Source organism: Serratia sp. TSO36 (assembly GCF_057808395.1).
Genome location: NZ_JBJZOU010000009.1, coordinates 226,614 through 284,284 on the forward strand (window position 1 = coordinate 226,614; position 57,671 = coordinate 284,284).

50 protein-coding genes and 6 tRNA genes (2 of these 56 cut by a window edge) are annotated in these 57,671 nt (G+C 60.5%); 28 read left to right on the plus strand and 28 right to left on the minus strand.

Annotated elements, in window-relative coordinates; genetic code table 11:
* The 5 genes from corC to miaB all read right to left on the minus strand — a co-directional run.
* Nucleotides 1–801, minus strand: the 5' portion of a protein-coding gene (gene corC / locus ACK3CV_RS06390; protein ID WP_004939973.1) for a CNNM family magnesium/cobalt transport protein CorC. 78 nt of this gene lie to the left of the window's left edge; the window shows 801 of its 879 coding nt (coding positions 1–801); its start codon is at nt 799–801; the stop codon falls past the left edge of the window.
* Nucleotides 802–886: 85 nt separating this feature from the next.
* Complete coding sequence (gene ybeY, locus ACK3CV_RS06395) at nt 887–1,360, minus strand: rRNA maturation RNase YbeY (RefSeq protein WP_033637441.1); 474 nt, start codon at nt 1,358–1,360, stop codon at nt 887–889.
* Entirely contained in the window at nt 1,357–2,412 is a 1,056-nt protein-coding gene (locus ACK3CV_RS06400; RefSeq protein ID WP_033637443.1) for a PhoH family protein, read from the minus strand. The genes ybeY and ACK3CV_RS06400 overlap by 4 nt, the downstream gene beginning before the upstream one ends.
* Before the next feature lie 234 nt (nt 2,413–2,646).
* Nucleotides 2,647–2,982, minus strand: coding sequence for a zinc ribbon domain-containing protein YjdM (locus ACK3CV_RS06405; protein WP_004939967.1), 336 nt, complete (start codon nt 2,980–2,982; stop codon nt 2,647–2,649).
* Between the two features lie 118 nt (nt 2,983–3,100).
* On the minus strand, nt 3,101–4,525 hold the full coding sequence (gene miaB / locus ACK3CV_RS06410; RefSeq protein ID WP_164038717.1) for a tRNA (N6-isopentenyl adenosine(37)-C2)-methylthiotransferase MiaB: 1,425 nt from the start codon (nt 4,523–4,525) through the stop codon (nt 3,101–3,103).
* Nucleotides 4,526–4,722: 197 nt separating this feature from the next.
* Between miaB and ubiF the strand changes: the two genes are divergently transcribed.
* Complete coding sequence (gene ubiF / locus ACK3CV_RS06415; protein WP_041033865.1) at nt 4,723–5,904, plus strand: 3-demethoxyubiquinol 3-hydroxylase; 1,182 nt, start codon at nt 4,723–4,725, stop codon at nt 5,902–5,904.
* An 87-nt stretch (nt 5,905–5,991) separates the two neighbouring features.
* On the opposite strand, the gene ACK3CV_RS06420 is transcribed toward ubiF, so the two are convergent.
* The 12 genes from ACK3CV_RS06420 to nagB form a co-directional block, all read right to left on the minus strand.
* Nucleotides 5,992–6,066, minus strand: a tRNA-Gln gene (locus tag ACK3CV_RS06420).
* Between the two features lie 4 nt (nt 6,067–6,070).
* Nucleotides 6,071–6,147: transfer RNA gene (locus ACK3CV_RS06425), tRNA-Met, on the minus strand.
* Between the two features lie 41 nt (nt 6,148–6,188).
* Nucleotides 6,189–6,263 (minus strand) — tRNA-Gln (locus tag ACK3CV_RS06430).
* Nucleotides 6,264–6,307: 44 nt separating this feature from the next.
* Nucleotides 6,308–6,382, minus strand: a tRNA-Gln gene (locus tag ACK3CV_RS06435).
* A gap of 30 nt (nt 6,383–6,412) precedes the next feature.
* Nucleotides 6,413–6,497: transfer RNA gene (locus ACK3CV_RS06440), tRNA-Leu, on the minus strand.
* 16 nt (nt 6,498–6,513) lie between these two features.
* Nucleotides 6,514–6,590 (minus strand) — tRNA-Met (locus ACK3CV_RS06445).
* 219 nt (nt 6,591–6,809) lie between these two features.
* Nucleotides 6,810–8,474 carry an asparagine synthase B gene (gene asnB / locus ACK3CV_RS06450; RefSeq protein WP_033637446.1) on the minus strand — a complete coding sequence of 555 codons (1,665 nt, stop codon included), beginning with the start codon at nt 8,472–8,474 and terminating at the stop codon, nt 6,810–6,812.
* A gap of 284 nt (nt 8,475–8,758) precedes the next feature.
* A complete protein-coding gene (gene chiC / locus ACK3CV_RS06455; protein WP_033637447.1) occupies nt 8,759–10,195 on the minus strand; it encodes a chitinase ChiC in 1,437 nt (478 codons plus the stop codon).
* A gap of 188 nt (nt 10,196–10,383) precedes the next feature.
* Entirely contained in the window at nt 10,384–11,136 is a 753-nt protein-coding gene (locus ACK3CV_RS06460) for an HAD-IIA family hydrolase (protein ID WP_004939957.1), read from the minus strand.
* A 67-nt stretch (nt 11,137–11,203) separates the two neighbouring features.
* Nucleotides 11,204–12,424 carry a DNA-binding transcriptional regulator NagC gene (nagC, locus tag ACK3CV_RS06465; protein ID WP_033637448.1) on the minus strand — a complete coding sequence of 407 codons (1,221 nt, stop codon included), beginning with the start codon at nt 12,422–12,424 and terminating at the stop codon, nt 11,204–11,206.
* Nucleotides 12,425–12,451: 27 nt separating this feature from the next.
* A complete protein-coding gene (gene nagA, locus ACK3CV_RS06470) occupies nt 12,452–13,591 on the minus strand; it encodes an N-acetylglucosamine-6-phosphate deacetylase (protein ID WP_033637449.1) in 1,140 nt (379 codons plus the stop codon).
* 18 nt (nt 13,592–13,609) lie between these two features.
* A complete protein-coding gene (gene nagB / locus ACK3CV_RS06475; protein WP_004939952.1) occupies nt 13,610–14,410 on the minus strand; it encodes a glucosamine-6-phosphate deaminase in 801 nt (266 codons plus the stop codon).
* A gap of 334 nt (nt 14,411–14,744) precedes the next feature.
* Here nagB and nagE point away from each other — a divergent pair, with 334 nt between their 5' ends.
* The 5 genes from nagE to ACK3CV_RS06500 all read left to right on the plus strand — a co-directional run bounded on the left by nagE (nt 14,745) and on the right by ACK3CV_RS06500 (nt 23,712).
* Nucleotides 14,745–16,781 (plus strand): N-acetylglucosamine-specific PTS transporter subunit IIBC, encoded by a 2,037-nt coding sequence (nagE, locus tag ACK3CV_RS06480; protein WP_047568893.1) that lies wholly within the window; start codon nt 14,745–14,747, stop codon nt 16,779–16,781.
* Nucleotides 16,782–17,021: 240 nt separating this feature from the next.
* Nucleotides 17,022–18,686 (plus strand): glutamine--tRNA ligase, encoded by a 1,665-nt coding sequence (gene glnS / locus ACK3CV_RS06485; protein WP_164038709.1) that lies wholly within the window; start codon nt 17,022–17,024, stop codon nt 18,684–18,686.
* A 578-nt stretch (nt 18,687–19,264) separates the two neighbouring features.
* Complete coding sequence (gene chiP, locus ACK3CV_RS06490) at nt 19,265–20,668, plus strand: chitoporin ChiP (protein WP_086579484.1); 1,404 nt, start codon at nt 19,265–19,267, stop codon at nt 20,666–20,668.
* A gap of 46 nt (nt 20,669–20,714) precedes the next feature.
* A complete protein-coding gene (gene chiQ, locus ACK3CV_RS06495; protein WP_004939944.1) occupies nt 20,715–21,041 on the plus strand; it encodes a ChiQ/YbfN family lipoprotein in 327 nt (108 codons plus the stop codon).
* A gap of 13 nt (nt 21,042–21,054) precedes the next feature.
* Entirely contained in the window at nt 21,055–23,712 is a 2,658-nt protein-coding gene (locus tag ACK3CV_RS06500; protein WP_164141131.1) for a beta-N-acetylhexosaminidase, read from the plus strand.
* Nucleotides 23,713–23,959: 247 nt separating this feature from the next.
* Here ACK3CV_RS06500 and fur read toward each other — a convergent pair whose 3' ends face one another.
* From fur to ybfF, 4 genes are all read right to left on the minus strand, one after another.
* Nucleotides 23,960–24,406, minus strand: coding sequence for a ferric iron uptake transcriptional regulator (fur, locus tag ACK3CV_RS06505; protein ID WP_019454058.1), 447 nt, complete (start codon nt 24,404–24,406; stop codon nt 23,960–23,962).
* Nucleotides 24,407–24,735: 329 nt separating this feature from the next.
* Nucleotides 24,736–25,275, minus strand: coding sequence for a flavodoxin FldA (fldA, locus tag ACK3CV_RS06510; protein ID WP_004939938.1), 540 nt, complete (start codon nt 25,273–25,275; stop codon nt 24,736–24,738).
* A 264-nt stretch (nt 25,276–25,539) separates the two neighbouring features.
* Nucleotides 25,540–25,827: a LexA regulated protein gene (ybfE, locus tag ACK3CV_RS06515; RefSeq protein ID WP_004939936.1), complete on the minus strand. Its 288-nt coding sequence runs from the start codon at nt 25,825–25,827 to the stop codon at nt 25,540–25,542.
* Between the two features lie 256 nt (nt 25,828–26,083).
* Nucleotides 26,084–26,857: an esterase gene (gene ybfF, locus ACK3CV_RS06520; RefSeq protein ID WP_077791435.1), complete on the minus strand. Its 774-nt coding sequence runs from the start codon at nt 26,855–26,857 to the stop codon at nt 26,084–26,086.
* A gap of 224 nt (nt 26,858–27,081) precedes the next feature.
* Here ybfF and seqA point away from each other — a divergent pair, with 224 nt between their 5' ends.
* The 4 genes from seqA to ACK3CV_RS06540 all read left to right on the plus strand — a co-directional run bounded on the left by seqA (nt 27,082) and on the right by ACK3CV_RS06540 (nt 30,476).
* A complete protein-coding gene (gene seqA / locus ACK3CV_RS06525; RefSeq protein WP_033637454.1) occupies nt 27,082–27,624 on the plus strand; it encodes a replication initiation negative regulator SeqA in 543 nt (180 codons plus the stop codon).
* 76 nt (nt 27,625–27,700) lie between these two features.
* Entirely contained in the window at nt 27,701–29,344 is a 1,644-nt protein-coding gene (gene pgm, locus ACK3CV_RS06530) for a phosphoglucomutase (alpha-D-glucose-1,6-bisphosphate-dependent) (RefSeq protein WP_033638690.1), read from the plus strand.
* Between the two features lie 191 nt (nt 29,345–29,535).
* Entirely contained in the window at nt 29,536–30,177 is a 642-nt protein-coding gene (locus ACK3CV_RS06535) for a PadR family transcriptional regulator (protein ID WP_060420297.1), read from the plus strand.
* The gene (locus ACK3CV_RS06540; protein WP_033655173.1) at nt 30,177–30,476 is read left to right on the plus strand and encodes a DUF3861 domain-containing protein; all 300 of its coding nucleotides are present in this window, start codon (nt 30,177–30,179) and stop codon (nt 30,474–30,476) included. The genes ACK3CV_RS06535 and ACK3CV_RS06540 overlap by 1 nt, the downstream gene beginning before the upstream one ends.
* Nucleotides 30,477–30,503: 27 nt before the next feature.
* Here the strand turns inward: ACK3CV_RS06540 and kdpE are convergent, their stop codons facing one another.
* The 6 genes from kdpE to ACK3CV_RS06570 all read right to left on the minus strand — a co-directional run bounded on the left by kdpE (nt 30,504) and on the right by ACK3CV_RS06570 (nt 38,441).
* Nucleotides 30,504–31,193 carry a two-component system response regulator KdpE gene (gene kdpE, locus ACK3CV_RS06545; protein WP_033637458.1) on the minus strand — a complete coding sequence of 230 codons (690 nt, stop codon included), beginning with the start codon at nt 31,191–31,193 and terminating at the stop codon, nt 30,504–30,506.
* Nucleotides 31,194–31,209: 16 nt separating this feature from the next.
* Nucleotides 31,210–33,906, minus strand: coding sequence for a two-component system sensor histidine kinase KdpD (gene kdpD / locus ACK3CV_RS06550; RefSeq protein WP_033637459.1), 2,697 nt, complete (start codon nt 33,904–33,906; stop codon nt 31,210–31,212).
* Between the two features lie 73 nt (nt 33,907–33,979).
* A complete protein-coding gene (gene kdpC, locus ACK3CV_RS06555; RefSeq protein ID WP_033638691.1) occupies nt 33,980–34,549 on the minus strand; it encodes a potassium-transporting ATPase subunit KdpC in 570 nt (189 codons plus the stop codon).
* A gap of 18 nt (nt 34,550–34,567) precedes the next feature.
* Complete coding sequence (gene kdpB, locus ACK3CV_RS06560) at nt 34,568–36,637, minus strand: potassium-transporting ATPase subunit KdpB (protein WP_033637460.1); 2,070 nt, start codon at nt 36,635–36,637, stop codon at nt 34,568–34,570.
* A gap of 26 nt (nt 36,638–36,663) precedes the next feature.
* Nucleotides 36,664–38,352 (minus strand): potassium-transporting ATPase subunit KdpA, encoded by a 1,689-nt coding sequence (kdpA, locus tag ACK3CV_RS06565; protein ID WP_164038706.1) that lies wholly within the window; start codon nt 38,350–38,352, stop codon nt 36,664–36,666.
* Complete coding sequence (locus ACK3CV_RS06570; RefSeq protein ID WP_016928742.1) at nt 38,352–38,441, minus strand: K(+)-transporting ATPase subunit F; 90 nt, start codon at nt 38,439–38,441, stop codon at nt 38,352–38,354. Before ACK3CV_RS06570 ends, kdpA begins: the two co-directional genes overlap by 1 nt.
* Nucleotides 38,442–38,882: 441 nt before the next feature.
* Between ACK3CV_RS06570 and ACK3CV_RS06575 the strand changes: the two genes are divergently transcribed.
* From ACK3CV_RS06575 to nei, 12 genes are all read left to right on the plus strand, one after another.
* Nucleotides 38,883–39,092: a YbfA family protein gene (locus ACK3CV_RS06575; protein WP_004939916.1), complete on the plus strand. Its 210-nt coding sequence runs from the start codon at nt 38,883–38,885 to the stop codon at nt 39,090–39,092.
* Between the two features lie 141 nt (nt 39,093–39,233).
* A complete protein-coding gene (locus tag ACK3CV_RS06580; protein ID WP_164038703.1) occupies nt 39,234–40,190 on the plus strand; it encodes a YbgA family protein in 957 nt (318 codons plus the stop codon).
* A 15-nt stretch (nt 40,191–40,205) separates the two neighbouring features.
* Entirely contained in the window at nt 40,206–41,636 is a 1,431-nt protein-coding gene (gene phrB / locus ACK3CV_RS06585) for a deoxyribodipyrimidine photo-lyase (RefSeq protein WP_164038701.1), read from the plus strand.
* 22 nt (nt 41,637–41,658) lie between these two features.
* On the plus strand, nt 41,659–42,639 hold the full coding sequence (locus tag ACK3CV_RS06590; protein WP_164038699.1) for an MBL fold metallo-hydrolase: 981 nt from the start codon (nt 41,659–41,661) through the stop codon (nt 42,637–42,639).
* An 18-nt stretch (nt 42,640–42,657) separates the two neighbouring features.
* On the plus strand, nt 42,658–43,401 hold the full coding sequence (locus tag ACK3CV_RS06595; RefSeq protein WP_025301873.1) for a type 2 GTP cyclohydrolase I: 744 nt from the start codon (nt 42,658–42,660) through the stop codon (nt 43,399–43,401).
* A 159-nt stretch (nt 43,402–43,560) separates the two neighbouring features.
* Entirely contained in the window at nt 43,561–44,217 is a 657-nt protein-coding gene (gene pxpB, locus ACK3CV_RS06600; protein ID WP_204280367.1) for a 5-oxoprolinase subunit PxpB, read from the plus strand.
* Nucleotides 44,211–45,143 carry a 5-oxoprolinase subunit PxpC gene (gene pxpC, locus ACK3CV_RS06605; protein WP_033637465.1) on the plus strand — a complete coding sequence of 311 codons (933 nt, stop codon included), beginning with the start codon at nt 44,211–44,213 and terminating at the stop codon, nt 45,141–45,143. The genes pxpB and pxpC overlap by 7 nt, the downstream gene beginning before the upstream one ends.
* Nucleotides 45,133–45,873, plus strand: coding sequence for a 5-oxoprolinase subunit PxpA (gene pxpA / locus ACK3CV_RS06610; protein ID WP_033637466.1), 741 nt, complete (start codon nt 45,133–45,135; stop codon nt 45,871–45,873). The genes pxpC and pxpA overlap by 11 nt, the downstream gene beginning before the upstream one ends.
* Before the next feature lie 54 nt (nt 45,874–45,927).
* Nucleotides 45,928–46,659 (plus strand): DUF969 domain-containing protein, encoded by a 732-nt coding sequence (locus tag ACK3CV_RS06615; RefSeq protein ID WP_164038695.1) that lies wholly within the window; start codon nt 45,928–45,930, stop codon nt 46,657–46,659.
* Nucleotides 46,656–47,675 carry a DUF979 domain-containing protein gene (locus ACK3CV_RS06620; RefSeq protein WP_164038692.1) on the plus strand — a complete coding sequence of 340 codons (1,020 nt, stop codon included), beginning with the start codon at nt 46,656–46,658 and terminating at the stop codon, nt 47,673–47,675. Before ACK3CV_RS06615 ends, ACK3CV_RS06620 begins: the two co-directional genes overlap by 4 nt.
* An 8-nt stretch (nt 47,676–47,683) precedes the next feature.
* Nucleotides 47,684–48,328 (plus strand): pyroglutamyl-peptidase I, encoded by a 645-nt coding sequence (gene pcp, locus ACK3CV_RS06625; RefSeq protein ID WP_033655163.1) that lies wholly within the window; start codon nt 47,684–47,686, stop codon nt 48,326–48,328.
* 53 nt (nt 48,329–48,381) lie between these two features.
* Nucleotides 48,382–49,173, plus strand: coding sequence for an endonuclease VIII (gene nei / locus ACK3CV_RS06630; protein WP_164038690.1), 792 nt, complete (start codon nt 48,382–48,384; stop codon nt 49,171–49,173).
* Nucleotides 49,174–49,230: 57 nt separating this feature from the next.
* Here the strand turns inward: nei and ACK3CV_RS06635 are convergent, their stop codons facing one another.
* Complete coding sequence (locus ACK3CV_RS06635; protein WP_016928730.1) at nt 49,231–50,523, minus strand: citrate synthase; 1,293 nt, start codon at nt 50,521–50,523, stop codon at nt 49,231–49,233.
* A 730-nt stretch (nt 50,524–51,253) separates the two neighbouring features.
* On the opposite strand from ACK3CV_RS06635, the gene sdhC reads away from it, so the two are divergent.
* From sdhC to odhB, 6 genes are all read left to right on the plus strand, one after another.
* On the plus strand, nt 51,254–51,643 hold the full coding sequence (sdhC, locus tag ACK3CV_RS06640; RefSeq protein WP_004939893.1) for a succinate dehydrogenase cytochrome b556 subunit: 390 nt from the start codon (nt 51,254–51,256) through the stop codon (nt 51,641–51,643).
* Nucleotides 51,637–51,984: a succinate dehydrogenase membrane anchor subunit gene (sdhD, locus tag ACK3CV_RS06645; RefSeq protein WP_004939891.1), complete on the plus strand. Its 348-nt coding sequence runs from the start codon at nt 51,637–51,639 to the stop codon at nt 51,982–51,984. The genes sdhC and sdhD overlap by 7 nt, the downstream gene beginning before the upstream one ends.
* The gene (sdhA, locus tag ACK3CV_RS06650; RefSeq protein ID WP_015376974.1) at nt 51,985–53,751 is read left to right on the plus strand and encodes a succinate dehydrogenase flavoprotein subunit; all 1,767 of its coding nucleotides are present in this window, start codon (nt 51,985–51,987) and stop codon (nt 53,749–53,751) included.
* Nucleotides 53,752–53,767: 16 nt separating this feature from the next.
* On the plus strand, nt 53,768–54,484 hold the full coding sequence (locus ACK3CV_RS06655; RefSeq protein ID WP_004939885.1) for a succinate dehydrogenase iron-sulfur subunit: 717 nt from the start codon (nt 53,768–53,770) through the stop codon (nt 54,482–54,484).
* 275 nt (nt 54,485–54,759) lie between these two features.
* Nucleotides 54,760–57,567, plus strand: a complete 2,808-nt coding sequence (gene sucA / locus ACK3CV_RS06660; RefSeq protein ID WP_033647497.1) for a 2-oxoglutarate dehydrogenase E1 component — start codon at nt 54,760–54,762, stop codon at nt 57,565–57,567.
* Between the two features lie 64 nt (nt 57,568–57,631).
* Nucleotides 57,632–57,671, plus strand: partial view of a 2-oxoglutarate dehydrogenase complex dihydrolipoyllysine-residue succinyltransferase gene (gene odhB / locus ACK3CV_RS06665; protein ID WP_033637469.1) — the 5' portion only. 1,178 nt of this gene lie beyond the right edge of the window; the window shows 40 of its 1,218 coding nt (coding positions 1–40); the start codon lies at nt 57,632–57,634; the stop codon falls past the right edge of the window.

Consider the following 57,671-nt stretch of genomic DNA (forward strand, 5'->3'; position numbering starts at 1 on the left):
GGCAACTTTAAATAGGTAACCTTCGATTTCAATGGTTTCCCCGCGCGCCGGCAGGTGGCCGAAGGCCTGCATCACCAGACCGCCAATGGTATCGACCTCGTCGTCGCTGAAATGGGTGCCGAAGGCTTCGTTGAAGTCTTCGATCGGGGCCAGCGCGCGCACGGTGTACATGTGGCGGCTGAGCTGGCGGATATCCAGATCGTCTTCGTCGTCGTATTCGTCTTCGATCTCGCCGACGATCAGTTCCAGAATGTCTTCGATGGTGACCAGGCCGGACACGCCGCCGAATTCGTCAATGACAATCGCCATGTGATAGCGCTGGGAGCGGAACTCTTTCAGCATCCGGTCGACGCGCTTGCTTTCCGGCACCACCACCGCGGTGCGCAGCACCTTGTCGATGCTGAACGGCTCGGAGTCTGCGCGCATGAACGGCAGCAGATCCTTGGCCATCAGGATACCTTCGATATGATCTTTGTCTTCGCTGATCACCGGGAAGCGCGAGTGGGCGGAGTCGATAATCACGTCCAGGCACTCTTCCAGCGTCTGGTTGCGCTTGAGCGTCACCATCTGGGAGCGGGGGATCATGATGTCGCGCACGCGCTGCTCGGCGATATCCATCACGCCTTCCAGCATGTCGCGAGTATCGGGATCGATCAGGTCGTTTTGTTCGGAATCACGGATCAGCTCGACCAGATCGCCACGGTTTTTGGGCTCGCCGTGGAACAGCTGGTTAAGGATAAGAGTAAAGAACCCCTTCTTGGGACTGGGGCTGTCATTGCTTTGTGAATGGTCGTCGCTCATGGCGTTTTCGTTACTGTCACTCATGTCAGAGTTAAGGGGCGTCAGCGACAGCCCCGCAGGGGGGCTGTAGGGTAAACGGCTGACGTCAGACGGGGTCTTTTTCCGCCAGGTACGGATCAGGATAGCCCAGTCCGTGCATGATTTCGGTTTCCAAAGACTCCATTTCTTCGGCTTCATCGTCTTCGATGTGGTCATACCCTAGCAGATGAAGACTGCCGTGGACAACCATATGCGCCCAGTGGGCCTCCAGCGCCTTGCCTTGCTCAATCGCTTCCTGTTCAACCACCTGGCGGCAGATGATCAGATCGCCGAGCAGCGGCAGCTCGATGCCCGGCGGGGCCTCGAACGGGAAAGAGAGCACGTTGGTCGGCTTGTCTTTACCGCGGTAGGTCAGGTTCAGCTCGTGGCTTTCCGCTTCGTCCACCAGACGCACGGTCACCTCGGCCTCTTCCTGAAATTGCGGCAGCACGCCTTCCAGCCAGCGCTGGAAGGTGGCCTCATCCGGCAGGCCGTCGCCGCTTTCACAGGCAATCTGCAGATCCAAAATCACCTGGCTCATGGTGTCTCCTGCTCGGAGGCGGCGAGCGCCTCGCGCTTACGTTGTTCGGCAATCGCGTCTTTGCGTTTCTGTTCGGCCGCTTCCCAGGCCTCATAGGCGATGACCACGCGGGCCACCACCGGGTGGCGCACCACGTCTTCGCTGTGGAAGAAGTTGAAGCTCAGTTCTTCCACGTCCGACAGCACTTCCACCGCGTGGCGCAGGCCGGATTTCTGGTTGCGCGGCAGGTCGATCTGGGTGACGTCGCCGGTGATGACCGCCTTCGAGTTGAAGCCGATGCGCGTCAGGAACATCTTCATCTGTTCGATGGTGGTGTTCTGGCTCTCATCCAGAATGATAAAGGCGTCGTTCAGCGTGCGGCCGCGCATATAGGCCAGCGGCGCGACTTCGATCACGTTGCGCTCGATGAGCTTCTCCACGCGCTCGAAGCCCAGCATTTCGAACAGGGCGTCGTACAGCGGGCGCAGATAGGGATCGACCTTCTGGCTCAGATCGCCCGGCAGGAAGCCCAGCTTTTCGCCGGCTTCGACCGCGGGGCGGGTCAACAGAATGCGGCGAATTTCCTGGCGCTCCAGCGCATCTACCGCGGCGGCGACCGCCAGGTAGGTCTTGCCGGTGCCCGCCGGGCCGATGCCGAAGGTGATGTCGTGATCGAGAATGTTGGCGATGTACTGCGCCTGGTTGGGCGTGCGCGGTTTCACCATGCCGCGCTTGGTTTTGATGGTGACCGCCTTGCCGTAATCCGGCACGCTGTCGGCTACCTGTTCCAGCACCCGGCTCTCTTTGATGGCCAGGTGGATTTGCTCCGGATCGATATCCGGGATCACGCCGCGAATCGGCGCGGTATCCACGTACAGATGGCGCAGGATATCGGCGGCGGCAGCCACGCACAGGTTTTTGCCGACCAGCTTGAAACGGTTGTCGCGGCGATTGATTTCGATGCCCAATCGGCGCTCGAGTTGTTTGATGTTGTCATCAAACGGGCCGCACAGGCTGAGCAAACGCTTGTTGTCTGCGGGCTCTAACAAAATTTCTTGTGTTGCGACGTTCAAACTATTCCTCTAGGTCACATCGGGCCTGGTTGATGTCACATAGCGCGTCCGGGACGCGCGCGTTCAGGGCGAGCCTGAATACTCTCTTTCTTGAATTATTCATGGTGCGCCGCAACGGCGCAAGTTTACCGCTGATCTATCTGTGCGCCGTCGGCGAAATTCAAGGGAAGATAAGGAAAAAACGCGGCGGGGCGCAAAGCCCGCCGCGTCATCACAGAACAAGGCCGCTGGGAATCAGTTCTTTTTCACGAACTCGGATTTCAGCTTCATCGGGCCGAAGCCATCGATTTTGCAGTCGATGTTGTGATCGCCTTCGACCAGGCGAATGTTTTTCACCTTGGTGCCGATCTTGAGCATCGAGGAGCTGCCTTTGACCTTCAGGTCTTTGATCACGGTGACCGCGTCGCCGTCCGCCAGCAGGTTGCCGTTGGCGTCTTTGACGATCAGCGCGTCCTGATCTTCCGCCGGGGCGCTGTCGCTCCACTCGTGGGCACATTCAGGGCAGATGAACAGGGCATTGTCCTGGTAGGTGTATTCGGAGTTGCACTTCGGGCAGTGTGGGAGTTGCATGTTATGTCGCCTCTTCAACAATAAAAAAATAAAAAAGCAAATCACCGGGCGCGGACGCCCGGCGGAGAAACGGTAAGGAGTAGCGCGAATGGGCGGCGATAAGGCGGCCGCCGCGGCGTCAGGGCTGGTAAATGCCGACGCCCAGCGCGTTTTCTTTGCGGGTACGGGCGATCACCGACTGCGGGGATTCATGTACGCGCAGATCCATCTGCTGTTCGGTGCGCACCACTGCGCCACGCAGGGTGTTGGTCAGCACCTCGGTAATTTCCACGTCGACGAACTGGCCGATCATGTCGGGCGTGCCCTCGAAGTTTACCACACGGTTGCACTCCGTGCGCCCGGCCAGCTCCATCACGCTTTTGCGCGAGGTGCCTTCCACCAGGATGCGCTGGACGGTGCCGAGCATGCGGCGGCTGAACTGCAGCGCCTGCTGGTTGATGCGATCCTGCAGAATATACAGCCGCTGTTTTTTCTCTGCTTCGCTGACGTCGTCGACCATGTCCGCCGCCGGGGTGCCCGGGCGCGACGAATAGATGAAGCTGAAGCTGACGTCGAAATTGACGTCGGCGATCAGGTTCATGGTCTGTTCGAAATCGGCCTGGCTTTCGCCCGGGAAACCGACGATGAAATCGGAGCTGAGCTGGATGTTCGGGCGCGCCTTGCGCAGCTTGCGGATAATCGCCTTATACTCCAGCGCGGTGTGCGCGCGTTTCATCATGGTCAGGATGCGATCCGAACCGCTCTGCACCGGCAGATGCAGGAAGCTGACCAGCTCCGGCGTGTCTTCATACACCGCGATGATGTCATCGGTGAACTCGATAGGGTGGCTGGTGGTGAAGCGAATGCGATCGATGCCGTCGATGGCCGCCACCAGGCGCAGCAGTTCGGCGAACGAACAGATCTCGCCGTCATGCGTGGCGCCGCGGTAAGCGTTAACGTTTTGGCCGAGCAGGTTGACCTCGCGCACGCCCTGCGCCGCCAGTTGGGCGATTTCGAACAGCACGTCGTCGCTCGGGCGGCTCACTTCTTCGCCGCGGGTGTAAGGCACCACGCAGAAGGTGCAGTATTTGTTGCAGCCTTCCATGATCGACACGAATGCGGTCGGGCCTTCGGCGCGCGGTTCCGGCAGACGGTCGAACTTTTCGATCTCCGGGAAGCTGATGTCGACCACCGGGCTGCGGGTGCCCTGAACGTGATTGATCATTTCCGGCAGGCGGTGCAGGGTCTGCGGGCCGAATACCACGTCGACGCAGGGCGCGCGGCTGCGGATCAGTTCACCTTCTTGCGAGGCCACGCAACCGCCGACGCCGATGATCACCGACGGGTTCTTTTCTTTCAGCAAGCGCCAGCGCCCCAGCATGGCGAAAACTTTCTCCTGCGCCTTTTCACGGATCGAGCAGGTGTTCAGCAGCAGCACGTCCGCCTCTTCGGCGTTTTCGGTCCACTCGAAGCCGTGCGTGCTGTTCAACAGGTCGGCCATTTTCGATGAATCGTACTCATTCATCTGGCAGCCCCAGGTTTTGATATGTAGTTTTTTCGTCATTGACTTGCCATTACTCAGTGCGGAGCGAAAGTTGCGTTACGTGACATGCAGGGCGCGTATTGTAATCATTTGCCGCCGTTGTGACCAGCGCGGGGGAAAATGGCACGCAACCTGAAGCCGGAGCGAAAATCCGGTACACTGCGCAAAACGCCATACCGGGTGGGATGGCGAGCATTCACACAGAAAACATAGCCAATATGAAGACATCTCAAAATCGGTATGACGCGGTGGTGGTCGGCGGCGGCATGGTCGGCGCGGCGGCGGCTCTGGGGCTGGCGCAGGCGGGCTGGTCGGTGGCGTTGCTGGAACATCAGGCGCCGCAGGCGTTCGAGGCGCAAAGCCCGCCGGATCTGCGCATTTCCGCTATCGGCTGTACCTCGGTGGGGCTACTGAAACAGCTCGGCGCCTGGCAGGCCGTGACGGCGATGCGCACGGCGCCGTATCGCCGGCTGGAGACCTGGGAGTGGGCGTCGTCGCGCGTGGCGTTCGACGCGGTGTCCCTGGGGCTGCCGGAACTGGGCTTTATGGTGGAAAACCGCATTCTGCAGCTGGCGCTGTGGCAGCAGTTCGCGCAGTGCGCCAATTTGACGCTGCTGTGCCCCGCCAGGCTGCAATCGCTGCAGCGGGCGGACAATGCCTGGCAGCTGACGCTGGACGGCGGTGAGACGCTGCAGACGCGCATGGTTGTCGGCGCCGACGGCGCCAACTCGCAGGTGCGCAAGCTGGCGGCGATCGGCACCAACGGCTGGCAGTATCGTCAGGCGTGCATGTTGATCACCGTCGATACCGGCGCGCCGCAGCAGGATGTGACCTGGCAGCGCTTCTTCCCATCCGGGCCGCGTGCCTTCCTGCCGCTGTACGACAGCTGGGCGTCGCTGGTGTGGTATGACAGCCCGCAACGCATTCGCCAACTGCAGGCGATGCCGCCGGCGCAGTTGGAGCGCGAGATCGCCGCCGCTTTCCCGGCGCGACTGGGCCCGGTCAAGGTGCACGCCGCCGGTTCGTTCCCGCTGACGCGGCGTCATGCGCAGCGCTACGTGCTGCCGGGGCTGGCGCTGTTGGGTGATGCTGCGCATACCATCAACCCGCTGGCCGGGCAGGGCGTCAATCTGGGGTATCGCGACGTGGATGCCTTGCTGAACGTATTAAGTGATGCGCGGGAGCAGGGAGAGGACTGGAGCAGCGAGGCGGTACTGCTGCGCTATCAGCGCCGCCGCCGTACCGACAATCTGCTGATGCAGAGCGGCATGGATCTGTTCTATACCGCTTTCAGCAATAACCTGGCGCCGCTGAACGTGGCGCGCAATCTGGCGCTGATGGCTGCGCAGCGGGCGGGCAAGCTGAAAGAGCATGCGTTGAAGTACGCGTTGGGATTGTAACCGACAGGGCTCGGCTGCGGCTGGGCTCGTTAGGATTGGCCGAGCGCCGAAAAGCAAAAAGCCCGCCGAAGCGGGCTTTTCTAAATATGGCTGGGGTGCCAGGATTCGAACCTGGGTATGCTGGTATCAGAAACCAGAGCCTTACCGCTTGGCGACACCCCAATTATGGTGGCTACGACGGGATTTGAACCTGTGACCCCATCATTATGAGTGATGTGCTCTAACCAGCTGAGCTACGTAGCCGATGGTACTTTTTACTTCTTTGATTTGCAAGCAGTTTGTTATGGCTGGGGTACCTGGATTCGAACCAGGGAATGCCGGTATCAAAAACCGGTGCCTTACCGCTTGGCGATACCCCACCTGCAAACAAATCTTATGTTGAAACCCCATTCCCGAAAGAATATGGCTGGGGTACCTGGATTCGAACCAGGGAATGCCGGTATCAAAAACCGGTGCCTTACCGCTTGGCGATACCCCATCAACATACTGCGCCGACGATGAAGAGAAATGGTGCGGGAGGCGAGACTTGAACTCGCACACCTTGCGGCGCCAGAACCTAAATCTGGTGCGTCTACCAATTTCGCCACTCCCGCAAATGCAAAAAAGAGATGGTGGCTACGACGGGATTCGAACCTGTGACCCCATCATTATGAGTGATGTGCTCTAACCAGCTGAGCTACGTAGCCCTCTTTTTTTGCTTTGCCTTCATCGGCGTTGCGGGGCGCATTATGCGTATATGACCGATTTGCGTCAACAAGTTTTTTCCCGAAAAAGTGCCCGGAAGCGCCGTTTGTCTGGGTTGTGAACATTATGGCGATAAAATCGGCAATTCAGGCAGTTGGCGGGGGAAAAAGGCAACAAAAAGGCGGGCCAAAAGGCCCGCCCTGAGGGAAAGCGCCGCGCGATTATTTATAGGCGGCCTGGTGTACGCCGACGGCGCGGCCGGAAGGATCGTCCATCTTCTTGAACGATTCGTCCCATTCGATGGCCTTGGCGGACGAGCAGGCGACGGACGGGCCGCCCGGCACGCATTCGGCGGCGCTCGGCAGCGGGAACAGCTCCTCGAAGATTTCGCGGTACAGGTAGCCTTCTTTCGAAGTCGGCGTGTTGTACGGGAAGCGGAAACGCGCGGTTTCGAGCTGTTGATCGCTGATTTGCTGCGCAGCGACCTCTTTTAGCGTGTCGATCCAGCTGTAGCCGACGCCGTCGGAGAACTGCTCTTTCTGGCGCCAGGCCACGCTGGCCGGCAAATAGGACTCGAAACATTCGCGGACGATGTGTTTTTCCATTTTGCCGTTGCCGCACATTTTATCTTTCGGGTTGATGCGCATCGCCACGTCGAGGAATTTCTTGTCCAGGAACGGCACGCGGGCTTCGACGCCCCAGGCGGACATCGCCTTGTTGGCGCGCGCGCAATCGAACATATGCAGCGCCAGCAGCTTGCGCACGGTCTCTTCGTGGAATTCGCGGGCGTCCGGCGCCTTATGGAAGTAGAGGTAGCCGCCGAACACTTCGTCCGCGCCTTCGCCGGAGAGCACCATCTTGATGCCCATCGCCTTGATTTTACGCGACATCAGGTACATCGGCGTCGAGGCGCGGATGGTGGTGACGTCGTAGGTTTCGATGTGGTAAATCACGTCGCGGATGGCGTCCAGGCCTTCCTGCACGGTGAAGTGGATTTCATGGTGCACGGTGCCCAGATGGTTGGCCACCTCCTGCGCGGCGCGCAGATCCGGCGAGCCTTCCAGGCCGACGGCGAAGGAGTGCAGCTGCGGCCACCAGGCTTCGCTGCGTTCCTGATCTTCCACGCGGCGCGCGGCGTACTTCTTGGTGATCGCCGAGATGACCGAGGAATCCAGCCCGCCCGACAGCAGCACGCCGTAAGGCACGTCGGACATCAGGTGGCTTTTCACCGACTCTTCCAGCGCGGTGCGCAGGGCGGTGGCGTCGGTCACGTTGTCTTTGACGCTGTCGTAATCGAACCAGTCGCGGCGATAGTATTCGCGGATCTCACCGTCCTGGCTCCACAGGTAACTGCCGGCTGGGAATTCCTTGATGGTGCGGCATACCGGCACCAGCGCTTTCATTTCCGAGGCGACGTACAGGTTGCCGTGCTCGTCGTGGCCCATGTACAGCGGGATGATGCCCAGGTGATCGCGGCCGATCAGGTAGGCGTCTTTTTCGGTGTCGTACAGGGCGAAGGCGAACATGCCTTGCAGGTCGTCGAGGAAGTCCGGGCCTTTCTCCTGATACAGCGCCAGGATCACTTCACAGTCGGAACCGGTCTGGAACGCGTAGCGGTCGCTCAGCTGTTGGCGCAGCGCCTGGTGGTTGTAAATTTCGCCGTTGACCGCCAAAACGTGGGTGTGCGCAGCGTTGTACAGCGGTTGAGCGCCGTTGTTGACGTCGACGATCGACAGGCGTTCGTGGGCCAAAATGGCTTTGTCGCTGGCGTAAACGCCGGACCAATCCGGGCCGCGGTGGCGCATCAGGCGCGACAGCTCCAGCGCTTTCTTACGCAGTTCAACGGGATCGGACTTCAGATCGAGCACACCGAAAATAGAACACATACAACTCTCCTAACGGGCTTTTATGACTGTGATGTTGTTTTTTACTGTTATGGGCAGCATTGCCGATTCATCAGCGATAACGCGGTTTTGCTGCGCTGTGGTTATGAAAATGCGCCTAAAGCTGCATGAGATGCAAGCGTTTTAGCCATACGCTGAGAAATAGTTGTTTGCGTGGGCGCAGTTTTTGACGGATTTTCAGTTATCGGCGGGGAAAATTAGCGATTATGCAATTTTTAGCGTAATGACGGGATTGCCGGCCGGTTTGACCGGCAATCGATTAGCGATTAGGCGATGAGCTGCCACAGGGTGAAGGCGGCGTCCGGCGTCCAGCCGGCGTTGGAGGTGTGCGCCTGAATACAGGTGTATTTCTTGCCTTTATAACTCACCACGTCGCCGGCTTGGTAGCTGTGGTTGTTCTGCCACTCGGGCGCGCTCGGATCGGGCGGCGTGCCGTCGTTGGCGGTTTTGACCGCCAGCGCGCTGCTCGGCAGCGAGGTATTGCCCTGGCTGTCGGTTGCGGTAACGAAGTAGCTGTACTGGGTGGCCGGAGCCAGGCCGTTGTCGGCCAACGACAGGCCGGCAGTCTGGCCGATCGGGTTGCCGTTGCGGTAAACGGTGTAACTGGCGATCGGTAAGGCACCGGTGGCGGCGGCCCAGCTCAGCTTCAGCGAGGTGGCGCCCAACTCGGAGACCGTCAGCGCCGTCGGCGCATTAGGCTTTCCCGGCGGCGGGGTGACTCCGCCCTGAATCAGCGGCGCGTAGCGGGTTTTGAACTCCCAGCTGTAGGCCACGCCGGCTTTGCTCTTGCCGTTGTCCCAGTTGATTGACCAGGTCATCAGGCCCTTGATCGACAGGTTTTTGGCGTCGAGACGCGAGAAGGCGTTATACACCGCCTGTTTGTCGATCACGTAGCCGGTGGCGGCGGCATCGTTGTTGCTCGGCAGACCGATGACGAATTTTGCTGCAGGGATCTTTGCATAGCCGCGGGTGCCGGTGACCAGGCTTTCCGTCAGGTAGTAGAGGAAGTCCTCTTTCATGGCGTCGTTATTTTGCGTGATCCAGGCATTGAGTTCATCCACCCAAATACCGTCGCCACCCTGGTTATAATATTGCGGCGCGATAAAGTCATAATAGCCTTCGAGGGCGTTGATATAATCCAGGTAGGTGCCGTTGGTGCGTAAATATGGGAATTCCGGCGCCATGCTGATAATAAAGTTTTTCCCCTGCGCGGCGTAATGGTCTTTTACTTTTTTCAGCGCCGCAGGCAAGACGGTTTTATTATTGGCGGCGCCGATCGCCGCCTGTTCCAGATCGATATCCAGGCCGTCGAAGCCGTAGACTTCCACCAGGCGAATAATCTCGTCTTTCAGCCGGTCTTCGTCGCCGGTTTTCAGTTCGATGTGCGCGTCTGCGCCGCCGAGGGAGATCAGCACCGCGCGGCCCTGGCTGTTCAGCACGCCCACCTGGCGGCGGAACTCGGCGTCGGACAGGTTGTAAGGCTTGAAGGTCGGGATTCCCTGGCCTTTCATAAAGGCGACGGCCACCACGTTATATTCGGCGGGAATGTCGGTCAGGTTCATATTGGCGAACTGGCCTTGTTGATAGCCGTCACTGGCGCCGGCGGCCCAGTTGTGCCAAAAACCCATCAGGATTTTTTTATTGGCGATAGTCGGCATAATGGCTGCGTCATCGGCGGCATTAATAATGTTATTTGTGCTCATGGTAGCCTCATTAATTAGGGTAAGGGATTTTCGCCTGCCGGCAATATCAGCTATTGGCGGGGCGTAAAGTTATAATGAGGGTTTTTAGCGCGGGCAGGCTGAAACCTTTTGCGGCCATGAACGAATTAAATTCAAACTGCGGTCAGGAAGAGGGAAATAATGGCGGCCGGGCAGCCGCCATAAATGCATCAGAAAATAGTGATATCGGCAACGGAAGGGTAGACGTAGCTCGGGCGGAACGGCATGGTTTCGATGTCGCTCAGCGTGGAGACGCCGGACAGCACCAGCACGGTTTCCAGGCCGGCCTGGAAGCCCGCCAGAATGTCGGTGCGCAGGTTGTCGCCGACGATCACCGTCTCTTCCGAGTGCGCCTGCATTTTGTTCAATGCGGCGCGAATGATCCACGGGCTGGGCTTGCCGACGTAAAACGGCTTGCGGCCGGTGATCTTCTCGATGGGGGCGCACAGCGCGCCGCAGGCCGGCGAGAAGCCGTGGCCGTGGCTATCCGGGTTGGTGGCGATAAAGCGCGCGCCGTTACTGACGAAGTAGGCGGCCTTGTGCATCATGTCCCAGTTGTAAGAGCGGGTTTCCCCGACGATCACGAAATCCGGGTTGATGTCGGTGATGGTGAAACCGGCTTTGTACAGCTCATGGATCAGCGCGCCTTCGCCGACCACGTAGGCTTTTTTGCCTTCCTGGCGGCGCAGGAAATCGGCGGTGGCCATCGCCGAGGTATAGAACGCGCTCTCCGGCACTTCCAGCCCGGCGGCGGCGAAGCGGTTCGCCAGATCCTGCGCGGTCTGTGACGGGTAGTTGGTCAGCACCACCAGCGGCATGCCTTGTTCCTGGATGCGCGCCAGGAACAGATCGGCGCCGGGCACCGGCGTATTGTCATGCAGCAGCACGCCGTCGATATCGCATATAACGTTTTTGATTTTCATTTGTCGCTGTTTCTCATGATTACGGCAGGCAAGGGGTGACGATAACACACCTGCCAGAAGCGGCGGATCAGCTTTCCAGCAATCGCTGCAAGAGCACGCCGTTGAGCATCGCGCGTTTGGCCAGGGCGAAAGCGCCGATCGCCGAGCGATGATTGAGTTCGGAGGTCACCACCGGCAGATTCTTGCGGAAGTCCTTCAGCACCTGGGTATTGATGCAGCTCTGGATCGCCGGCAGCAGCACTTTGTCCGCTTCGGTGATCTCACCGGCGATCACCACCTTCTGCGGATTGAACAGGTTGATGGCGATGGCAACCGCCTTGCCCAGATAGCGGCCGACGTGTTCGATCACTTCGCTGGCCAGCAGATCGCCGCGGTTGGCGGCCTTGCAGATGGCGTTGATGCCGCAGTCTTCCAGCGTCAGTTTGCTCGGGTAGCCCTGGCTCAGCAGCTGGCGCACGCGCTGTTCGATCGCCGCGTTGGCGGCCACCGTTTCCAGGCAGCCGAAGTTGCCGCAGTGGCAGCGTTCGCCGAGCGGATCGATCTGGATATGGCCGATCTCGCCGACGTTGCCGTTGTTGCCGAGAAAAATCTGCCCGTTGACGATGATGCCGGCGCCGGTGCCGCGGTGCAGGCGCACCAGAATCGAGTCTTCGCAGTCGCGCGTGGCACCGAAGTAGTGCTCTGCCAGCGCCAGGCTGCGGATGTCGTGGCCGACGAAGCTGGTGACGTTGAAGCGCTGCTGCAGGTTGTCCACCAGCGCCCAGTTGCTGACGCTGATGTGCGGCATGTAGCGCACCACGCCCAGCGCCGGATCCACCAGGCCGGGCAGGATCACCGCGATGGCGATCAGCTCGCGCAGGCGGCGCTGATTCGCTTCGATGAATTGGGCGATGGCGGCGAACAGCGCATTCTCCAGCGTTTCCTGGGTGCGTTCCGGCAGCGGATAGTGTTCTTCGCCGAGCGATTTGCCGCTCATGTCATACAGGGTGATGGTGGCGTCGTGGCGGCCGAGACGCACCGCGACGGTATGGAAATGACGGGTTTCCGACACGATGGAGATCGCGCGGCGGCCGCCGGTGGAGGCTTGCTGATCGACTTCTTTGATCAGCCCGCGCTCCAGCAGCTGGCGAGTAATTTTGGTGACGCTGGCGGGGGCAAGCTGGCTGAGTTCGGCAATTTGAATGCGCGAGATCGGGCCCTGCTGGTCGATCAGGCGGTAAACTGCCGCGCCGTTAAGTTGTTTGACTAAGTCAACGTTCCCTATTTGTGCTTGTCCGCCGGTGCTCATCAATAATGTTACTCGCTGTTCATTGAATTAAACCTCGTTACCGTTAACGAGCGTTTTGGTGATCTTGAAATCACGGGTGAAGGCGGTTAGGTTAGCCACCTTGCCGGCTTCGATGGTGCCCAGACGGTGCTCGACGCCGATGGCGCGCGCCGGGTACAGCGTCGCCATGCGCAGCGCTTCGTCCAGCGCGATGCCGATATGCTCGACGCTGTTTTGCACCGCTTCGATCATGGTCAGCGCGGAACCGCTCAGGGTGCCGTTCTCATCCACGCACAGCCCATCCCGATAGTATATTGTTTTACCGGCGAAAATAAATTGGTCAATATCTGCACCTGCCGGTGCGGTCGCGTCGGTGACCAATACCAATTTATCACCTTTCAGGCGTTTGGCGTTACGGATACTCGCCCAGGCCACGTGATGGCCGTCGGCGATGATGCCGGTATAGACCTCCGGCGTGTCGAAGATCGCTCCCATCAGCCCCGGTTCGCGGCCGGTGATATACGGCATGGCGTTGTACAGGTGGGTGGCGAAGCTGATGCCGGCGGCGAAGCCGGTGCGCGCCTGATCGTAGGTGGCGTTCGAGTGGCCGGCGGAGACCACGATGCCGGCCTCGGTCAGCTGCTTGATAACGTGCGGCTCAACCATCTCCGGCGCCAGCGTCACCTTGGTGATCACGTCGGCGTTGGCGCACAGGTAATCGATCATGTCCTGCGTTGGCTTGCGAATGAACGCCGGGTTATGGGTACCTTTTTTCACCGGGCTGAGGTAAGGCCCTTCCAGGTGCAGGCCCAGCGCCTGGTTTTGGTGCTTTTTCAGATAGGCGCGCATCACCTCGACGCTGTGCTTCATGAATTCGTCGCTGCTGGTGATCAACGTCGGCAGATAGCTGGTGCAGCCGGATTTCTCGTTGGCGTGCTGCATGATCTCCAGCGTTTCTTCCGAAATCGCTTCCAGCGAATCGTTGAACTGTACGCCGCCGCAGCCGTTCAGCTGCACGTCGATAAGCCCGGGGGCCAGGATGGCGCCACCCAGGTCGCGCGTTTCGATGCCGGCGGGCAATTCAGCCGCCGGGCAGACTCTCTCGATCAGCCCATCAGCGATAATGACTGCATGGTCATCAAGTACGTCGTGGCCGGTATAGATTCGGCCGTGGGTTAAAGCGAACATCGTAGCCCCCTGCAAAGATTAAAGACTTTTTACGCTTTCCGCTTCTAACTCGCGGAAATATTTGACGGTTTTGACTTTCAGTTCCATGGTGGCCGGTTCGTCGCACACCACCACCGCTTTGGCGTGCAGCTGCAGGCAACTGATGGTCCACATGTGGTTGATGTTGCCTTCCACCGCGGCCTCCAGCGCCTGCGCCTTGGCGTGGCCGGTCACCAGGATCATTACTTCTTCGGCGTCCAGCAGCGTACCCACGCCGACGGTCAGCGCATATTTCGGCACCAGGCTGACGTCGCCGCCGAAGAAGCGCGAGTTGGCGATGCGGGTGTCTTCGGTCAGCGTTTTGATGCGGGTGCGCGAAGCCAGGGACGAAGCCGGTTCGTTGAACGCGATATGGCCGTCGATGCCCACGCCGCCCATGAACAGGTTAATTTTGCCGTAAGACTTGATCTTCTCTTCGTACTGGCGGCACTCGGCGTCGACATCCGCGGCGTTGCCGTTCAGCAGGTTGATATTTTCACGAGGGATATCAACGTGATCAAAGAAGTTGCGGTACATGAAGGTGTGGTAGCTTTCCGGGTGTTCCTGCGGCAGGCCAACGTACTCGTCCATGTTGAAAGTCACAACATGCTTAAAGCTTACTTCACCTGCTTTGTGCATCGCAATCAGATGTTTGTAGGCTTCCAGCGGCGTGCCGCCGGTAGGCAGGCCGAGAACAAACGGGCGCTCTGCGGTTGGCTTGAATGCGTTGATGCGTTGAACGATATGACGCGCGGCCCATTTGCCGACTTGTGCGGTATCTTTCAGTGGGATAAGTCTCATCTAACACCTCTTGGGATAAGTAAACTAAAGCTATACTGTACGGGCCTGCGGGAGTCCTAAGCGTAACCCAGCTTTATGATTCTCGCGTGAATCGTCCGTCCGGTTGATTTTTTGAATGATAAAATAAGTTTTGTGTGATGGCCAGCAATGCGGGAGGGAAAGACTACTTTTTGGTGATATTTATCACAAAAAGGGAGGTTTTAATTTGCGATACAAAATAAATTTTTTACACTCGGCATGAGTGATACGTGCCATGCGTTGTTTCTAAAAAGGTAGTGAGAGCTCCAAATAAACTACTAATAGGGTCCGTCCGCGGACAACATAGGGGGAAAAGGTGAACATTCTTAGTTATTTGCAAAAGGTGGGACGGGCGCTGATGGTGCCGGTCGCCACGCTGCCCGCCGCCGCCATCTTGATGGGCGTCGGGTACTGGATTGACCCTGTTGGTTGGGGCGGCGACAACGCGCTCGCCGCTTTCTTCATTAAATCCGGCTCCGCTATCATCGACAACATGTCGGTGTTGTTCGCTATCGGCGTGGCCTACGGCATGTCCAAAGACAAGGACGGCGCCGCCGCGTTGACCGGCTTCGTCGGCTTCCTGGTGCTGACCACCCTCTGTTCACCGGCCGCCGTGTCGATGATTCAGAAGATCCCGCTCGATCAGGTGCCTGCCGCGTTCGGCAAGATCCAGAACCAGTTCGTCGGTATTCTGGTGGGTATCATCTCCGCCGAAGTGTACAACCGCTTCAGCGGCGTCGAGCTGCCTAAGGCGCTGTCGTTCTTCAGCGGCCGCCGCCTGGTGCCGATCCTCATTTCCTTCCTGATGATCCTGGTCGCTTTCATTCTGATGTACATCTGGCCGGTGATCTTCAACGGTCTGGTGAACTTCGGTGAACACATTCAGAAAATGGGTTCGGTCGGCGCCGGCATTTACGCCTTCTTCAACCGTCTGCTGATCCCGGTCGGCCTGCACCACGCGCTGAACTCGGTGTTCTGGTTCGACGTGGCCGGCATCAACGATATTCCTAACTTCCTCGGCGGCCAGCAGTCAATCGAAGCCGGTAAAGCGGTTGTTGGCATCACCGGCCGTTATCAGGCGGGCTTCTTCCCGATCATGATGTTCGGTCTGCCGGGTGCAGCGCTGGCCATCTATCACTGCGCGCGTCCTGAAAACAAAGCCAAAGTGGCGGGCATCATGCTGGCGGCCGCGTTCGCCGCCTTCTTTACCGGCATCACCGAACCGCTGGAGTTCTCCTTCATGTTCGTGGCGCCGGTGCTGTACGTGATCCACGCCGTGCTGACCGGTATCTCGGTGTTCATCGCCGCCAGCATGCACTGGATCGCCGGTTTCGGCTTCAGCGCCGGGCTGGTGGATATGGTGCTGTCGTCCCGCAACCCGCTGGCGACCCACTGGTACATGCTGATCCCGCAGGGCCTGGTGTTCTTCGTGATCTACTACGTGGTGTTCCGCTTCACCATCAAGAAATTCAACCTGATGACCCCGGGCCGCGAACTGGCGGTTGCCGGTGACGAAACCGACGGTTATGACGTCAACGTCGACAGCAACGCCGGTAAAGACGAAAACGAAACCACCACGCTGGCCCGTCGCTACGTCGGCGCGATCGGCGGTTCCGACAACCTGACCGGCATCGATGCCTGCATCACCCGCCTGCGTCTGAACGTGAAAGACTCCGCGCTGGTGAACGACGCCTTGGCGAAACGCCTCGGCGCATCCGGCGTTATCCGCCTGAACAAGCAGAGCGTGCAAGTGATCGTCGGCACCCGTGCTGAACTTATCGCCAGCGCAATGCGCAACGTGATTGCAGCTGGCCCGGTAGCGGCAGCGGCGGCCCCGGCGGCGGCCCCTGCCGCGGAAGCCAAACCGCAGGCGGTGCCGAACGCGCCGAAAGCCGCGTTTGAAACGCTGGTGGCGCCGGTGACCGGCGAAGTCGTGGCGCTCGATCAGGTGCCGGACGAAGCTTTCGCCAGCAAGGCGGTAGGCGACGGCCTGGCGATTCGCCCGACCGACAACATCGTCGTGGCGCCGGCGGACGGCACCGTGGTGAAAATCTTCAATACCAACCACGCGTTCTGCCTGGAAACTGACAAGGGCGCCGAGATCGTGGTGCACATGGGGATCGACACCGTCGCGCTGGAAGGCCAGGGCTTCAAACGCCTGGTGGAAGAGGGCGCGGAAGTGAAAGCCGGTCAACCGATTCTGGAACTGGATCTGGATTATCTCAACGCCAACGCGCGTTCGATGATAAGCCCGGTGGTGGTCAGCAACTCTGACGACTACGCCGGCCTGGCGGCGCTGGCCAGCGGCTCGGTGGTCGCCGGTCAGACCAAGCTGTACGAGATCCAAAAGTAAGTCCGTTTTTACCTGAGTAGTACCGGGGGCCGGCCACGCATCATGGCGGAGTTTGCCCCGATTTGGCGGGAAGAGAGCGATCTCTTCCCGCTTTTTTTATTTCGTTTCGCCCCACGGCGGTGCGCTGCGCGCCGAGGGGGCAACGCGCCGCATTTTTCGTGCAACAAACGGTTGTTTCCAGACGTGGCTTGTTGGATCATAGGCGGTTATGTGTAGCGCTTTGCATTGAGGAACAGTGAAATGAGTGAGGCTGAAGCCCGCCCAACCAATTTTATCCGTCAGATCGTCGATGAAGATCTGGCGTCGGGGAAACACACGTCGGTACATACCCGCTTCCCGCCGGAGCCTAACGGCTATCTGCATATCGGCCACGCCAAGTCCATCTGCCTGAACTTCGGCATCGCCAAGGACTATCAGGGCCAGTGCAACCTGCGTTTCGATGACACCAACCCGGTGAAAGAAGACATCGAGTTCGTCGAGTCAATCAAGCACGACGTGGAGTGGCTGGGCTTTGAGTGGAGCGGCAACGTTCGTTACTCCTCAGACTATTTCGATCAGCTGCACCAGTATGCGGTTGAGCTGATCACCAAAGGGCTGGCCTACGTCGATGAGCTGTCGCCGGAGCAGATCCGCGAATACCGCGGCACCCTGACTGCGCCGGGCAAAGACAGCCCGTACCGCGGCCGCAGCGTGGAAGAGAACCTGGCGCTGTTCGAGAAGATGCGCAACGGCGAATTCGCCGAAGGCGCCGCCTGCCTGCGCGCCAAGATCGATATGGCTTCGCCGTTTATCGTGATGCGCGATCCGGTGCTGTACCGCATCAAGTTCGCCGAACACCACCAGACCGGCAATAAATGGTGCATCTACCCGATGTACGATTTCACCCACTGCATTTCCGATGCGCTGGAAGGGATCACCCATTCGCTGTGTACCCTGGAATTCCAGGATAACCGCCGTCTGTATGACTGGGTGTTGGATAACATCACCATTCCTTGCCACCCGCGTCAGTACGAGTTTTCGCGCCTCAACCTCGAATACGCCATCATGTCGAAGCGCAAGCTGCACCAGCTGGTGGCCGAGAAGATCGTTGAAGGCTGGGACGACCCGCGGATGCCAACCGTCTCCGGTCTGCGCCGCCGTGGTTATACCGCCGCCTCGATTCGCGAGTTCTGCCTGCGCATCGGCGTGACCAAGCAAGACAACAACGTCGAGATGGTGGCGCTGGAATCCTGCATCCGCGACGATCTGAACGAGAACGCGCCGCGCGCCATGGCGGTGCTGGATCCGGTGAAAATCGTCATCGAGAACATGGGCGATGCGGTGGAAATGGTCACCATGCCTAACCACCCGAACAAGCCGGAAATGGGCAGCCGCGACGTGCCGTTCAGCCGCGAGATCTATATCGATCGCGCCGACTTCCGCGAAGAAGCCAACAAGCAGTACAAGCGCTTGGTTCTGGGCAAGGAAGTGCGTCTGCGCAATGCGTACGTGATCAAGGCCGAGCGCGTCGAGAAGGACGAAGCGGGCGAGATCGTCACCATCTTCTGCAGCTACGATGCGGAAACGTTGAGCAAAGATCCTGCCGACGGCCGCAAGGTGAAGGGCGTGATCCACTGGGTGTCCGCGGCGCACGCGCTGCCGGCGGAAATTCGCCTGTACGATCGCCTGTTCAGCGTGCCTAATCCGGGCGCGGCGGAGGATTTCCTCTCCACCATCAACCCGGAATCGCTGGTCATCAAGCACGGCTTCGTTGAGCCGAGCCTGGCGGCCGCACAGCCGGAGAAAGCCTATCAGTTCGAGCGTGAAGGTTACTTCTGCGCCGACAGCCGTCACTCGTCGGCCGAGCATCTGGTGTTTAACCGCACCGTCGGCCTGCGTGACACCTGGGCGAAAATCGAAGGCTAATCTTATTCACCTCGAAAATTAATGAATCAGCGCGGCTTTAAGCCGCGCTTTTTTATGCCTGCGCTCAGCTCGCGATCTATTCCTCTCTCATTTTATCCGGGATGCGTTTAATTAATAGCGACGGATTAACCCATTAGTTCTCTTATATTGGTCCTATTAGTCTTCATTTTTTCTTATATATTCGTGATGCGAATTAATTTCATTTAGAGAGCGCTCTCAGTTTTTATTGTCTGACTGACGGATTTAGTCAGGCTGAAACCATTAATCGTCTCTGGTTGACCCTGTATCTCAATTTATTCTGATTTAATTGAATTTTTTATTCGACACCTTCCATGATCACCGGCGTAACAAAATCTCACTGATATGTGCTCCTTGTCATACTTTGACAAATCTCCCGCATTTTTCATTTGATAATTCGCGTCGCGAAAAATAGTCTGTCTGTAGCAATTAGTGCTGTGGGAATAACATCTCGTCGGCAATATTTTTTACCCGTTCGGGTTTTTTATTGGCAGTCGTGCAGGGCAGTGGTGAACACAGGCGGCTGCAACTTTTAAGTTAAGTCAAAGAGGAATTTCAATATGGGTACGCACGGTGCTCAGCGTAAAACGCTGGCGCTCGCAGTCGCGGGCGCGCTGTTGGGAACAGGGTTTGCCATGGCGCCTGAGGCGAAAGCCGCAGGGTTTATCGATGATTCCACGCTGACCGGCGGCATCTATTACTGGCAACGTGAGCGCGACCGTAAAGATCTCAATCCGGACAGCAAGGATTACAACCAATATACCACCAACCTGTCGCACTCCACCGCCAACCTGAGCCTGGATTTCGCTTCGGGCTACGCCTGGGATATGTTCGGTCTGGACGTCGGTGCCTTCACCGCCATCGAGCTGGCGGAATCCAGCGCCAGCGGCCACCCGAACGAGATCGCGTTTTCCTCGAAAAACCGGACCTACGACGAAGACTATTCCGGTGACAAGGGCGGCATCAGCCTGTACAAAGCCGCCGCCAAATTCAAATACGGCCCGGTCTGGGCGCGCGCCGGCTATATTCAGCCGAGCGGCCAAACCCTGCTGGCGCCACACTGGAGCTTTATGCCGGGCACCTATCAGGGGGCCGAAGCCGGCGCCAAGTTCGACTACGGCGATGCCGGCGCGTTGAGCTTCTCCTACATGTGGGCCGACAAATACAAGGCACCGTGGCATATCGAGGTGGACGACTTCCGCCAGAACGACAGGAAAACCCGCGTCTCCTACCTGCACTCGCTGGGCGCCAAGTACGATTTCAAAAACGATCTGGTGCTGGAAGCCGCCTTCGGCCAGGCGCAGGGATACGTGAATCAATACTTCTCTAAAGCGTCTTACAAATTCGATCTGCTGGGCAACCCGCTGACCACCAGTTACCAGTTCTACGGTGCGGAAGACCGCATCAGCGACAAGAACGATCCGAACAGCATCTACGACGGCCTGGCCTGGCTGCAGGCGCTGACCTTCGGTTACACCACCGGGCAGTTCAACTGGCGTCTGGAAGGCACCATGGTCAAGGCGGAAGGCAACCAGGGCTTCTTCCTGCAGCGCATGACCCCAACCTACGCCTCGTCCAACGGCCGCTTGGACGTGTGGTGGGATAACCGCTCCGACTTTAACGCCAACGGCGAGAAAGCGGTGTACGCCGGCGTGATGTATGACCTCAGTAACTGGAACCTGCCGGGCATGGCGGTCGGCGGCTCCTACGTTTACGCCTGGGACGCCAAGCCGAGCACCAACCCGATCTACGATCAGACCCAGCGCCTGAAAGAGAGCGCCTGGAGCCTGGACGCGATGTACACCATCCAGGAAGGGCGCGCCAAGGGCACGCTGATCAAGCTGCACTACACCCAGTATGACAACCACACCAACATCCCGAGCTGGGGCGGCGGTTACGGCAACATCTTCCAGGACGAGAAAGACGTCAAGTTCATGGTCATCGCGCCATTCACCATCTTCTGATGCGTTCCCCGGCCTCGCCGCCGGGGGCAGTTAAGGGAATTCAACGATGAAAAAAATCATGCTGATGTTGGCGGCCGCCGCGGCCTTGAGCGCCTGTGCGCAACCCGCCGCGCCGCCGGAAGACGCCAAATTGAAGCAGGCTTACAGCGCCTGCATCAACACCGCCGAAGGTTCGCCGGAGCGTCTGCAGCCCTGCAAGGCGGTGCTGAACGTGCTGAAGCAAGAGAAGCAGCACCAGCAGTTCGCCGCGCAGGAAACGGTGCGGGTGATGGATTATCAGAACTGCATTATGGCGGTTCACAGCGGCAATGGTCAGGCTTACGACGCCAAGTGCGGCAAGCTGTGGCAAGAAATTCGCGATAACAATAATTAAGAAGGACAAGAACATGAACGCATTCAAACTGAGCGCATTAGCCGCTTTGACGGCAACGATGGGATTCCTGGGCGGCATGGGAAACGCCATGGCCGATCAACAACTGGTGGATCAACTGAGTCAGCTGAAGCTGAACGTAAAAATGCTGGATAACCGCGCCGGCGAAAACGGCGTGGATTGCGCGGCGCTGGGCGCCGACTGGGCTTCTTGCAACCGGGTGTTGTTCACCCTCAGCAACGACGGCCAGGCAATCGACGGCAAAGACTGGGTCATCTATTTCCACAGCCCGCGCCAGACCCTGCGGGTGGACAACGATCAGTTCAAGATAGCTCACCTCACCGGCGATCTGTACAAGCTGGAGCCGACCGCCAAATTCAGCGGTTTCCCGGCCGGTAAGGCGGTGGAAATTCCAGTGGTGGCCGAATACTGGCAGCTGTTCAGAAACGACTTCCTGCCGCGCTGGTATGCCACGTCCGGCGACGCCAAGCCGAAAATGCTGGCGAATACCGATACCGAAAATCTGGATCAGTTCGTGGCGCCGTTCACCGGCGACCAGTGGAAGCGCACCAAGGACGACAAAAACATTCTGATGACGCCGGCTTCGCGCTTTGTCAGCAATGCCGATCTGCAGACGCTGCCTGCCGGCGCGCTGCGCGGCCAGATCGTGCCGACGCCGATGCAGGTGAAAGTACACGCGCAGGACGCCGATCTGCGTAACGGCGTGGCACCGGATCTGAGCACGCTGGTCAAGCCGGCGGCGGACGCCGTCAACCAGCGCTTTGCGCTGCTGGGCGTGCCGGTTCAGGCCAACGGCTATCCGATCAAGACCGACATTCAGCCGGGCAAGTTTAAAGGCGCGATGGCGGTGTCAGGCGCCTATGAGTTGAAAATCGGCAAGAAAGAGGCGCGAGTGATCGGTTTCGATCAGGCCGGGGTGTTCTACGGGCTGCAGTCGATCCTGTCGTTAGTGCCGAGCGACGGCAGCGGCAAGATCGCCACGCTGGACGCCAGCGATGCGCCGCGCTTCGAGTATCGCGGCATTTTCCTCGACGTGGCGCGCAACTTCCATAAGAAGGACGCGGTGCTGCGCCTGCTGGATCAGATGGCGGCCTACAAGCTCAACAAATTCCACTTCCACCTGAGCGATGACGAAGGCTGGCGCATCGAGATCCCCGGTTTGCCTGAGCTGACGGACGTCGGCGGCCAGCGCTGCCACGATCTGAGCGAAACCACCTGCCTGCTGCCGCAGTACGGCCAGGGGCCGGACGTCTACGGCGGCTTCTTCAGCCGTCAGGACTATATCGACATCATCAAATACGCCCAGGCGCGCCAGATTGAAGTGATCCCGGAGATCGACATGCCGGCGCACGCCCGCGCCGCGGTGGTCTCGATGGAAGCGCGCTATAAAAAGCTGCATGCCGCCGGGAAAGAGCAGGAGGCCAACGAATTCCGCCTGGTGGATCCGACCGATACCTCCAACACCACCTCCGTGCAGTTCTTTAACCGCCAGAGCTACCTGAACCCGTGCCTGGACTCTTCCCAGCGCTTTGTCGACAAGGTGATCGGCGAGATCGCCCAGATGCATAAAGAAGCCGGCCAGCCGATCAAGACCTGGCACTTCGGCGGCGACGAAGCGAAAAACATTCGCCTGGGCGCCGGCTACACCGACAAGGCGAAACCGGAACCGGGCAAAGGCATCATCGATCAGAGCAACGAAGACAAGCCGTGGGCCAAGTCGCAGGTGTGCCAGACGATGATCAAAGAAGGCAAGGTGGCCGACATGGAGCACCTGCCGAGCTACTTCGGCCAAGAGGTCAGCAAGCTGGTGAAGGCGCACGGCATCGACAGAATGCAGGCCTGGCAGGACGGCCTGAAAGACGCCGAGAGCGCGAAGGCGTTCGCCACCTCGCGCGTGGGCGTCAACTTCTGGGATACCCTGTACTGGGGCGGTTTCGATAGCGTCAACGACTGGGCCAACAAAGGGTATGAAGTGGTGGTTTCCAACCCGGACTACGTCTATATGGACTTCCCTTATGAGGTGAACCCGGACGAGCGAGGTTACTACTGGGGCACCCGCTTCAGCGACGAGCGCAAGGTGTTCAGCTTCGCGCCGGACAACATGCCGCAGAACGCGGAAACCTCGGTCGACCGCGACGGCAACCCCTTCAGCGCCAAGAGCGACAAGCCGTGGCCGGGCGCCTACGGGCTGTCCGCTCAGCTGTGGAGCGAAACCCAGCGCACCGATCCGCAGATGGAATACATGATCTTCCCACGCGCGCTGTCGGTGGCGGAACGCGCCTGGTACCGCGCCGGTTGGGAGCAGGACTATCGCGCCGGCCGCGAATACAAAGGCGGGGAAACCCACTTTGTCGATACCAAGGCGCTGGAGAAAGACTGGCTGCGCTTCGCCAATATTCTGGGCCAGCGTGAACTGGCCAAGCTGGACAAAGGCGGCGTCGCTTACCGTCTGCCGGTGCCGGGCGCGCGCGTAGCGGGCGGCAAGCTGGAGGCGAATATCGCGCTGCCGGGATTGGGCATCGAGTATTCCACCGACGGCGGCAAGCAGTGGCAGCGCTATGACGCCAAGGCCAAACCGGCGGTTTCCGGTGACGTTCAGGTGCGTTCGGTCAGCCCGGACGGTAAACGCTACAGCCGTGCCGAGAAGGTTTAAGCCCAGTGCAACGGCCTGCTGCCCCGGCGGCAGGCCGTATAACGAAGGGGGAATGCATCTGCCTTCGCGCGTGTCGGCGCGGGGCGGACGTTGAAGTGAGAGTAGTACGTGGAGTCGCAGTGCCGCTGCAATTGTGATATTTCATGACATGATTTTCCCCGGCTTGTCCGGGGATTTTTTTGCCCGTTGCACGGCGGGCATAAAAAAACCGCCTCGGTGTGAGGCGGTTTTTCATAGCCGGTCAGGCTTATTTCTTGTCGTGCAGCGTTTCGTCTTCACGACAGTCACCGGTTTCGCAGTGGCCGTACAGGTACAGGCTGTGGTTGGTGAGCTTGATGCCGTGCTGCTTGGCGATATCACGCTGGCGAACTTCGATGGATTCGTCGCTGAATTCGATCACTTTGCCGCAGTCCAGGCAAATCAGGTGATCGTGGTGATGCTGTTGGGTCAGCTCGAACACGGACTTGCCGCCTTCGAAATTGTGACGTGTCACAATGCCCGCATCGTCAAACTGGTTCAGTACGCGATAAACCGTTGCCAGCCCGATCTCTTCGCCCATATCAATCAGTTTTTTGTACAAATCTTCCGCACTGACGTGATGGCATTCCGGATTTTGCAGTACTTCCAGGATTTTGAGTCGCGGAAGCGTGACTTTTAAGCCGGCCTTCTTCAGTGCGATGTTGTTGTCGGTCATGCGAATTCAGTCCTGTTACTATGCTAATCAAGTTGAGGCGTACTCGCCTGTGGCATCGGTCGGCACAAAGAGTTAATGCGTCTCATTATAGAACCGGTTGTACTAAATAGAAACCGCCGGTTGTTAACAAAGATATAATTGCACTATTGCATGTTTTGCATGCAACGCCTTGATGGATGGGATAAACCGATATCTCAGTCTACCGTGACGGGGTGGGAAGTTACAAATCTGTAGCTTCTATCGCAGCAATCCCTGCTGCCGATGACGGCCCTGTGGGCACACTATGCACTTTACAGGGCCTTTGTTCAACCTTTCGCCAGTGCCGGGGCTTAGCCGACGATATCGGCCAGGCTCAGCTCTTCGACGATCTGTTTGACCCAGGCGTCCACGCGCTCGTTGGTCAGCTCCGGCTGACGATCTTCGTCGATCGCCAGACCGATGAAGTGATTGTCGTCCGCCAGGCCTTTGGAGGCCTCGAAGTGGTAGCCTTTGGTCGGCCAGTGGCCCACGATGGCCGCGCCGCGCGGTTCGATGATGTCGCGGATGGTGCCCATCGCGTCACAGAAGTATTCCGCGTAGTCTTCCTGGTCGCCGCAGCCGAACAGCGCCACCAGTTTGCCGTTGAAGTCGACTTCTTCCAGCGTCGGGAAGAAATCATCCCAGTCACACTGCGCTTCACCGTAGTACCAGGTCGGGATACCCAGCAGCAGGATATCGAACCCTTCCAGGTCTTCTTTGCTGCTTTTAGCGATGTCATGCACTTCAGAGACGTCGTCGCCAAACTGTTTCTGGAGAATTTTCTGGATCATTTTGGCAATGTTTTCGGTATTGCCAGTGTCGCTGCCAAAGAAAATGCCTACAGTAGCCATATCGCGTATAACCTTTAAATTCAAGTAATTGCATTACTCGACGCCGGCACTGCCGCCGCTGACGCCGATTAAAATGATGCCATGGCAAGAGCCTTTCGCCTCCGGGGCGGGCGCCGACAGGCGCAGTCTCTAGCCGGTAAATGCGTATCATGCCAGAAAGTGGCGCCGGGGTTTTATCGCATTTATGCGATGCCGGAGAATGAAGAAAAGCGTGGTCGATCCGGCGTTGTCCTTAACGCCGCGCCGCGCGTGCGGCCGAAGAGATCAATGTTCCGGCTGTTCTTCCGCCAGTTGTGCCAACAGCATCTGCTCGATGAGTTCGCTGCGGCTGATGTTGCGCTGTTCCGCCAGTTTGTTCAGGGCGTCCACCGCATCCGCGTTGATTTTCAGCTCTACGCGCCGCAATCCACGCACTTTATCGCGCCGTAACTGATTGCGCTTATTGATTCTAAGCTGTTCATCGCGGGAGAGCGGGTTGGTTTTCGGGCGCCCCGGACGGCGTTCATCTGCGAACAGATCCAGCGTCGTGCGATCCGTTTGTTCTTTTGCCATAGGTAGCGGTACTGCAAGGGAGTTTGCATCAAAAAGCGCTCGCACGCTTCCGGAGGCATCGGTTAACACACTTCGGGCCAATAAACCCTAACCCAAATTCACCCCCGAACCGGCGTTCGCGAACGCGCTGGCGCGGCGGCAAAATTATAGCGCGCCATATTACCCCAGCAGATGGAGCGGCGACAATGCCTAACTGCGGGCTAAACGCGCTAAGCCGTTATCTTTAGCGCGTTTTTTCGCCAGGAAAGCGTGTTTTTCAGGCTTCGTCGAGGAAACGGTGGATGGCGCGCAGCACCGCTTCCGGTTTTTCGGCGTGCACCCAATGGCCGGTGCCGGCGACGACGTGCGCGCGAGCCTGCGGGAACTGGCGGGCGATGTCCGCACGATAGCTGTCCTGCACATACGGCGACAGGCCGCCGCGAATGAACAGGGTCGGGTGCGGCCAGGCCGGGACTTCCTGCCAGCCGGTGATGTCTTCGTAGCGTGCGATCAGCACCGGCAGGTTGAAGCGCCATTCGCCGTTGTGGAAGGACTTCAGCAGGAACTGGATCACGCCTTCTTCCTGCAGGTAGTCGCGCATCAGCTCGGCGGCCGCCTGGCGCTGGGTGATGCCGGCGGCGCTGACGGCCTTCAGCGCGGCGAAAATCTCGTCGTGGCGGCGGGTCTGGTAATTCACCGGCGCGACGTCGATAACGATCAGCCTGGCGACGCGCTCGGGCGCGATGGCGGTCAGCGCCATCGCCGCTTTGCCGCCCATCGAATGGCCGATGACGATCGCTTTCTCCAGCTGCAGTTCGTCGAGCAGCGCCAGCAGATCCTGCGCCATGGCGGGGTAGTTCATGTCGTCGGCGCGCGGGGAGAGGCCGTGATTGCGTAGATCTACCTTGATCACCGTGTGCTGTTTATGCAGATCGCGCGCCAGCACGCCCAGGTTGTCCAGATTGCCGAACAGCCCGTGGATCAGCAGCACCGGCAGCGCGTCTGACTCGGCGGCCAGCAGTTGATAATGTAATTTCATGGCGAAGTTCATACTGAGAGAGATTCAGATTAGGGTATCATGATTGAATCGCACGATGAATCATGCGGAATTTTCGCGGCGCGGGCTTGGCAGTGCCGGCTATAGGTATTAGTCTGCATTTGCCGTCCGGAGGCACATTGTTGTGTTCGCCCCAGCGCTTTTAACCTTATAATCCCATGGCTTGAATGCAGGATCTGGCTTCAGGTTCTAAGTAGAAAAAACAGTATTGGATAAAGATGAAAACTATTGAAGTCGACGAAGAGCTTTACCGTTATATTGCCAGCCACACGCAACACATCGGTGAAAGCGCGTCCGATATTTTACGCCGCATGTTGAAATTCACCGCCGGGCAGCCGGTGCGCGCGTTGCCTGCCGCCAGTGCCCCGCAGTCCGTCGAGCTGGAAAAAGCGGCGCCGGCGCAGCGTCCGCGCGATCGCGTGCGCGCCATGCGTGAGCTGCTGTTATCGGATGAATACGCCGAGCAGAACAAAGCGGTCAACCGTTTCATGCTGGTGCTGTCCACGCTGTACACCCTCGATGCCGCCGGTTTCGCCGCCGCCACCGAGGCGTTGACCGGCCGTACCCGCACCTATTTCGCCGGCGATCAGCAGACCCTGCTGGCCAACGGCACGCATACCAAGCCGAAGCATGTACCGGGCACCCCTTACTGGGTGATCACCAATACCAATACCGGCCGCAAACGCAGCATGATCGAACACATCATGCAGGCGATGCAGTTCCCGGCGGAACTGATCGAGAAAGTTTGCGGTACCGTCTAATTTAGCGAACAGCCCGTCATGCTGGCCGTGCGCGACGTATTGCCCGGTCACCGACAGGGATGAGGGAGATATGTCGATGGCGAATAATCCACGTGCCGGGCAGCCCGCCCGCCAAAGCGATCTGATCAACGTAGCCCAGCTGACGTCGCAGTACTATGTGCTGCAACCTGAAGCCGGCAATGCCGCACACGCGGTGAAGTTTGGCACCTCCGGCCACCGCGGCAGCGCGCAGCGCCACAGCTTCAACGAAGCGCACATCCTCGCCATCGCTCAGGCGATCGCCGAAGTTCGTCATCAGCAGGGCACCACCGGCCCGTGCTACGTGGGCAAAGATACCCATGCGCTGTCTGAGCCGGCCTTCATTTCCGTGCTGGAAGTGCTGACCGCCAACGGCGTCGATGTGATCGTGCAGGAAAATAACGGTTTCACGCCAACGCCGGCGGTATCGCACGCCATTCTGTGTCACAACCGCCGCGGCGGCGCGCAGGCCGACGGCATCGTCATTACGCCGTCCCACAACCCGCCGGAAGACGGCGGCATCAAATACAATCCGCCGAACGGCGGCCCGGCTGACACCAACCTGACGTCGGTGATCGAGAAGCGCGCCAACGAACTGCTGGCGCAGCAGCTGAAAGGCGTTCAGCGCCAGTCGCTGGACAAGGCCTGGAACAGCGGCCACCTGCACGCCAAAGACCTGGTGCAGCCTTATGTCGAAGGCCTGGTTGAGGTGGTCGACATGCCGGCCATTCAACGCGCCGGCCTGAAGCTGGGCGTGGATCCGCTCGGCGGCTCCGGCATCGCCTATTGGCAGCGCGTGGCGGAACACTACAAGCTGGATCTGACGCTGGTGAACGATTCCATCGATCAGACCTTCCGCTTTATGCACCTGGATCACGACGGCATCATCCGCATGGACTGCTCGTCCGAGTCGGCGATGGCTGGCCTGCTGGCGCTGCGCGACAAATTCGATCTGGCGTTCGCCAACGATCCGGATTACGACCGCCACGGCATTGTCACGCCGAAAGGCCTGATGAACCCGAACCACTATCTGGCGGTAGCCATCAACTACCTGTTCCAACATCGCCCGCAGTGGGGCGCCGATGTCGCAGTCGGTAAAACGCTGGTGTCCAGCGCGATGATCGACCGCGTGGTGGCCGACCTGGGCCGCAAGCTGGTGGAAGTGCCGGTCGGTTTCAAATGGTTTGTGGACGGCCTGTTCGACGGCAGCCTGGGCTTCGGCGGCGAAGAGAGCGCCGGGGCTTCGTTCCTGCGCTTCAACGGCCAGCCGTGGTCGACGGATAAAGACGGCATCATCATGTGCCTGCTGGCGGCTGAAATCACCGCGGTAACCGGTGAGAATCCGCAGCATCACTATGACGATCTGGCCAAGCGTTTCGGTGCGCCGAGCTATAACCGCATCCAGGCGCCGGCAACCCATGCGCAGAAAGCGGCGCTGTCCAAGCTGTCGCCGGAGATGGTCAAGGCCAGTACGCTGGGCGGGGATCCGATCACCGCACGTTTGACCGCGGCACCGGGTAACGGCGCCTCGATCGGCGGGCTGAAAGTGATGACCGACAACGGCTGGTTCGCGGCCCGTCCTTCCGGTACCGAAGAGGCTTACAAGATCTATTGCGAGAGCTTCCTCGGCGCGGAACACCGCGAGAAGATTGAGCATGAAGCGGTCGAAATCGTCAGCGAAGTGCTGGCTTCCGCCAAGTAATCACTTTCCCTGATTGATAAAAAGCGCTGTTTTTACAGCGCTTTTTTTATGTCTTCAATTTAGATATATCTTTTTATCGGTGCGCGCTTGCGAATTTAGATATATCGATCTAGATTAGCGTTATCGACGCTGTTTAGATATATCTAAACAACCTCGTATTGATGTTCACTGTTAAAGCGAGGTATCACCCTATGTTTCATCGATTAGGTTTACACCGGCATCACCATCACCATCATGAATGTGAAGAGGGCCGCCGTCATCGCGGCGGGCGCCATCATTTCGGCGGCGACGGCGAAGAGCACGGCCGGGGTGGGCGCGGCGGCCGGGGCGGACGTCATCGTCTGTTCGAACACGGCGATCTGCGCCTGGTGTTGCTGGCGCTGGTGGCGCGCAAGCCCAGCCACGGCTATGAGCTGATCAAGGCGATTGAGGAAGCCTCTTCCGGCCTGTACGTGCCGAGCCCGGGGGTGATTTACCCCACGCTGACGCTGCTGGAAGAGCAGGATTTCCTTGAGCCGCTCACCACCGGCAACGGCCGCAAAAGCTACCGCATCACCGCGGCGGGCGAGGGCGAGCTGCAAAAGCATCAACAGGCGGTTGACGTCATTCTGGCGCGCCTGGCGGGTGCCGGCCGCGAGCATCATCGGCACGGCAACCTGGCGGAAGGCATCTACGACGCCATGAACCGCCTGCGCAGCCTGCTGCGCGGCAACGTGATGCGCGCCGATCTTACGCCGCAGCAGGTGGAGCGCATCAACGCCGCGTTGCTGACCGCCGTGGCGGCGATCGAAAGCGAAATGCATATTCAACCCACGCAGCAGGAGAAGAACTGATGCCCGGCCACCGTTTTACTATTACCGTTGAAGCCCTGAGCGATCGCCAGGGCAATCCCGTCGAGAAAGCGCCGCTGAGTTTTGAAGTGACCAACCACGACGATATTCTCGAGATCGTCGAGCGCATCCGGGCGCGTGACGATCTGAACTTCGGCCCCGAGCAGAGCGCGGCCTTCGCCGTGGGGTTGAAGCTGTTCTCCGAAGTGATGATCGAAAACCGCAAACACCCGGTGTTCGCTCCGCTGCGCGATGCGTTTAAGGAATTTATGGTCGGATTGAAGAAAGGCCCGGCGGCGTAAAGGCGCGGCACACCGCGCCCGCCGGGGTTAAGGCATGAAGCGGTAGCCGACGCCGGTTTCGGTCAGCAGGTGTTTGGGCCGGGCCGGATCGGCTTCCAGCTTCTGCCGCAGATGGCCCATGTAGATGCGCAGGTAGTGGCTGTGCTCCACGTAGTTCGGCCCCCAGACGTGGCTCAACAGCTGACGTTGGGTGATCACCTTGCCGGCGTTGGCCAGCAGCTCCGCCAACAGGCGAAACTCGATCGGCGTCAGGTGCAAATCTTCGTCGTTGCGCAGCACCCGGCGATTCACCAGATCGACGGTGATCGCTGAAAAACTCACCAGCGGGCTTTCCTGCTGGCTGGCGGAGTGGCGGCGCAGTGCGACCCGCACCCGCGCCAGCAGCTCGCCGATGCCGAACGGCTTGCTGAGGTAGTCGTCGGCGCCGGCGTCCAGTGCGGCGATCTTGTCCTCCTCGGCGTTGCGTGCCGACAGCACGATCACTGGAATGGCGCTCCACTGCCGCAGATCGCGGATGTAGCTCAGCCCGTCGCCATCCGGCAACCCCAAATCAAGGATGATCAGATCCGGTTTGCGCGTGCCGGCTTCAATCAGCCCGCGCTGCAGCGTTTCACTTTCAAACACCCGCAGGCCTTCGCTCTCCAGCGCGGTGCGCACGAAGCGGCGGATCTCTTTTTCATCTTCAACAATCAGAATGTTGGTTGGCGTTATGCTCACGTTTCCCCTGCGTTGATTACAGATCGAAGGCGTCACCGTCGATCTCGGGCGGTTTTTCCAGCGGCAGCACGAAGCGGAAGCTGGCGCCGCCGTTGGCGCCGTTTTCCGCCCAGATGCGGCCATCATGCACTTCAATAATGGCACGGCAAATCGCTAACCCCAAGCCGACGCCGGGGATCGCCGACTCTTTATTGCCGCGTGAAAACTTGTCGAAAATCAGCTGCAGCTGATCGGCGGGGATGCCGGGGCCGTTATCCCAGACCTCGACTTCCAGCCACTCGGGCAGCGTGCGGGCGCGAATGCCGATGGTGGCCTCGGCGCCGGCGTATTTATTGGCGTTTTCCAACAGGTTGGTGAACACCCGTTCCAGCAGGCTGCCGTCGCAGTTGACCAGGATCTGTTCCGGCGGCAGCTCGACCACGATCGGATGCTGGCTGAGCAGCGGCTCCAGCATGTGCAGCGAGGCGCCGACGATCTCTTCCAGCGACTGCCACTCTTTCCGCAGGCTGAAACCGCCGGACTGGATGCGCGCCATATCCAGCAGGTTGTTCACCAGCCGGGTGGTGCTCAGTACCTGCTGGCGGATCTGGCTGGCCTGGGTGGCGTGATTGGAGCCTTCGGCCGCCAGGTCCAGCGTGAGGATTTCCGCCTGGCCGAACAGCACGGTCAGCGGCGTGCGCAGATCGTGCGACAGCGCCGCCAGCAGCGAGTTGCGCAGCTGTTCGCGCTCGGCGTCCAGCTTGGCTTCTTCGGCGCTGCGCGCCAGGTGCAGCCGCTCCAGTGCGCTGGCGATCAGCACCGCGAAGGTCTGCAGCAGCCGCTGCTGTTCCGGCACCATCAGCTGGCGCAGGTTGTTGGGCTCGATCGCCAGCAGGCCGAAGGTCTGCTTGGGGGTATTGAGCGGCAGCAGCTGGTAAGGCACGCCGGGCAGGGTGTCGGTGCCGGCACCTGCCGGCAGGCCTTTGTCGAAGCTCCAGCGCGCGATGGCTTCATCTACCGACAGCAGCCCGCCTTCCTCGCCGACCATCTGTTGCAGGCGGCCGTCTTCCTGCGGCAGCAGCAGCACGGTTTTCGCCTGGAAACTGCTGGAGAGGAAGTGACGGCTGGTGTTGGCGATGTCGGCCACGGTCAGCGCGCGGCTCAGCCCGCGTGACATTTCGTACAGGTGACGCGCCCGCTGCTCGCGGTAGCGCGCCACCCGGGCCTGATAACGCACCCCGGCGGTCAGGTTGCCGATGATGATGCCGACGGCGAGCATCACGCCGAAGGTCAGCAGATACTGCATATCGCTGACGGCGAACGACCATTCGGGCTGGACGAAGAACAGATCGAAGCTGGCGACGTTGATCACCGCCGCCAGCACCGACGGCCAGCGGCCGAAGAACAGCGCGACGATCGCCACGCCGAGCAGATAGATCATCACCAGGTTGGCCTGATCGAAGCCCGGCAGCAGCCACTGCGAGAGCAGGGTGATCAGCGCGCACAGCGCCACCGCCACCGCGCAGCCGCGCAGCTGCATGCGCCATTTCTCATTGAAGCTGCGGCCGTCGTGCTCCTTGCCCGGCGGCGGCTGCGCGGCGTCGTTTTCCAGCGCCACGATCACCAGATCGAGATCCGGGCCCAGCCGGCCGAGGCGATCGGCGAAGCTGCCGCGCAGCTTCCAGCGCTGTTCGCTGCGGCGGCCGATGATGATTTTGCCGAGGTTATGCTCGCGGGCGTAGCGCAGCACCGCGCGCTCTTCGGACGGATCGGCCAGGGTGGCGGTTTCTGCCCCCAGCTCCTGCGCCAGCCGCAGCGCGCGCAGAATGGCGCGGCGCTGGTTTTCCGGCAGCCGGTGCAGCTTGGGGGTTTCCACGTAGACCGCATGCCAGTGGCAGCCAAGCCGCGCCGCCAGCCGGGCGGCGATGCGCACCAGCTTTTCGTTGCCGCTGTTGTGGCCGACGCACAGCAGAATGCTGTCTCGGGTATGCCACACTTTCTCGCGCCCCTGGGTATCGCGAAACTCGCGCATCTGATCATCGACCCGATCGGCGGTGCGGCGCAGCGCCAGCTCGCGCAGGGCGATCAGGTTGCCTTTGCGAAAGAAGTGCTCGATGGCGCGCTCGGCCTGACCGGGAATATACACTTTGCCTTCGTGCAGCCGCCGGCGCAGATCGTCCGGCGGCAGATCGACCAGCACCACTTCGGCGGCTTCGTCAAACACGTGGTCGGGCACCGTTTCGCGCACCCGCACGCCGGTCACGCCGCCCACGACGTCGTTCAGGCTTTCCAGATGCTGCACGTTGACGGTAGTCAGCACGTCGATGCCGGCGTCCAGCAGCTCTTCCACATCCTGCCAGCGTTTGGGGTGGCGCGAACCCTGGGCGTTGCTGTGCGCCAGTTCGTCCATCAGCACCAGCGCCGGGTGGCGCGCCAGCGCGGCGTCGAGATCGAATTCATGCACCAGCCGGCCGCGATGCTGGATGCGTTTTTGCGGCAGCAGCGACAGGCCGTCGAGCAGGGCGGCGGTCTCGCTGCGGCCGTGGGTTTCCACCACGCCGACCAGCACGTCCAGCCCCTGAGCGCGCAAACGCTGGGCCTCCTGCAGCATGGCGTAGGTTTTGCCCACGCCGGCGCAGGCGCCGAAGAATACCTTCAACCGGCCGCGCGGCTTTTCATTGGCCAGCGCCAGCAGGCTATCGGGATCGGGGCGCTGCTGCTCTTCTTCGACCATGACAATTCCTTGTGTTACCAAGCAAAAAGGGGTTCGGCATGCCGAACCCTATCACTATGCTGAATACGGCGCGTTACTTCAACGCATCCAGCGCCAGGTTCAGCTTCAGCACGTTGACCACCGATTCCCCCATGAAGTTGGGCGTGGCCCGATCGGTGTTGTCTTCGATCAGTTTGGCGACCTGTTCCGGCGGCAGATGACGTGCCGCCGCGACCCGCGCCAGCTGATATTGCGCGGCGGCGATCGAGATCTGCGGATCCAACCCGCTGCCGGAGGCGGTCAGCAGATCGACCGGGATCGGGCCGCTCATTGCCGGGTTGGCCTGGCGCAGCTGCGCTGCGCGTTCGGCGATAGCCTTATCCAGCGCCGGGTTGGTGGCCGCCAGGTTGCTGCCGGCGGAGGCCTGTGGATTATAGGCCGAATCGCCGGTGGCCGACGGGCGGCCCCAGAAATAGTCGGCGCGCGTAAAGTTCTGGCCGATCAGCGCGGAGCCGACCGCCTTGTCGCCTTGGTACAGCAGCGAGCCGTTGGCCGCGGCCGGAAACAGCAGCTGCGCCAGCCCGGTGGTCAGCAGCGGATAGGCGATGCCGGTGATCAGCGTCAGCAAAATCAGCATCACCAGCGCAGGTCGTAAATAAGTCATGTTCATTTCCCTCAATGGTTAACCGGCGACGTGCAGCGCGACCAGGATCAGGTCGATCAGTTTGATGCCGACGAACGGCACCAGCAGACCGCCGACCCCGTACAGCCACAGGTTGCGGCGCAGCAGGGCCGCGGCGCTCATCGGTTTATAGCTCACCCCTTTCAGCGCCAGCGGGATCAGGAACACGATCACCAGGGCGTTGAAGATCACCGCCGACATGATGGCGGAGGCGGGGGAGTGCAGGTGCATCACGTTCAGCGCGTTCAGCTGCGGGTAGGTGGCCGCGAACGCCGCCGGAATGATGGCGAAGTATTTGGCCACGTCGTTGGCGATGCTGAAGGTGGTCAGCGAGCCGCGCGTCATCAGCATCTGTTTGCCGATGTGCACCACTTCGATCAGCTTGGTCGGGTTGGAATCCAGATCGACCATGTTGCCCGCCTCTTTGGCAGCCTGGGTGCCGGAGTTCATCGCCACCGCCACATCGGCCTGCGCCAGCGCCGGGGCGTCGTTGGTGCCGTCGCCGGTCATCGCCACCAAACGGCCTTCTCCCTGATACTGGCGGATCAGCGCCAGCTTGGCTTCCGGCGTGGCTTCCGACAGGAAATCGTCCACCCCGGCTTCGGCGGCGATCGCCGCCGCGGTCAGCGGGTTATCGCCGGTGATCATCACCGTTTTGATGCCCATCTTGCGCAGTTCATTGAAGCGTTCCTTGATGCCGCCCTTGACGATATCCTTCAGCGCCACCACGCCCAGCACCCGGGCGCCTTCCGCCACCACCAAGGGCGTGCCGCCGGTGCGCGCCACGCTTTCCACCAGATCGTCCACCGCCCGCGGGAAGTGGCCCTGATTGGTTTCGACGTGGCGGCGAATGGCGTCCACCGCGCCTTTGCGGATCATGCGCTCCTGCACGTTGACGCCGCTCATGCGGGTCTGGGCGGAGAAGGGCACGAAGGTGGCGTTCAGCGCCTGCAGATCGCGTTCGCGCAGGTTGAAGCGCTGTTTGGCCAGCACCACGATGCTGCGGCCTTCCGGCGTTTCGTCCGCCAGCGAGGCCAGCTGCGCGGCGTCCGCCAGCTCTTGCTCTTTCACGCCCGGTGCCGGCAGGAACTCCGAAGCCTGGCGGTTGCCCAGCGTGATGGTGCCGGTTTTATCCAGCAGCAGCACGTCCACGTCGCCGGCGGCTTCCACCGCGCGGCCGCTGGTGGCGATCACGTTGGCGCCGAGCATGCGGCTCATCCCGGCCACGCCGATGGCGGACAGCAGGCCGCCGATAGTGGTGGGGATCAGGCAGACCAGCAGCGCGACCAGCACGGTGATGGTGACCACGCTGCCGCTGCCGGCCGCTTCCACGCTGTATTGCGAGAACGGGAACAGGGTGGCGGTGGCCAGGACGAACACGATGGTCAGCGCCACCAGCAGGATGGTCAGCGCGATCTCGTTCGGCGTTTTGCGGCGTTTGGCGCCTTCCACCATGGCGATCATGCGATCGAGGAAGGTTTCCCCCGGGTTGACGCTGCACTGCACCACCAGCCAGTCGGACAGCACGCGGGTGCCGCCGGTGACCGAGGAGAAGTCGCCGCCGGACTCGCGGATCACCGGCGCGGATTCGCCGGTGATGGCGCTTTCATCCACCGAGGCGCCGCCTTCCAGCACTTCGCCGTCGCACGGGATGGTGTCGCCGGCTTCCACCAGTACGATATCGCCTTTGCGCAGGCTCTCGGCGGCCACTTTCTCCGTGGCGCCGTCGCGGCGCGGGCCGGCCAGCTTTTTCGCCCAGCTGGTTTTCTTGGTGCCCTTCAGGCTTTCCGCCTGGGCCTTGCTGCGCCCTTCGGCCAGCGCCTCGGCGAAGTTGGCGAACAGCACGGTGAACCACAGCCACAGGGCGACGCTGCCGGTGAAGGCGGCGGCGCCGTCGGTTTGGCCGGTGAGGATCGCCAGCCAGATGGCGGTGGTCAGAATGCTGCCGATATACACCACGAACATCACCGGGTTGCGCCATTGAACGCGAGGGTCCAGTTTTTTCACCGCATCGATCAGCGCGGTGCGCACCAGAGCCGGTTCAAACAGCGCGCGTTGTTTGCGAGTCATCTCTTATTCTCTCTCTGTGACGTCGATTAGTTTGCCAACCAAAGCTGCAAATGCTCGGCCACCGGGCCCAGCGCCAGCGCCGGCACGAAGGTCAGCGCGCCCACCAGCAGCACGGTGCCGATCAGCAGGCCGATAAACAGCGGCCCATAGGTCGGCAGGGTGCCGTTGCCCGCCGGCTGGCGCTGCTTGGCGCTCAGCGAGCCGGCGATCGCCAGCACCGGCAGGATCACCCCGAAGCGGCCGACGAACATGGCGAAGGCCAGCAGCAGGTTGTAGAACGGCGTATTGACGCTCAACCCGGCGAAGGCGCTGCCGTTGTTGTTGGCGGCGGAGGACAGGGCGTACAGCACTTCGCTGAAGCCGTGGGCGCCCGGGTTGAGGATGCCGGCGCGGCCCGCGTCGGTGCCGATGGCCAGCGCGCTGCCCAGCAGTACCAGCGTCGGCGTGACCAGGATCGCCAGCGCGGTCATCTTCATGTCGTAAACGTCGATTTTCTTGCCCAGATATTCCGGGGTGCGGCCGATCATCAGACCGGCGATAAACACCGTCAGCAGCACGAACAGCAGCATGCCGTACAGGCCGGAGCCGACGCCGCCGAACACCACTTCGCCGATCTGCATCAGCCACATCGGCACCATGCCGCCCAGCGCGGTGAAGGAGTCGTGCATGGCGTTGACCGCCCCGCAGGACGCGGCGGTGGTGACTACCGAGAACAGGCTGGTGGCGAGAATGCCGAAGCGCGACTCTTTGCCTTCCATATTGATGTTGCTGTCGGCGCCCAGCGCGCTCAGGTGCGGGTTGCCCGCCAGCTCGGCGACCATCACCGCCACCACCGCCGCCACGAAGATCAGCGCCATCGCCCAGATCAGCGCATGGCCCTGGCGGTTTTCACCGGCCAACTGGCCGAAGGAGAAGCACAGTGCGCAGGGGATCAGGAAGATGGCCAGCATCTGCACGAAGTTGGTCAGCACGGTTGGGTTCTCGAACGGGTGCGCCGAGTTGGCGCCGAAGAAGCCGCCGCCGTTGGTGCCGAGCATCTTGATCGCTTCCTGCGAGGCCACCGGCCCCATCGGCAGCGTCTGCTGCGCACCTTCGAGCGTGGTGACGTGCAGGTAAGGCAGGAAGTTTTGCAGCGTGCCCTGGCTGACGAAAAACAGGGCGATCAGCAGCGCGATCGGCAGCAGCACATACAGCGTGATGCGGAACAGATCGGCCCAGGCGTTGCCGACGGTATTGCCGGCGCGGCGGGTAAAGGCGCGGATCAGCGCAAAGGCCACGGCGATACCGGTGGCGGCGGAGACGAAGTTCTGCACCGCCAGCCCGGCCATCTGGCTTAAATAGCTGAGGGCGCTTTCGCCGCTGTAGGCCTGCCAGTTGGTGTTGGTGACGAAGCTGACGGCGGTGTTGAGCGCCAGATCCCAGGAGAGGCCCGGGAAGCCTTGCGGGTTGAGCGGCAGCGAGCCCTGCGTCATCAGCAGGGCGAACAGCAGCGCCAGGCCGAGCAGGTTGAACGCCAGGATCGCCAGCGCGTACTGCCACCAGTTCATCTCGGTGGCGCGGATGCCGCAGGCGCGCCAGACGCCGGCTTCTACCCCGCGCAGCGCAGGCAGCGGTTCACCTTCGATCAGGCGTGCCATAAAGCCGCCCAGCGGCCGGGCCAGCAGCAGAAGCACCAGCAGGAAGCTGGCGATCAGTAAAAAGGCTGAAGCCGCCATCAGAAATCCTCCGCGTTAAACAGGGCGTAGACCAGATAGGCCAACAGCAGCAGAACCAACAGCGCACCACCAATAACGCTGAAACTCACGGGACACCTCCAGAGGTGTTGTTTTTGATAGAGGCAGTGTAGGGAGAGGGGTAGAAAGAAGATGAAAAAATCGCGCGGGCGGGTGTAAAAAAAGTATAAAAATGGCTGAAATTTCAGCGGAAATTTAGCATTTCAATCATCAGGCCGGTGGCGAGATTGTCCCTGATGGGGGAGGGAGAACGGGCGTAAGCGGGAAATAATGAACCAGATAATAACCACAATGTAACTCATGGTAAGTTAAAAATTAACCTTGCTGTAACAAAATTACGGATCGCGGCGGCGATTAGCGATTTTTTGTGCGATTTAGTGGTCGGATGAGTAGTAAACTTTCATCAAGTGCGCTAAAATTTTGTCCAGTTACCAAATTACCGATTGTTCATTTGATACGCCGACGCCGTTTTCCCTGACAAATCAACGGCAGGCGTTTTTAAGGAGGTTCGCATGTCTACGACCTATCACGCTTATTCACTGCATCGGATTCTCCTGCGCCGCAGCGCAGTGGTTATCGCGGGCATTTTGGCCCTGCCGGTAATGCTGTTCCGCAGCGATCGCGGGCGTTTTTACAGCTACCTGCACCGCGTCTGGTCAAAAACCAGCGATAAGCCGGTTTGGCTGCAGCAGGCGGAACTGGCGTCCTGCGATTTCTACTGAGTCGCTACCGATTCACGAAAACCCTCGCCCTGCGGCGGGGGTTTTTTTTATGCCTATAGTCGGCCCTATCAAGCGCAAGGTCGTATTCGGCAAGCCATTCTTCTACACTTTCCTCATCGGCCAACAACACGGGAGAGCGGTATGAGCGACAACATCCCTATCGGCATCAGCGCCTGTTTACTGGGCGACGCGGTGCGTTTCGACGGCGGCCACAAACGGCTGGCCTTTGCGGTGGAACAGTTGGCGCCCTATGTGCGCTTTGAGCCCGTTTGCCCGGAAATGGCGATCGGCCTGCCTACGCCGCGCCCGGCGCTGCGCTTGGTGAAGCAGGCGCAGCCGTGGCCGGCGATGCGCTACAGCAACGACGCCGGCGTGGATCTGACCGAGGAGATGCGCGGCTTCTCCGCGCAACGCGTGGCGGCCTTGCAGCATCTGTGCGGCTATATCGTCTGCGCCAAGTCGCCGAGCTGCGGCCTGGAGCGGGTGCGGGTCTACAGCGAAAACGGCAAGGACTCGCGTAAAAACGGCGTCGGGCTGTTTACCGCCGAACTGCTGCGCCAGATGCCGTGGCTGCCGGTGGAAGAAGACGGACGATTGCAGGATGCGGCATTGCGGGAAAACTTTATCGAGCGGGTGTACGCGCTGTACGAGTTGAACATGCTGTGGCGCCAGGGGCTGACCCGCGGCGGGCTGATCGCGTTTCACAGCCGCTACAAGCTGTCGCTGCTGGCGCATTCGCAGCCGGCGTATCGCGAGCTGGGGCGCTTCGTCGCCGATATTCACCGCTGGGATTCGCTGGAGGCCTTCGCCGTGGAATACCGCAGCCGCCTGATGGCGCTATTGGCGCACAAGGCAACGCGGCGCAACCACACCAACGTGTTGATGCACGTGCAGGGCTACTTCCGCCGTCAGCTCAGCGCGGCGCAGCGCCAGGAGCTGGCGCACCTTATCGACCGCTACCGGCAGGGCATGCAGCCGCTGCTGGCGCCGATCGCGCTGCTCAAGCATTACATGGCGGAATACCCCGATCGCTATCTGGCGGAACAACGCTATTTCGAACCTTATCCGGAGGCGCTGCGTTTGCGTTACGGCCATTGATTGACAAGGAGTTTTATGACCACGCATCTGGTCTGGTTGCGTAACGATCTGCGTATCACCGACAACAAAGCGCTGCACGCCGCCTGCAGCGATCCCGAAGCCCGGGTGCTGGCGGTGTTTATCGCCACCCCGCAGCAGTGGCGGCAACATGAGATGGCGCCGCGGCAGGCGGCGCTGATCCACGCCAGCCTGCAGGCGGTGCAGCAGGCGCTGGCGCACAAGGGCGTTGCGCTGTATTGCCATTCCTGTGCGGACTTTGCCGCGTCGATCGACTGGCTGGCGGACTATTGCGAGCGGGAGCAGGTGGATGCGCTGTTTTACAATCGCCAGTACGAACTGAACGAACGGCGGCGCGATGCGCGGCTGGAACAGCGGTTGAGCGGCCGGGTGAGGTGCCACGGTTTCGATGACAGCCTGCTGTTGCCGCCGGGCAGCGTACTCACCGGCGGCGGCGAGATGTACAAGGTTTATACGCCGTTTCGCAACGCCTTCATTCAGCGCCTGACCGAGTCCGACGTGAGCTGCCTGCCGGCGCCGAAGATCCGCGCCGGTGGCGCGTTGCCTGCGCCTGAGGCGCCGGCGGCATTCGATTACCCTACGGCGGAGACTGGGGATGGCTATCCCGCCGGCGAGGAGGCCGCGTTGCAGCGGCTGCGCGCCTTTTGCCGCGAGCAGGTGCAGGATTACCTCCGGCAGCGCGATCTGCCGGCCCTCGCCGGCACCAGTAGCCTGTCGCCCTATCTGGCGATCGGCGTGCTGTCGCCGCGCCAGTGCTTCAACCGCCTGCGCGCCGAATGCCCGCAGCTGCTGGAAGATCGCGAAAGCGGTGCCTTCGCCTGGCTCAACGAGCTGATTTGGCGTGAGTTCTATCGCCATCTGCTGGTGGCCTATCCCGATCTGTGCCGCCATCGGCCGTTTATTGCCTGGACGGACAAGGTGCGCTGGTGCGATGACGCGGCGAAGCTGCACGCCTGGCAGCGGGGCGAGACTGGCTACCCGATCGTCGATGCCGCCATGCGCCAGCTGAACGCCACCGGCTGGATGCACAACCGGCTGCGCATGATCAGTGCCAGTTTTCTGGTGAAGGATCTGTTGATCGACTGGCGCGCCGGGGAGCGCTATTTCATGTCGCAACTGCTGGATGGGGATCTGGCGGCCAATAACGGCGGCTGGCAGTGGGCGGCATCCACCGGCACCGACGCCGCGCCGTATTTCCGCATCTTCAACCCGACGACTCAGGGTGAACGTTTTGATCCACAAGGCACTTTTATCCGTAAATGGTTGCCGGAACTGGCGGATGTGCCCGACAATGACATCCATCATCCCCATCGCTGGGCGGAAAAGCAGCGATGCACGCTGAACTACCCGCTGCCGATCGTCGATCATAAGCAAGCCCGGCTGGAGACGCTGGCGGCGTTCGAGGCGGCAAAACGGGGAGAGTCTTGAGGCAACTGCAAGGAGCGATGCAATGATGAAAAAGGTGCTGGCCCTGTGCCTGAGCGGCTATTCCGCGCTGGCGATCGCCGGCTTTGACGTGGTGGCGCTCGGCGTCGACGGCGGCGTCAGCGACGGCAACCTGACCTCCTACCTGATCCGCAGCGACAATCAGCCGCGGTATGTGGCGCTGGACGCCGGTTCGCTGCTGCCGGGCATCGCCAAAGGGCTGGAGAAGGGCAGTTTCCCGCAGGTGACGCCCGAGCTGGCCGCGCCTTACACGCCGCAGGGCTATGTGTTCCGGCAGTTGATCGGCAGTTACTTTATCAGCCACGGCCATTTGGACCACGTGGCGGGGCTGATCGTCGGCTCACCCGAGGACAATAAAAAAACCGTTTACGCCCAAGCGGACACCGTACTGACCCTGCGTAATCACTACTTCAACTGGAAGGCGTGGCCGAACTTTACCGACGCCGGCAACGGCTCGCGGCTGGGTACCTACCGGCTGCAAACGGTGCGGCCGCAGCAGCGGTTTACCCTCGGTCTGACCGGATTGACCGGCGTGATGTACCCGCTCAGCCACGATCGCTATCCGTCGTCGATGCTGCTGATTTCCAACGGCAGCGAGTTCTTCGCCTACTTCGGCGATACCGGGCCGGATAAGGTCGAGCAGTCGCGCGATCTCGATACCGTCTGGCGCGCGCTGGGGCCGCTTGTCGAGCAGAAGAAGCTCAAGGGCATGATTATCGAAACCTCTTACCCTAATGGGGTGGAGGACAAACATCTGTACGGCCATTTGACACCGGCCTGGCTGCTGAAGGAGCTGAAGAACCTGACGCAGTACAGCGGCGGCGAAGGCTCGCTGAACGGTTTGCCGGTGGCGATCAGCCATATCAAGCCCAGCCTGAAGCAGGGCGAAGACACGCGCGCCGCCATTGCGCAACAGCTGGCGCAGGGCAACGATCTGGGGGTGAAATTCATCCTGATGGCGCAGGGCGACCGGCAGACATTTTGACTATGAAGAGAGAAGAGAATGCGTAACCTCGATCTGGAACAACTGATCAACACGGAACTGAACGCCGCGGCGTTTCAGGACTACGCCCCCAACGGATTGCAGGTGGAAGGCCGCCCGCACGTGCAGCGCATCGTGACCGGCGTCACCGCCTGTCAGGCGCTGCTGGACGCCGCGGTGGCGCATCAGGCCGACGCGATTATCGTGCACCACGGCTATTTCTGGAAAAACGAGGCGCCGGCGGTGCGCGGCATGAAGCGCAACCGCCTGAAAACGCTGCTGACCCATGATATCAACCTGTACGGCTACCACCTGCCGCTGGACGCGCATCCGGTGCTGGGCAACAACGCGCAGCTGGCGCAGGCGCTGGGCATTCGGGTGATTGGCGACGTCGAGCCGCTGGTGCCGCACGGTGAATTTGAACAGCCGCTGACCGGCGAAGCGCTGCAGCAGCGTATCGAAAGCCGGCTGGGGCGCGCGGTGCTGCACTGCGGCGATAACGCGCCTGAGCACATTCGCCGGGTGGCCTGGTGCACCGGTGGCGGCCAGGGCTTTATCGACAGCGCGGCGCGCTTCGGCGTCGATGCGTTCATCAGCGGTGAAGTGTCTGAGCAGACCATTCACAGCGCGCGCGAAATGGGCGTGCATTTCTTCGCCGCCGGCCACCACGCCACCGAGCGCGGCGGCGTGAAGGCGCTGGGCGACTGGCTGGCGCAGCACCACGGCTTTGATGTGACCTTTATCGACATCCCGAATCCCGCCTGATTTTTTTCTTCCCCGGATCCAGCCCGGCCTGCGCGCCGGCTGAATCCTTCTACCGCGCTATTTCCTTATTTTCCCTATGGTTGCGTTCTATTGACAGCCGGGGCCGCGTCACGCATAACTGGTGTGTTTTTCATCGCGATAATAATAAGGAGAATAAGGGTGCAACAAGCACGTTATTACCTGTTGGGTGAAAGAGCGGTAGTGCTTGAACTGTCGCCGCCGGTGACCTTACCGAGCCAGCAGCGCATCTGGGCGCTGGCGGAAAAGCTGAATCACCATCCCGACGTGCGGGAAGTGGTGCCGGGGATGAATAACCTGACGCTGTTGCTGCATACGCCGCAGGCCGACGCCGAAGCGATGCTCGCATTGCTGCAGCAAGGTTGGGAAAGCAAAGAGAGCCTGACGCCGGAATCGCGCCAGGTGGATATTCCGGTGGTCTACGGCGGGGAACAAGGCCCCGATCTGGTTGAAGTGGCGCGCCATACCGGCATGACGCCGCGGCAGGTGGTGGAATGCCACGCGGCGGCGGCCTACGTGGTCTATTTCCTCGGCTTTCAGCCGGGCTTCTCCTATTTGGGCGGCATGCCGGAACAACTGGCGACGCCGCGCCGCGCTGAGCCGCGTCTGGCGGTGGCGGCCGGCTCCGTTGGCATCGGCGGCGGCCAGACCGGTATCTATCCGCTGGTGACGCCCGGCGGCTGGCAGCTGATCGGCCGCACGCCGTTGGCGCTGTTCAATCCGCATGAAATGCCGCCGACGCTGCTGCGCCCGGGCGATAACGTGCGCTTCGTGCCGCAGAAGGAGGGCGTATGCTGATTATTCTGCGTGCCGGCATCTATACCACGGTGCAGGATTTGGGCCGCGAGGGATTCCGACGCCTGGGCATCAGCACCGGCGGGGCGCTGGATCAACCGGCGTTGAAGATCGCCAACCTGCTGGTGGGCAATGCGCCGGAGGCCGCCGGGCTGGAGATCACCCTCGGCCAGTTCAGCGCCGAGTTTACCCGCCCTGGCTGGATCGCCTTGACCGGTGCCGGCTGCGACGCGCAGCTGGACGGCAAGCCGCTGTGGACCGGCTGGCGCTACCCGGTGAAAAAGGGGCAGCGGCTGGCGCTGGGCACGCCGAAACGCGGCATGCGCAGCTACCTGGCGATCTCGGGCGGCATCGCCGTGCCGGAAATGCTGGGCTCGTGCAGCACCGACATGAAAGCCGCCTTTGGCGGCCACGAAGGCCGTAATCTGAAGGATGGCGATCGGCTGCCGCTGGGCAAATCCACCGCGCTGCCGCAACACCGCTGCGGCGTGAAGCAGCTGCTGTTCACCAACCGCATTCGCGCGCTGCCGGGGCCGGAGTACGCTGAGTTCAGCGAAGAGGCGCAGGACACGTTCTGGCGCACCGCCTGGCAGCTCAGCCCGCAGAGCAACCGCATGGGCTACCGCCTGCACGGCGGCACGCCGCTGGCGCGCACCACCGACCGCGAGATGCTGTCGCACGGCCTGCTGCCCGGCGTGGTGCAGGTGCCGCACAACGGCCAGCCGATCGTGCTGATGGCCGATGCGCAAACTACCGGCGGTTACCCGCGTATCGCCTGCGTGATCGAGGCCGATCTCTACCACTTGGCGCAGATCCGTCTCGGCGAACCGATCCACTTCGTTCTCTGCTCACTGGCGGAGGCGCAGCGCGCCAAAGCCGAGCAGGATCTCTTCCTTCGACAGATTGCCTGGGGGTTACATGATCGTTGATTTGAACGCCGATCTCGGCGAAGGCTGCGCCAACGACCAGGCGCTGTTGCAATTGGTGAGCTCGGCCAACATCGCCTGCGGCTTCCACGCCGGCGATGCGCAGACCATGCGTCAGTCGGTGCGCTGGGCATTACAGTACGGCGTGGCGATCGGCGCTCACCCGAGTTTTCCCGATCGGGAGAACTTCGGCCGCACCCGCATGCAACTGCCGCCGGAAACGGTGTACGCACAGGTGGTGTATCAGCTCGGGGCGCTGGCGGCCATCGCCCGCGCCGAGGGCGGGGTGATGGTGCACGTTAAGCCGCACGGCATGCTGTACAACCAGGCGGCGGTTGAGCCGGCGCTGGCGGAAGCGATCGCCCGGGCGGTGCAGGCGGTCGATCCGGCGCTGCGGCTGGTGGGGCTGGCCGGCAGCGAACTGATCCGCGCCGGGGAACAACTCGGTCTGACCACCCGGCAAGAGGTGTTCGCCGATCGCGGCTATCAGGCCGACGGCACGCTGGTGCCGCGCAGTTTGCCGGGGGCGCTGATTGAGGATGACGAACAGGCGCTGGCGCAAACGCTGGAGATGGTGCGCCATCACCGGGTGCGCAGCGTGGATGGCGTCTGGACCGCCGTTCAGGCGGAAACCGTCTGCCTGCACGGGGACGGCGAGCATGCGCTGGCGTATGCGCGCAAGCTGCGGGACAGTTTTGTTCAGCAGGGCATCCGCGTCAGCGCGGAGCAGTAAAGCAAGACACAACATCACAAGCAAAAAACTATTAGAAAATATCGAGGGAAGACTATGGAACAGGCCGTGAATCTCTGGCCACTGATCGGCATCGCCGCCATCGTGGTCGGGTTTGTATTGCGTTTCAACCCGGTGCTGGTGGTGATCGCCGCCGGTATCATCACCGGTCTGGCGGCGCTGATGCCGCTGGACGTCATTCTGGAAAAGCTCGGCGAGGGCTTTCTCAATACCCGCAACTTGCCGCTGATCCTGCTGCTGCCGCTGGCGGTGATCGGCCTGCTGGAGCGCCACGGGCTGAAAGAGCGTGCGCAGGCGTGGATCGCCAGGATCAAAAGCGCCACCGCCGGCCGTCTGCTGATCGTCTACCTGTTTGTGCGCGAGATTACCGCGGCGATGGGGCTGACCAGCCTGGGCGGGCATCCGCAGATGGTGCGGCCGCTGCTGGCGCCGATGGCGGAAGGGGCGACGGAAAACCGCTACGGCGAGCTGCCGGAGCGCACGCGCCACCGCCTGCGCGCCATGTCGGCCGCGACCGACAACGTCGGGCTGTTCTTCGGCGAGGATATCTTCGTCGCTTTCGGCGCGATCATCTTCATGCACAACTTTATGCTGGAGTCCGGCGGCATTCAGACCGAGCCGCTGCATATCGCGCTGTGGGGCATTCCGACCGCGATTTTCGCTTTCCTGATCCACGCGTTTCGGCTGTATCGGATGGATAAGCAGCTGAGCGCCGAGCTGGCGCAGCTGAATCAGGCGGTGCTGCAGGCGAAGGGGGAGGCACGATGAACTTCCAGCAACAATACCTCTACTGGCTGGCCGGCGCGGTGCTGCTGATTGTGGCGGTGATGTCCTTACGCGATCGCGCCAACCCGCGCCGCATCACCACCGGGCTGTTTTGGGGGCTGTACGGCCTGGTGTTCCTGGTCGGCGACTGGACTTACCGCCTGCTGGGCGACGTGCTGGGCGAGGGCAGCAACGAAAAACGCATGCTGCATATCATCGTTGGCGTGGTGGTGGTGGTGATGGCCCTGATCGCCGGCTTTGGCGGTGTGCGCCTCGGCAGCTATCACCAGCGGGCGCCGCAGGAGCGCGAGGCCAGCGCCAAGCGCCTGGGCAACAAGCTGTTTATCCCCGCTCTGGCAATCCCGGTGGTGACGGTGATCGGCGTGCTGTTGTTCAACAACGTGCCGGCGTTGCAAAGCGCAGTATTCGGCAGCGGCAACCATGCGACGCTGATCACCCTGTTCTCGATGACCGTCGGCTGCCTGATTGGCCTGGCGATCGCGGTGAAAATGACCCACGAGAAGGCCCTGCAGCCAGTGCAGGAAGCGCGGCGCTTGCTGGATTCGATCGGCTGGGCGTTCATTCTGCCGCAGATCCTCGCCACGCTGGGGCTGCTGTTTACCGTCGCCGGCGTCGGCACCGCGATCTCGCATTTGACCCAGGAGTATCTGGCGGTCGATAACCGCTTTATCGCCGTGGCGGTCTACGCTATCGGTATGGCGGTGCTGACCATGGTGATGGGCAACGCCTTCGCCGCTTTCCCGATCGTTACCGCCGGCATCGGCATTCCGATCTTGGTGCTGCAACACGGCGGCAACCCGGCGGTGATGGCGGCGATCGGCATGTTCTCCGGCTATTGCGGCACCCTGATGACGCCGATGGCGGCGAACTTCAACATCGTGCCGGCGGCGCTGCTGGAGCTGCCGGACAAGAATGCGGTGATCAAGGCGCAGGTGCCGACCGGCGTGCTGCTGCTGTTGGTTAACGTGTTCCTGCTGTATTTCCTGATGTTCCTGTAGGAGTAAGGATGCAAAAAGTATTGATTACCGGCTTTGAGCCGTTTGGCGGCGAGCGCCTTAACCCCTCCTGGGAAGTGGTGAAGCAGCTCAATGATATGGAGCTGGTCGGCACGCGCATCGTGGCGCGCCAGCTGCCGTGCGTGTTCGGCGCGGCGCTGGACGCGCTCAATGCGGCGATCGACGAGGTGCAGCCGGTGATGGTGCTGGCTATCGGCCAGGCCGGCGGCCGCACCGACATCACGATTGAACGGGTGGCGATCAACGTCGACGATGCGCGTATCCCCGACAATCAGGGGCAACAGCCGGTGGACGAGCCGATCGTCGCCGGCGGCCCGGCGGCCTATTTCAGTACCTTGCCGATTAAAGCGATGGTCAGTTCGATGCGTGAGGCCGGCATTCCGGCCGCCGTTTCGCAGACCGCCGGCACCTACGTGTGCAACCATGTCATGTATGGCTTGCTGCACCGTTTGAGCGGCCAGCGTGAGGTGAAGGGCGGCTTTATCCATATCCCGTATCTGCCGGAGCAGGCGGCGGCGCACCCCGGCGCGCCGAGCATGGCGGCTTCGACGGTGCTGTTTGCATTGGAGCTGGCCGTTTCCATCGCTTTGCAGGTGGAGCACGATCTGAAAGTGGTGGGCGGCGCGACGCATTAATCATGTCATCCCCGGCGCATCGGGCTGCGCCGGGTCTACGCAAGGAGTGGTCTATGCCGGAAGGACCGGAGATTCGCCGGGCGGCGGACAAACTGGCGGCGGCGGTGATCGATCAGCCGCTGACCGCCGTCGATTTCGCTTTTCCCCAGCTGAAACACTACCGCCAGCGTCTGCTCGGCGAGCGCATCGTCGCCATCGAGCCGCGCGGCAAGGCGCTGCTGACCCATTTCTCCAATGGGTTGACGATGTACAGCCACAACCAGCTGTACGGCGTGTGGAAAGTGGCGGCGGCCGGGGAGACGCCGGAGACCAGGCGCGATCTGCGGGTGCGGCTGGAAACCGCCCGCAGCGCGATATTGCTCTACAGCGCTTCCGACATTACCGTCGGGCCGCGCGAGGAAATAGAGCAACACCCGTTTTTGCAACGCATCGGCCCCGACGTGTTGGACATGTCGTTGACGGTAGACGATGTGGTGGAGCGGTTGCTGACGCCGCGTTTTCGCCGCCGGCAGTTGGGTGGCATGCTGCTCGACCAGGCGTTTCTCGCCGGATTGGGCAATTATCTGCGCGCCGAAATCCTGTGGCAGGCCGAACTGGCACCGCAGCACAAACCGCAGGTTCTGCCGCCGGAAGCGCTGCGCCGCCTGGCGGAAGCATTGCTGGCAGTGCCGCGCCTTTCCTACCAGACGCGCGGGCAGGCGGATGACAACCGGCATCACGGCGCGCTGTTTCGCTTCAAGGTGTTTCATCGCAGCGGCGAGCCCTGCGAACGCTGCGGTGAGATGATCGTGCGTACCGAGCTGTCGTCGCGGCCGTTTTATTGGTGCCCGGGCTGCCAGAAATAACCAAAAAAAACGCCGCCCGAAGGGGCGGCGCTGTGCGGTTTCAGACGGGAAAGCGGCTTACTTGTTTTTCAGCTGGGATTTGAAATCGCGTTCGGCATAGCCGGTGTACAGCTGACGCGGACGGGCAATTTTGATGCCTTCGTCGTGCATTTCGTTCCAGTGGGCGATCCAGCCGATGGTGCGCGCAATGGCGAAGATTACGGTGAACATGGAAGAAGGAATGCCCATCGCCTTCAGGATGATGCCGGAGTAGAAGTCGACATTCGGGTACAGTTTCTTCTCGATGAAGTACGGGTCGTTCAGCGCGATGTGTTCCAGCTCCATCGCCACCTGCAGCAGGTTGTCGTCCTTCTTGTTCAGCTCTTTCAGCACTTCGTGACAGGTTTCGCGCATCACGGTAGCGCGCGGATCGTAGTTCTTGTACACGCGGTGGCCGAAGCCCATCAGGCGGAAGGAGTCGTTCTTGTCCTTGGCGCGCTTGATGAATTCCGGAATGTGCTCGACGGTCTTGATCTCTTCCAGCATTTTCAGCGCCGCTTCGTTGGCGCCGCCGTGTGCCGGCCCCCACAGGGAGGCGATGCCGGCCGCGATGCAGGCGAACGGGTTGGCGCCGGAAGAGCCGGCGGTGCGCACGGTAGAGGTAGAGGCGTTCTGCTCATGGTCGGCGTGCAGGATCAGGATGCGATCCATGGCGCGTTCCAGCACCGGGTTCACCACGTACTCTTCGCACGGGGTGGCGAACATCATGTGCAGGAAGTTGCCGGCATAGGACAGATCGTTGCGCGGGTAAACGAACGGCTGGCCCAGGGAGTATTTGTAGCACATCGCCGCCACGGTAGGCATTTTGGACAGCAGGCGGAACGCGGTGATTTCACGGTGACGCTCGTTGTTGACGTCCAGCGCATCGTGGTAGAACGCCGCCAGCGCGCCGGTCACGCCGCACAGCACCGCCATCGGGTGCGAGTCGCGACGGAAGCCACGGAACAGATGGGTGATCTGGTCGTGGATCATGGTGTGGCGGGTGACGGTGGTTTTGAAGGTCTCGAACTCTTCCGGCGTTGGGGTCTCGCCGTACAGCAGGATGTAGCACACTTCCAGGTAGGAAGATTCTTTCGCCAGCTGCTCGATAGGGAAGCCGCGGTGCAGCAGCACGCCTTTGTCGCCGTCGATGAAGGTAATCTTGGATTCGCAAGAAGCGGTGGAGGTAAAGCCGGGATCAAATGTGAAATAACCTTTGGAACCCAGAGCGCGGACATCGAGGACATCGGGGCCCAGTGTCGGTGTCAATACGCCCAGTTCGATCGGAGCTTCGCTGTCGTTAATGGTTAGCGTCGCTTTCTTATCAGTCATTTACTGTCTCCTTAGCGCCTTATTTTAAAAACCACTAACAACTGAAATACCTTAAATCTCTGCAGGTTGCCCGCAAAAAAATGGTGCGGACGCTAACTCTGTGAGCGACTGCGCAACTGTGCGCGGGTAGGGTACAGAGTGCTGACCAGGCGAACGAGACGGGTGACCAGTTGTTAACGATTCATAGTAATTCGTTATAGTCTGTTAATCTTACCTATGAGCTGTTCGAAGAGATGTGAACCTATCCCAATAATCTGTTTTTATTTGCTTTATTTGCTTTTTGACGCCGGCAAAATCGAGCGGGAAACAACGGCTATTGGGATAGGTTCGTCAAATACACTGTTGCACAACTCGAACCCGGGGGGAAGTGTATCTGCTGACCCATAGCGCATCATAGGACCGTTTGTGCCCCTATATGTAATGGAAATGTTGATCTCTTGTCAAATCAGATAATTAATTTTGCACTAATTGTGAAATCCGTGATCTGAATCACTGTTCGGGGGAAATGTTATCAAAGCGGTTGTATGAGAATTGTAATCAGAATGTGATCCTCCTATACTGCCGCCAGGTCTCCGGATTACCCTGAAGTAGGAGCACCCAGCGTTATAAATGCGCGCCGTTTGAGCACAGAGGATGTTGATGTTTGAGCGCGTGACGTGTAAGGGTTTTAGGCTCTTAACGCTGTCTGATCCCCGCCCAGGCCCGGAGGAAGGAAAATAATAAGAGCTGTGTGGGCAAATACGTGAAAAAACAACGACCTGTCAACTTGGATCTGCAAACGATCCGGTTCCCCGTAACTGCGATAGCGTCTATCTTACACCGAGTCTCTGGCGTAATTACCTTCGTTGCCGTGGGTATCCTCCTCTGGCTGCTGGGCCTGTCACTCTCTTCCCAAGAGGGGTTCCTGCAGGCGGCCGCCATCATGAATAGCTTCATCGTCAAATTCATATTCTGGGGCATCCTCACGGCGCTGGCCTATCACATTTGCGGTGGCATCCGTCACTTGTTAATGGATTTTGGCTACATCGAAGAGAGTTTGGCCGCCGGTACCCGTTCCGCCCAAGTGGCGATCGGCCTGACCGTCGTGCTGTCAGTTCTGGCTGGAGTCCTCGTATGGTAAACAACGTTTCTGCATTAGGGCGCAACGGCGTGCACGATTGGCTGCTGCTGCGCGCTTCCGCTATCATCATCACCCTGTACGTCCTGTATATCCTGGGCTTCTTCGTCACGGCTCCGGAACTCACTTATGACATCTGGCGCGGTTTCTTCGCCACTTCCATTACGAAAGTGTTCACTCTGCTGACCTTGCTGTCGATTCTGGTGCACGCCTGGATCGGGCTGTGGCAGGTGCTGACGGACTACGTCAAGCCGCTGGCGGTTCGCCTGGTGTTGCAGCTGGCTGTCGTGGTCGCGTTGCTGGTCTATTTACTGTACGGAACAATCGTAGTGTGGGGTGCTTAAATGAAACTGCCAGTCAGAGAGTTTGATGCCGTCGTAATCGGCGCCGGCGGTGCGGGCATGCGTGCCGCGCTGCAAATTTCCCAAGCGGGCTCGACCTGTGCCCTGCTGTCCAAAGTTTTCCCGACCCGTTCCCATACCGTGTCCGCACAGGGCGGCATCACCGTCGCGCTCGGCAACAGCCACGAGGACAACTGGGAATGGCATATGTACGACACGGTGAAAGGTTCCGACTATATCGGTGACCAGGACGCCATCGAATATATGTGTAAAACCGGCCCGGAAGCGATTCTGGAACTGGAACACATGGGCCTGCCGTTCTCTCGTCTGGACGACGGCCGCATCTATCAGCGCCCGTTCGGTGGCCAGTCGCTGAACTTCGGCGGCGAGCAGGCGGCGCGTACCGCAGCTGCAGCCGACCGTACCGGCCACGCGCTGCTGCACACCCTATACCAACAGAACCTGAAAAACCACACCACCATCTTCTCCGAGTGGTATGCGCTCGATCTGGTGAAAAACCAGGACGGCGCGGTGGTCGGCACCACGGCTATCTGCATCGAAACCGGTGAAGTGGTTTACTTCAAAGCCAAGGCCACCGTGCTGGCGACCGGCGGCGCAGGCCGTATTTACCAGTCCACCACCAACGCCCACATCAACACCGGCGACGGTGTCGGCATGGCGCTGCGCGCCGGCGTGCCGGTGCAGGACATGGAAATGTGGCAGTTCCACCCGACCGGCATCGCCGGCGCGGGCGTGCTGGTGACCGAAGGCTGCCGCGGCGAAGGCGGTTACCTGCTGAACAAACATGGCGAGCGCTTCATGGAGCGTTATGCGCCGAACGCCAAAGATCTGGCGGGCCGCGACGTGGTTGCCCGTTCGATCATGATCGAAATCCGCGAAGGCCGCGGCTGCGACGGTCCTTGGGGCCCGCACGCCAAGTTGAAGCTGGATCACCTGGGTAAAGAGGTGCTGGAATCCCGTCTGCCGGGCATTCTGGAACTGTCCCGCACCTTCGCGCACGTCGATCCGGTGAAAGAGCCGATCCCGGTTATCCCAACCTGTCACTATATGATGGGCGGCATTCCGACCAAGGTGACCGGCCAGGCGCTGACCGTGAACGAGAAAGGCGAAGACGTGGTGATCCCGGGGCTGTTCGCCGTGGGCGAAATCGCCTGCGTATCGGTGCACGGCGCCAACCGCTTGGGCGGCAACTCGCTGCTCGACCTGGTGGTGTTCGGCCGTTCCGCTGGCATGCACCTGCAGGAATCACTGGAAGAGCAGGGCGTGAGCCGTGACGCCAGCGACTCCGACGTGGAAGCCTCGTTGGATCGTCTGAACCGTTGGAACAACACCCGTTCCGGCGAAGACCCGGTCGAAATTCGCAAGGCGCTGCAGTCTTGCATGCAGCACAACTTCTCGGTATTCCGCGAAGGCGATGCGATGGCCAAGGGCCTGGAAGAACTGAAAGTGATCCGTGAACGTCTGAAGAACGCACGCCTGGACGATACCTCCAGCGAGTTCAACACCCAGCGCATCGAGTGCCTGGAGTTGGATAACCTGATGGAGACCGCGTATTCCACCGCCGTGTCGGCCAACTTCCGTACCGAGAGCCGTGGCGCACACAGCCGCTTCGACTACCCGGAACGCGATGACGCCAACTGGCTGTGCCATTCGCTGTATCTGCCGCAATCGGAAAGCATGACGCGTCGTGAAGTGAACATGCAACCGAAGCTGCGCCCGGCATTCCCGCCGAAAGTGCGTTCTTACTAATTGCGGAGATCGACAGATGAAACTCGAATTTTCCATTTATCGCTACAACCCGGATGTCGATGACGCGCCGCACATGCAGGACTACACCCTGGAAGCGGAAGAAGGTCGCGACATGATGCTGCTGGATGCGTTGATCCAGCTGAAAGAAAAAGACCCGACCCTGTCGTTCCGTCGCTCATGCCGCGAAGGCGTGTGCGGTTCCGACGGCCTGAACATGAACGGTAAAAACGGCCTGGCGTGCATCACCCCGATTTCGTCGCTGCGCAAAGGCAACGGCAAAATCGTGATCCGTCCGCTGCCGGGCCTGCCGGTGGTGCGCGATCTGGTGGTGGATATGGGCCAGTTCTATACCCAGTATGAAAAGATCAAGCCATACCTGCTGAACGACGGCAAGAACCCGCCGGCGCGCGAGCACCTGCAGTCGCCGGAGCAGCGCGCCAAGCTGGACGGCCTGTACGAGTGCATTCTGTGCGCCTGCTGCTCGACCTCTTGCCCATCGTTCTGGTGGAACCCGGACAAGTTCATCGGCCCAGCCGGTCTGTTGGCGGCGTATCGCTTCCTGATCGACAGCCGTGACACGGAAACGCAAGAACGTTTAGATGATCTGGACGACGCTTTTAGTGTTTTCCGCTGCCATAGCATTATGAATTGTGTCAGTGTATGTCCTAAAGGTTTGAACCCGACGCGTGCGATCGGGCATATCAAGTCCATGCTGCTGCAACGCGGCGCATAAACGGAATGAGATGCTGCGCCGGGCTCTTTTCCGGCGCACATCCCATAGGGGAGGGAACCTCTAAAAACTGACCCGCGGCTGCGGCGCTATGCAGCCTGGTTCTTCCGCCGGTTTTTAGAGGTTCCTTGTAAGGGACCGCAAGGTCCATAACAGAACGTATCGGGCCGTCATGGCCGCAAGTACGTCGAGTGAACCGTTTTACGGCAAACCGTATTCATCACGGTAATTATGTTAACCACGGCGAAAACTAAAGCTTCAAAGCTTAAGGGATCATGATGCAGAACGGCGCAATGAAGGCCTGGCTGGATTCCTCCTATCTGGCGGGCGCGAACCAGTCTTACATAGAGCAGCTCTATGAAGACTTCTTAACCGATCCGGGTTCCGTTGAAGATAGCTGGCGTTCCATTTTTCAACAGCTACCAACCGCGGGTGTCAAACCCGATCAGCTTCACTCTCAAACGCGCGATTACTTCCGCCGCCTGGCGAAAGACTCCGCGCGCTACAATACCACCATCACCGATCCGGAAACCGACGCCAAACAGGTCAAGGTACTGCAGCTGATCAACGCCTTCCGCTTCCGCGGGCATCAGCATGCCAACCTCGATCCGCTCGGCCTGTGGCAGCGCGAGCAAGTTCCTGACCTTGATCCCGCTTACCACAACCTGACCGAAGCCGATTTCCAGGAAACCTTCAACGTGGGCTCTTTTGCCATCGGCAAAGAAACCATGAAGCTGGGCGATCTGTACGCCGCGCTGAAGCAGACCTATTGCGGGTCGATCGGCGCTGAGTACATGCACATCACCAACACCGAAGAGAAACGCTGGATCCAGCAGCGCATCGAGTCGGTGGTGGGGCGCGCCAGCTTTACCGCCGACGAAAAACGCCGTTTCCTGAACGAGCTGACCGCGGCGGAAGGCCTGGAACGTTACCTGGGCGCCAAATTCCCGGGTGCCAAACGCTTCTCGCTGGAAGGCGGCGACGCGCTGGTGCCGATGCTGAAAGAGATGGTGCGCCACGCCGGTAAGAACGGCACGCGCGAAGTGGTGTTGGGCATGGCCCACCGCGGCCGTCTGAACGTGCTGATCAACGTGCTGGGCAAAAAGCCAGCCGACCTGTTCGACGAATTCGCCGGCAAGCATAAAGAACACCTCGGCACCGGTGACGTGAAATACCACCAGGGCTTCTCTTCCGACGTCGAAACCGAAGGCGGCATGGTTCACCTGGCGCTGGCGTTCAACCCGTCGCACCTGGAGATCGTTAGCCCGGTGGTCATGGGCTCGGTTCGCGCCCGTCGCGATCGCTTGGACGAAGCGCGCAGCAACATGGTGCTGCCGATCACCATTCACGGCGACGCCGCCATCACCGGCCAGGGCGTGGTTCAGGAAACCCTGAACATGTCTCAGGCTCGCGGCTACGAAGTGGGCGGCACCGTGCGCATCGTCATCAACAACCAGGTTGGTTTCACCACCTCCAACCCGCTGGATGCGCGCTCTACCGAATACTGCACCGACATCGCCAAAATGGTTCAGGCACCGATCTTCCACGTCAACGCGGACGATCCGGAGGCCGTGGCCTTCGTCACCCGCTTGGCGTTGGATTTCCGTAACACCTTTAAGCGTGATGTGATGATCGATCTGGTCTGCTACCGTCGCCATGGGCACAACGAGGCCGACGAGCCGAGTGCCACCCAGCCGGTGATGTATCAGAAGATCAAGAAACACCCTACGCCGCGCAAAATCTACGCTGACGTTCTGACCGAACAGAACGTGGCCAGCCTGGAAGATGCCACGGAAATGGTCAACCTGTACCGCGACGCGCTCGACCGCGGCGATTGCGTGGTTGAAGAGTGGCGTCCGATGAACCTGCACTCCTTCACCTGGTCACCGTATCTGAACCACGAGTGGGACGAAGAGTACCCGAGCAAGGTTGAGATGAAGCGCCTGCAGGAGCTGGGCCGCCGCATCAGCACCGTGCCGGAAGCGATCGAAATGCAGTCGCGCGTGGCGAAAATCTACGCGGACCGCGCCGAGATGGCGGCGGGCAACAAGCCGTTCGACTGGGGCGCCGCCGAAACGCTGGCCTACGCCACCATGGCGGATGAAGGCATTCCGATCCGTATTTCCGGCGAAGACGCCGGCCGCGGCACCTTCTTCCACCGTCACGCGGTGGTGCACAACCAGAAAAACGGTTCCGTCTACGTGCCGCTGGCGAACATCCACAGCGGCCAGGGCGAATTCAAGGTCTGGGACTCCGTGCTGTCCGAAGAAGCGGTGCTGGCGTTCGAATACGGCTACGCCACGGCGGAACCGCGCACGCTGACCATCTGGGAAGCGCAGTTCGGCGACTTCGCCAACGGCGCGCAGGTCGTTATCGACCAGTTCATCAGCTCCGGCGAGCAAAAATGGGGCCGTATGTGCGGCCTGGTGATGCTGCTGCCGCACGGCTATGAAGGCCAGGGCCCTGAGCACTCTTCCGCACGTCTGGAACGCTATCTGCAGCTGTGCGCAGAGCAGAACATGCAGGTGTGCGTCCCGTCCACGCCGGCGCAGGTTTACCATATGCTGCGCCGTCAGGCGCTGCGCGGTATGCGCCGTCCGCTGGTGGTGATGTCGCCGAAGTCGCTGCTGCGTCACCCGCTGGCGATTTCTTCGCTGGATGAATTGGCCAACGGCACCTTCCTGCCGGCGATCGGCGAGATCGACGACTTGGATCCGAAAGCGGTCAAGCGCGTCGTGCTGTGCTCCGGTAAGGTCTACTACGACCTGCTGGAACAGCGTCGCAAGAACGAGCAGAAAGACGTGGCCATCGTGCGTATCGAGCAGCTGTATCCGTTCCCGCATCAGGCCGTGCAGGCCGTGCTGGAGCAATACTCGCACGTGCATGATTTCGTCTGGTGTCAGGAAGAGCCGCTGAACCAGGGCGCCTGGTACTGCAGCCAACACAACTTCCGTGAAGTGGTACCGTTTGGGGCTTCTTTACGTTACGCAGGACGTCCGGCCTCCGCTTCTCCGGCGGTGGGCTATATGTCCGTACACCAGAAGCAGCAGCAGGCTCTGGTGAACGACGCGCTGAATATTGACTAATGTTCGCTCGCTTGCCGGCCGAGGGGCCGGCAAGCAGATGATAAAAAACTTAAGGGAAAGCTAAATGAGTAGCGTAGATATTCTGGTTCCTGACCTTCCTGAAT

Bases quoted from the DNA above. Each gene is read 5' to 3' on its own strand.
- ybfF (WP_077791435.1), bottom strand. From the start codon at position 26,857: ATGAACTTCGCCATGAAATTACATTATCAACTGCTGGCCGCCGAGTCA.
- ACK3CV_RS06460 (WP_004939957.1), bottom strand. From the start codon at position 11,136: ATGAAAATCAAAAACGTTATATGCGATATCGACGGCGTGCTGCTGCAT.
- ybfE (WP_004939936.1), bottom strand. From the start codon at position 25,827: ATGGCAAAAGAACAAACGGATCGCACGACGCTGGATCTGTTCGCAGAT.
- ACK3CV_RS06500 (WP_164141131.1), top strand. From the start codon at position 21,055: ATGAACGCATTCAAACTGAGCGCATTAGCCGCTTTGACGGCAACGATG.
- pgm (WP_033638690.1), top strand. From the start codon at position 27,701: ATGGCGAATAATCCACGTGCCGGGCAGCCCGCCCGCCAAAGCGATCTG.
- ACK3CV_RS06535 (WP_060420297.1), top strand. From the start codon at position 29,536: ATGTTTCATCGATTAGGTTTACACCGGCATCACCATCACCATCATGAA.
- ACK3CV_RS06635 (WP_016928730.1), bottom strand. From the start codon at position 50,523: ATGACTGATAAGAAAGCGACGCTAACCATTAACGACAGCGAAGCTCCG.
- sdhD (WP_004939891.1), top strand. From the start codon at position 51,637: ATGGTAAACAACGTTTCTGCATTAGGGCGCAACGGCGTGCACGATTGG.
- nei (WP_164038690.1), top strand. From the start codon at position 48,382: ATGCCGGAAGGACCGGAGATTCGCCGGGCGGCGGACAAACTGGCGGCG.
- chiC (WP_033637447.1), bottom strand. From the start codon at position 10,195: ATGAGCACAAATAACATTATTAATGCCGCCGATGACGCAGCCATTATG.
- ACK3CV_RS06655 (WP_004939885.1), top strand. From the start codon at position 53,768: ATGAAACTCGAATTTTCCATTTATCGCTACAACCCGGATGTCGATGAC.
- ACK3CV_RS06590 (WP_164038699.1), top strand. From the start codon at position 41,659: ATGATGAAAAAGGTGCTGGCCCTGTGCCTGAGCGGCTATTCCGCGCTG.
- pxpA (WP_033637466.1), top strand. From the start codon at position 45,133: ATGATCGTTGATTTGAACGCCGATCTCGGCGAAGGCTGCGCCAACGAC.
- fur (WP_019454058.1), bottom strand. From the start codon at position 24,406: ATGACCGACAACAACATCGCACTGAAGAAGGCCGGCTTAAAAGTCACG.
- ACK3CV_RS06580 (WP_164038703.1), top strand. From the start codon at position 39,234: ATGAGCGACAACATCCCTATCGGCATCAGCGCCTGTTTACTGGGCGAC.
- chiQ (WP_004939944.1), top strand. From the start codon at position 20,715: ATGAAAAAAATCATGCTGATGTTGGCGGCCGCCGCGGCCTTGAGCGCC.
- ACK3CV_RS06595 (WP_025301873.1), top strand. From the start codon at position 42,658: ATGCGTAACCTCGATCTGGAACAACTGATCAACACGGAACTGAACGCC.
- kdpC (WP_033638691.1), bottom strand. From the start codon at position 34,549: ATGACTTATTTACGACCTGCGCTGGTGATGCTGATTTTGCTGACGCTG.
- ybeY (WP_033637441.1), bottom strand. From the start codon at position 1,360: ATGAGCCAGGTGATTTTGGATCTGCAGATTGCCTGTGAAAGCGGCGAC.
- miaB (WP_164038717.1), bottom strand. From the start codon at position 4,525: ATGACGAAAAAACTACATATCAAAACCTGGGGCTGCCAGATGAATGAG.
- ACK3CV_RS06540 (WP_033655173.1), top strand. From the start codon at position 30,177: ATGCCCGGCCACCGTTTTACTATTACCGTTGAAGCCCTGAGCGATCGC.
- kdpD (WP_033637459.1), bottom strand. From the start codon at position 33,906: ATGGTCGAAGAAGAGCAGCAGCGCCCCGATCCCGATAGCCTGCTGGCG.
- kdpA (WP_164038706.1), bottom strand. From the start codon at position 38,352: ATGGCGGCTTCAGCCTTTTTACTGATCGCCAGCTTCCTGCTGGTGCTT.
- nagB (WP_004939952.1), bottom strand. From the start codon at position 14,410: ATGAGACTTATCCCACTGAAAGATACCGCACAAGTCGGCAAATGGGCC.
- seqA (WP_033637454.1), top strand. From the start codon at position 27,082: ATGAAAACTATTGAAGTCGACGAAGAGCTTTACCGTTATATTGCCAGC.
- kdpB (WP_033637460.1), bottom strand. From the start codon at position 36,637: ATGACTCGCAAACAACGCGCGCTGTTTGAACCGGCTCTGGTGCGCACC.
- ACK3CV_RS06575 (WP_004939916.1), top strand. From the start codon at position 38,883: ATGTCTACGACCTATCACGCTTATTCACTGCATCGGATTCTCCTGCGC.
- pcp (WP_033655163.1), top strand. From the start codon at position 47,684: ATGCAAAAAGTATTGATTACCGGCTTTGAGCCGTTTGGCGGCGAGCGC.
- ACK3CV_RS06405 (WP_004939967.1), bottom strand. From the start codon at position 2,982: ATGCAACTCCCACACTGCCCGAAGTGCAACTCCGAATACACCTACCAG.
- glnS (WP_164038709.1), top strand. From the start codon at position 17,022: ATGAGTGAGGCTGAAGCCCGCCCAACCAATTTTATCCGTCAGATCGTC.
- phrB (WP_164038701.1), top strand. From the start codon at position 40,206: ATGACCACGCATCTGGTCTGGTTGCGTAACGATCTGCGTATCACCGAC.
- nagC (WP_033637448.1), bottom strand. From the start codon at position 12,424: ATGAGCACCGGCGGACAAGCACAAATAGGGAACGTTGACTTAGTCAAA.
- asnB (WP_033637446.1), bottom strand. From the start codon at position 8,474: ATGTGTTCTATTTTCGGTGTGCTCGATCTGAAGTCCGATCCCGTTGAA.
- chiP (WP_086579484.1), top strand. From the start codon at position 19,265: ATGGGTACGCACGGTGCTCAGCGTAAAACGCTGGCGCTCGCAGTCGCG.
- sdhA (WP_015376974.1), top strand. From the start codon at position 51,985: ATGAAACTGCCAGTCAGAGAGTTTGATGCCGTCGTAATCGGCGCCGGC.
- sucA (WP_033647497.1), top strand. From the start codon at position 54,760: ATGCAGAACGGCGCAATGAAGGCCTGGCTGGATTCCTCCTATCTGGCG.
- ACK3CV_RS06620 (WP_164038692.1), top strand. From the start codon at position 46,656: ATGAACTTCCAGCAACAATACCTCTACTGGCTGGCCGGCGCGGTGCTG.
- ACK3CV_RS06615 (WP_164038695.1), top strand. From the start codon at position 45,928: ATGGAACAGGCCGTGAATCTCTGGCCACTGATCGGCATCGCCGCCATC.
- pxpC (WP_033637465.1), top strand. From the start codon at position 44,211: ATGCTGATTATTCTGCGTGCCGGCATCTATACCACGGTGCAGGATTTG.
- nagA (WP_033637449.1), bottom strand. From the start codon at position 13,591: ATGTTCGCTTTAACCCACGGCCGAATCTATACCGGCCACGACGTACTT.
- fldA (WP_004939938.1), bottom strand. From the start codon at position 25,275: ATGGCTACTGTAGGCATTTTCTTTGGCAGCGACACTGGCAATACCGAA.
- ubiF (WP_041033865.1), top strand. From the start codon at position 4,723: ATGAAGACATCTCAAAATCGGTATGACGCGGTGGTGGTCGGCGGCGGC.